This is a genomic window from Chitinophaga costaii (genome assembly GCF_900094705.1).
GTDB lineage: Bacteria > Bacteroidota > Bacteroidia > Chitinophagales > Chitinophagaceae > Chitinophaga > Chitinophaga costaii.
The window spans coordinates 115,344-173,014 of record NZ_FMAR01000006.1 but is presented as its reverse complement, the minus strand read 5'-3'; the positions used below and the strand labels follow the sequence as shown (position 1 = coordinate 173,014).

The following is a 57,671-nucleotide window of genomic DNA, read 5'->3' as shown; positions in this document are numbered from 1 at the left end:
TCGTGACAATGATAAACTAAAAAGTTAGGCCCATTCCTTTATAAGAAAGGGCGCTGGCGTTGTTTTTGATTCCCTCTTCTCATATGAAACAGCCTTTTTCTGTAAAAGCCTATTGGCAAGTGCTTAAGCTGGCAGGTGCTAATTTTATGACCGACAAGGTGCTGAAACTGAGCGCATCGCTGGCCTATTATACCATCTTTTCTATTGCCCCCATGACCATTGTGATCATGACCCTGCTGCGCATCTTCATCGGGCAAGACGCAATAAACGGCCTGGTGTATGGCCGCATCAAAGGCCTGGTAGGGCCAGAGGTGGCCTTGCAAATGCAGGACATGATCAAAAATGTGGCCCTTTACAACCACGGCACCCTGGCCGCAGTGATGGGCGTTATTACCCTTATCATTGGTGCCACCAGCGTGTTTAGCGAAATTCAGGATTCCATAAATATGATCTGGCAGCTCAAAGCCAAACCCAAAACCGGATTGCTTAAGGTAGTGCTGAACCGCCTCCTTTCTTTTTCCATGATCATTAGTATGGGTTTTATCCTGCTGGTATCACTCATGCTTAATGGGCTGATAGAGCTGCTGAGCAACCGGCTTACCCAATTATTTCCAGAAGTTACGGTGGTGCTGGTATATATCGTGAACGTGGCCGTTACCTTCCTGATTATTGCCTCCTTGTTTGCCGGTATTTTCAAGATATTGCCTGATGCCCGGATCCGGTGGGGACACGTGGCAGTGGGTGCCATTACTACGGCGGTGCTGTTTATGCTGGGCCGTTTGGGCATTGGATTTTACCTGGGCATGAGTAAGATCAGCTCCTCTTATGGAGCGGCCAGTTCTATCGTGATTATTTTATTGTGGGTATATTATTCAGCAGCCATCCTGTATTTTGGTGCGGAATTTACCCGCGCCTGGGTGCATCACCAGGGCGCCCGCATATACCCCAACGATTATGCAGTATGGGTGAAACAGGTATCGGAAGAATCTACAGAGCCGCTGGATAAAATGCGACGGCAGCAGGAAGCAGGTCCAGCCGAACCGCCCGCCCTTCCCTAACCGCCTCCGGTAATCCCTGCACTGGCTACCTGCCTTTCCTGCCCAGGTGGCCGGTCCAATTGATTTTTTTCCTTTTTGCCATTATCTTTGCCACCTTATGGCAACAGATCAGAATACATTCCAGGCGATCATTTCGCATTGTAAAGAATATGGCTTTGTATTTCCCTCCAGTGAAATATATGATGGGCTTAGTGCTGTATACGACTATGGTCAGTACGGCGCCCAGTTGAAAAAAAATATCCGCGACTACTGGTGGAAGAGTATGACGCAACTGCATGAAAATATTGTTGGCATAGACGCCGCCATATTTATGCATCCCACCACTTGGAAGGCTTCCGGTCACGTAGATAGCTTCAGCGATCCTATGATCGATAATAAAGACAGCAAAAAACGCTACCGTGTAGATCACCTCATCGAAAACTATGCAGACACCCTGCCTGCCGCGGAAGGCACTGCACTCGTGGCCCAAATGGAAGACCTGCTCAAAGAAAACGATTATGATGGCCTTAAAGCACTGATCGAAGAACGTAAAATAGCCTGCGGCGTCAGTGGCACGGTAAACTGGACAGACATTCGCCAGTTTAATCTCATGTTCTCTACCCAGCTAGGCAGCGTTACCGACGAAGCCAGCGAAATTTACCTCCGCCCCGAAACGGCGCAAGGCATATTTGTAAACTTTCTAAATGTGCAGAAAACCGGGCGTATGAAAGTGCCTTTTGGGATTGCGCAAACAGGAAAGGCCTTCCGTAATGAAATCGTAGCCCGTCAATTCATTTTCCGCATGCGCGAGTTTGAACAAATGGAAATGCAATTCTTCGTGCGCCCCGGTACTCAAAAAGAATGGTACGAGTACTGGAAGGAAACCCGCCTGAAATGGCACCTGAGCCTGGGTATAGACCCGGCAAAATACCGCTTCCACGATCACGTAAAACTGGCTCATTATGCCGATGCTGCGGTAGATATTGAATTTGAGTTTCCGATTGGTTTCAAGGAAGTGGAAGGCATTCACTCCCGCACCGATTTTGACCTCACCCAACACCAGCTTTTCAGCAAAAAGAAATTGCAATATTTCGATACGGAAATTAACCAGAACTATGTGCCGTACGTGATCGAAACTTCTATAGGCCTGGATCGTATGTTCCTGCTCACCGTATGCGCCGCCTACCAGGAGCAAGACCTTAGCACACCGGAAAAAGCAGATAGTCGCGTGGTGATGAAACTGCCGCCGCAACTGGCACCCATGAAGCTGGCCGTGTTTCCACTCACCAAAAAAGACGGCTTACCTGAAATCGCCCAAGAAATTATGGACGAGTGTAAGCAATACTTCCACTGTTTTTATGAAGAAAAAGACGCTATTGGCAAGCGTTACCGCCGCCAGGACGCCATTGGTACACCTTTTTGCGTAACGGTAGACCACCAGACCAAAGAAGATCATACCGTTACCATCCGTTATCGCGACAGCATGGAGCAGGAACGCATACACGTATCTGCCGTGCGCGATCATGTACTAAAAGCTACCACGTTTTAAAAAAAACACCTGTTACAACTATAAACACAAAGGCCGGAAACAAGCATTACAGCTATGTTTCCGGCCTTTTATTGTAGTGTCGTGTAGTTATGCTATTAGCTTACAACTTATTCCACCAAAGTTTTACTCCTTGGTTGTCTGCGCCGAGGTGAGTTACGGCGGAGGTGTAATTGGCACCGTTGAGGGTTTGCTCGGATTTAGGATAACTTAAACGATAAGGAACAAACGTCACAAAACCATCCAGGATGCCGCTGAGCGGTGCTTTGAACAGGCTATCGCCGCCAGGTTTTTTAAAGTTTAAGCGGTTGCGTTCAAACCATCCCTGCAAGCCTTGCGGATAGAGTGCCAGCCATTTTTGGGTACCTACTACATTCCGCCAATCGGCGGCATTGTAAGGCACGCCGGCCAAGAAAGTCTGGGCTGCGGCAGAAGCCGTGTCTACGCCCCAGTAAGCCAGGGAAGCATTCACGCCATGCAGGTAATGCGTGGCGGCGTCGCCGGTGGCAAATCCACGGGCGGCTGCTTCTGCCAGGATAAACTCTACTTCGGAATATTGCATCAGAATGCCCGACATGCTGGCCGAATATATTTTGGTACCCGGATAAGAATAATTGCCAGCGGGTTGCCGGAGTGTATCAGATTCCGCCTGTCCGTAAGGCATACCCCTGATGGTATCTGTTGATGCAGCAGGGCGGGCATAGATACTAAAACGCGGATCTTTAGTACTTCGCTGGTAATCCGTCAGTGTGGCGCTTACATAGTAGGCAATGATGGCACGTTGTGAGTCATTATAAGGAAACGCATTCGGATCGGCCCCCAGGTATTTAAATTCTGCATTATCGTCGTTACTGGTCATGGCCTTGTCGTAAACACTTTCAATGATTTGCTGGGCCTGTTCCTTATTGGCATCTACCTCCCGGATGGCCAGGCGAAGCAGTAGCGAATTGCCGAACTTTCTCCATTTGCCCACATCGCCATTAAAAATTCCGTCGCCGGTTTCAAATCCGGGCTTGCTGTCGTCCAGCAGTGCAATCTGTTGTTGCAGGGTGTCTATCAGCGCGCTATACACGGTTTTAGCATCGTCGTATTTAGGAGTGATGGTTTGGGCTATTTGGTTGGTTTCAAAGAAAGGAATATCACCGTATGCATCTGCAAGGATCTGGTAAATCCATGCTTTTAAAATCCAGGTGCAGGCAATTTGATTGGTGGCGGCAGGTATGGTGGCGGCGCGTGCCCGGTTCAGCCGGTTAGCTTCTTCCAGGTTATTAAGCGTAAGATAAAGCCCGCTCCACAACGCTCCATTGCTGCCTTCGTCCAGCGCATACCGGCTAGAGTTGGCCGCATCGCCCGTCCAGTACTGCGCATACAGGGTGCCGATAGATCCGTTTTGCGTGCCGGCATAAATCAGGTCACTGCTATTTTTTTCTCCGTAGGTAAATAGGTACTCAGGCTTTGTGCTGCTTGGTTTGGAAGGGTCATGGTTTATATCGTCCAGATCCTTACACCCCACCATCCACACCGATAACAGGAGTCCCAGGCCGTATAATATTTTACGTGTATTCATTGACGTTAGTTATTAGAATGAAACATTCAGGTTTATGCCAAACGAGCGTACAGAGGGCAGTGCGCCGCCTTCTATACCCTGAATATTAGAATCGGAATTAATAATATTACTCGGGTCTACATTAGGCGCATTGCTGTGAATGAGCCAGAGGTTACGGCCATATAGCGATATACGGGCGCGTTGCGCACCTATGTGACGGTAAATGTTTTCCGGAACATCATAACCCAATTTCACTTCCCGCAGATACCAGTAGCTGGCGTCGTACAGGTTTCCCTTGCTGATGCGTTTACCAAAATCTTGCAAAAAATGATCTTTCGCCGTGATCACCGTAGTGTTCTGGTGTCCGTCGGCTGTTACCCCGGGATTTACTACACCATTTTCGCGGATATTATTGGTGGCGGTGTAATCCAGCAAACCGGAAATACCACCATATAAATTGGTGTAAGAAAAGAATTCACCCCCATGCTGGAAATCTAGCAGTGCAGAAAGGTAAACGCCTTTATAGCTGAAACTATTGGTAATACCGCCGAAGTAATCGGGGTTTACATTGCCAATAGGAACGGTGCTGGTAGTGGGTACGTAATATCCGCTGGCGTCTACCAGTTTCTGGCCATTTACCTTTTGATAATCTGTTCCCATAATAGTACCTAACGGCTGGCCGGGCAGGGCTACTATGCTCACCAGGTTGGTCCGGCGGTCGGTACCCAGGGTTACCATAGCGGCCGACTGCTGATACTGGTCAATGTAAAGATTGAGCAGCTTGTTACGGTTGCGGGCAATGTTAGCATTGATATCCCAACGGAAGCTGTTTTTGAGACGGATGGGGTTTAGGGTTAGGCCAATTTCCATACCCTTGTTACTTACCTCTCCGGCGTTTACAAAGGTGGCATTGTAACCTGTGGTGGGCGATACATTAAAAGGAATGATCTGGTCTTTAGTATGCCGGTCGTAGTAGGTGAAGTCCAGGCCTATATGATCGTTTAAAAACCGGATCTCTGCGCCCACTTCCACCTCACGGGTACGCTCCGGTTTTAAGTATGGATTGTTTCTCGTGGTGCTAAGGCTTGTAATGGGGAAGGAGCCATATACCGGCAGGAAGTTATAGGTATTGTAAATGTTGTAAGGATCGGTATCGCTACCTACAGATGATACGCTGGTGCGTAGTTTCCCATAATCCAGCCACTTCCATTGTTTTAGCAGGTCGCTAAATACAAAGGAGAGCGATGCAGATGGATAGAAATACGGGTCTTTGAGGGTAGAGCTTTTATCCTCGCGTCCCGAAATTTCCAGGAACAGGTAATTGTGGAAACCTAGCTGGGCGGTAGCAAAGCCAGAATTGATCTGCTTCTCATATGGCTGATCAATAACGGAAGCTGTTTGTGCGGAGTTTTGCAAGTTGTATACATCGGGCAGGATAAGGCCACCCACAGTACTACCGCCGGTTACCGACCAGGTGCGTTTCATAATGTTGCCACCCAACAGGGCATTGAAAGAAAATAGTTTGCTAAAGTCTTTTTTAAACGCGGCGGTAAACTGGTAATTTAATTCCCGCGAAGCGCGCACGCGTTTTATATAACCACCCGCCACATAATCTTTTGCCGTAAATTCTTCTTCCAGCGTATTGTAAGTATCCATGAATACGCGGCCGCTCAGTTGCAGCCATTTGGTAGGCTCATAATCCAACCCGGCAAATCCGTAGGTACGGGTGCGGTTATCTGCTTCATAATCCCGGTAGCGGTTCCAGTATGGGCCATTGCTGGAAGACAGTTTTGGATTATCCCAGGAAGTACGGTTCCAGGTAAGCTGAGATCCGTCTGCATAGGCATATTCTTTTTCTTTTTCAATATCTAACTGTCGCTGTCCATACATGGTAAATTGCAGGGTAGGATTAGGGCCTGTAAAACCCGTGCCAGGCCTGGCATTGGCGCGCAGGTCAGAATAATTGACCGAGGCAGATGCATGCAGGTTTTTCAGCAGGTTGTAATTCCCGGTAAAGGCCAGGTTGTTGCGTTTCAATCCCGCATTGGCCAGGATAAAGGTTTGGTTCATATTACCATAAGATACCCGGAAACTGCCCTTTTCATCACGGCCGGCAAAGGAAATATTATTGGTCAGGGTAAGTCCTTTGCGGTAAAAATCTTTTACATTGTTAGGATGAGCCACCCACTTATCTGTTTTACCAAAATCAGGATTGCCTTTATCCTTATCCCAAGACCAGTAAGGGCGAATGATTTGTCCATTTAGCTTAGGACCCCAGCTGGCGTCCTGGGAATATTGGGGTAGCAGGTCATAACGGCCTTTGCCATTATTATCGTCATACGTGGCGGCAGCTTCACTAAGGAAACCTTCGGGATGCTCGTTGTAGTAGAGGGTGTCAAAACCATTGGCACCACCGCCATACAGGTTTTGATATTTGGGCAATACGTACACTTCATCCATCTGGGCATTTAGGCTATAAGTAATGCCAATACCTTTTTCTGCATCGGGCGCTTTTTTCATGGTGAGGTATACTACACCATTGGCTCCGCGGCTGCCATACAAAGCCGTAGCGGCGGCACCTTTCAGTACCGATACGTTGGCAATGTCTTCCGGGTTTATGTCGGCCAGGGCGCTGCCATAATCATAACCCCCACCGCCATTCAACTGGCCGGCCTGGTTCGTGGAATTATTAAACAGGTACACACCATCTACAATAAAGAGGGCGTTATTGTTGCCCAGTATAGATTTTGTGCCTCGCATATTTACTTTCGTGGAGCCGCCCATAGAACCCGAGTTGGTATTCACTTGCAGGCCGGGCAGCTTGCCAGAGAGGGCATTGGCAAAGTTCACTTCCTTAGCTTCCTGCACTGCATTACCTCCTATTTCGGCAATGGCATATCCTACAGAGCGGGAGTTTTTCTGAATGCCCAAAGCCGTTACCACTACGGTGTTCAGCGTTTTGGCGGTAGACTGTGTTGTACTGAGCGGAATGTCGATCGGGGTGCGTTTTTCTACTTTCACCTGCTGATCGTTGAAACCCATCGATTTGGTAATAAGGGTATCATTGATCGACGCCTTCAGCTGAAACTGGCCAGATGCATCTGTAACAGTGGTATCGTGCGTGTTTTTGTTAATGACCGTGGCGCCGGGTACGGGAGCATTGTTTTCAGATACCGAACCGCGCAGGGTAAATTGGCCGGCCTGCTGTTGAAGTGTAGCAGGATCTGGCGGCAATATAAGTGCCGTATCATTTTTGGGTTTTACCACCGTGTCTTGCCGGGCGGCGGTACCACTACTATCGGCTGTTTTAGGGCCAATCACCACCACCCTGCTGGTATCTGTAGTGGTGGGTTTTGTAGTGTCAGTATGGGCGCTAATCACTACAGCAGCAGGCGGAATGGCCGGTTTGCTAGTGTCTGTTGCAGCCCGTGGAGTAGAGGGCGTAGTGTCTTTTTGTTGGTCAATTGGTCGTAGCATAGGGGATGTCCCAGCCCTGGCAGTCCACGCGCCACTGCTGGCGGCGTACGAGAGCAGTATGCCGCACATGCCGCATAGCATCAGTACATTTTTTCTCATTAGTCAATCAGGTTTGGTTAATTCATTATGGTATTACAGCGATTTTTAACGGAGTTTAAGTACAGGCACCATGCAGATCACGAATTGGTTGTGTTCGATATGGTTGCATGCGTTATGCTTTCCTGGATAATGGTTGACCCATAAACAACACTAAAGGATTTTCTGCATTTCAACATGTGGGATGCCTACTTCTTCAAATGTTGCTCCGATTGTTTTATAACCAAGTTTCGTGTAAAAGTGGATAGCGGTGGCTCTTGCGTGCATCATCAGGGTGCTATAGCCGGCTTCGGTGGCCAAGGCCTCTGCATATTTAACGATCTCACTGCCAATGCCCTGTTGCTGATAATCCGGAGATACTGCCATTTGCCGCAATTGAACAGTGCGTACATCTACCGGTGTTAAAATGCAGCAACCCACCAGCTGCTCAGGCTGGGTAGTGGTAAAGCTCCCTATTAAAATATCATCCTTTTCTTTGGCCAGATATTCGCGTGAAAAGCTTAAACCCAATGGTTTGCGAAGTACCCTGTCGCGAAGAGAGACCATGTCCTGGTAAGCCTTACTACCGTAAACGAGTACACGAAAACTAAACATCAAAAAAAAATAAAAAGAGTTTTACATTACTCAGTATATCGTTCTTCACACATAGATTTGCTAAACTATAATAGTATGCACCCCTAACTATTTAATTTACTGGCGGAAAGGTCTTAAAAAATGGTTTTAAAAAATGCCACAGTAGGGTTACTACTCTTCAATTGGCCGATAATAATTTGCCAGCAAATTCGGGATAGGTTACAAAGATCAGGCCAAGGAAGCCTCTTTCCAGCCCTGACAGGGATAGATGAGGTCTCTTTCAATAGATTTAGGAAATAAAATAGCAGGATTGTTAACGAATGTTATTTAATGTTAACCATGCAGCCCGATATCGCGGAAGTAAGAAAGGATTAAGTCGCTAACCGAAATAATGCGCAGTAAGGGGTCGTGAATGGCCAGCGCGGAAGGGTGGCTGTTCGTACAGATGATTTGTTTAATCAGGCCACTGTTGCGGATTTTGGCGAAGCTGCCTCCGGAAAAAAGACCATGTGTAGTAATTACGTTTATTTCTCTTGCGCCCGATTGTTTGTAGGCGTTTGCTGCATGAAGCAGGGAGCCACCTGTTCGGATCATGTCATCGTATATGATGACCATCTTATCTTTTACATCCGCACTGATCGCGGTGATATGTGTTTCATCACCGGATATGCGGCGTTTATAAACAAATGCGGCAGGCACATGCAGGTCATTCGCTAAAGATTCTACCCACTTGGCACGACCGGCATCGGTGCTGGCCAGCACAAAGGGCTCACCGCCAGCCAGTTCTAAAGCAGCTCTCTCTACAATGCTCTTTCCATACAAATGCACCGGACGTATATTACCGTCGAAGTAATAAGAGATGCCATCAGCATGAAGGTCTATCATGATAATATTATTGCCCTGGGAGGTTTGCGGCAAGGCGGAAAACAAAATGGCCCTGTTTTTGGCCTTAACAATTTCGCCTTGTTTTACAGCACGCTCCATGGTGGAGTAGCCAAAGAATGGTATGACGATGTAAAGTGATGATGCACCGCACTGAACCACACCATTGGCCAGGTCAAATAATTCTAACGTTTCCTGATCGTCGATGGTACCACCCAGCAAGATCACCGGCTTGTTGCGGATATCGGAGCGGATGCGGTGGTAATGTTCTCCATCCGGAAAATCGCGGATAGAAATAAGGCCAGATTCCCATTGCAAGCCAGCATGCTGCATGAGGTCTTCTTTCAAATATTGATAACGTTGTGTAGAAAATACGATGGGCTGAGACATAAGATTTGATCTAAGGGCGTAAAGATAATTAATAATTTACCCGATTTTTTGCTTTCATAAAATGGCAGGCATGCTCCGGCTGGGCCACGAGAGCTAGTTTTAACGTTTTATTTAATAAGGGAGCATTATATTTGAAGGATTAGTTATGAGCATGAGTCGCCTGTTTTTTTTTATAGTAGTATGTAGCATTTCTTTATTGGCAGGCACACAGGTTGCAGATGCACAGATAAAAGTATCTGGTATGGTGGCGGATCTGGAAGGAAAAACTGGCTTACCTGCGGTAACCATTCAAAACCTCCGCACCAAGCTGGGAACACTTTCCAGTGAAAATGGCCGCTTTTTTGTAGAAGGCGCACCAGGTGATACACTGGAATTTACGATGTTAGGTTATGCCCGCCAGCATGAAGTTATCCCTGTGGCCGGTAGTATGGTTGTATACATGAGCCGCCGCATTTATGACCTGAATCAAACCACCATCCGCGCACGCAACTATCACGACGATTCCCTTGCTACCCGCGATGAATACCGAAAATATTATAACTATCATAAACCCGGGGCAATGGATATTCTCAAAACACTGCCCAGTAACCCTATCACCGCTCTTTCTTACCTGGTACCCAGCAAAGCCCGCAAACAGAAAGAACATTTCCAACATACGCTCGTTACCTTCGAAGAAGAAAAATTTGTAGACTATCGATATAACCCCGAGCTGGTAGCCAGGATGACAAAGCTGGAATCGCCAGCGCTGGATAGCTTTATGATTAAATACCACCCCACCTACCAATTCCTGAAAACGGCCACCGATTACGATCTGCTGCTTTACATTAAGCAATCGTATGAGGAGTTTAAACAACAGGAAGCCTTGAAGCCAAAAGATTCTACGGCTGCTATACAATAATTTATTAAAATAATAATAGAAGGGCCCTGTACTTGTGCGGCCAGGGTAAGTACATTTTTAGGTAAGCCGGTCCTTGGGCTTACTAGCCATAAAAAAGTAAAGCCGTCATTAAAAAATGACGGCCAATTTATATGCAATTACTTTTGAAGAAAGCGTATGGTTTGCAACGTACTCATGGTGTGGATACGAGCAATAATGTAATGGCTTTACTATTTACCATACGCATTCTCAATGGTCAAATCTAATAAGGAAGCTTTAGGGAAGCAAGGATAAATATCCCCGGCTTCGTGATACAAAATAACGTCGCTTTTGCGGCTTTTACTTTTCAATTCGGGAAAACGAATGATCGAAAGAGGAAAACATGTTGGTTGGGTTAACCTCCCGAATTTTGTACGGGGAAAAGTGGTGAATGATGGCCTAAAACAACAATTTCCAAATAACAACTGGTTGTAAACCAATGTCATTTGGAAATTTATATTCGCGGCTGTCTGCCCGCTAATGATTATTTGGGCATGTAAGCGGCCTGCACGACGTCCACAGGCTACTATCGCAGTAATAACTCACACGGTTTCAATCCCGTATGTTTCTTAAATGCGGTAGAAAAGTGTGAAATGCAGGAATAGCCCATATGCATAGCCACCTCTGATACGGAAATACCTTGTTCGTATAACAGGCCCTTAGCCTTTTCCATCCGTTCTTTTTGGAAATAATCGTAAATGGTGGTGCCGTACATCGCTTTAAAACCTTTTTTCAGGTAACATTCGTTCATGGCCACTTTGCGGGCCAGGTCACGGATGGTAATGGGGGCGTCTAGCTGCAACAGCAGGATGTCCCGGGCCTTGGTAATTTTTTCCCGGTCTTCCAGTTGGGTCAGGAAGCGGCATCCATAGCGTTCGTCTGTATCATTCTTAATGAACTGGTCGGAGCTGAATAGCAGAAGCTCCAGGGCCTTGCTTTGCAGGAAAATATTTTTTAGAATGCCCTCATAGTTATGATGCACCATCTGTTCTAGCACAGCCTTCGACTTGGTGCAGGGTTGCAGCGTTTTCACAAACGGCTTTTTACCAGAAAGCTCAAATGAAAATTTAGTGGCTCCTTTCTGTAAAGTTTGTATGAAGGAAGGCTGGAAACGCAGGGTCACCAGGTCCAGGGAAGGATCTTTTTCATTGCAAGTACCCTTGTGTGCATCCACACAAAGACCATCTGTACATGCAGGATTCTTGCAATACCTGCTCCCATTCACACAATAACGCAGCTCTATCGTGGCGGCTTGTCCGCGCTTAGCGGGCTGGTATACCACCATGGCCACGTCTTCTACTGGTAATGGTGTGTCGTAGGTAAACCGCTGGAGTTCAAACTCCATGCAGTCCGGTACGGCCACAGAACTATTTTCCGCCAGTTGCAACTGATCGCTCATTGCAGGCTGGGGAATAGCCATCGTTAATATTTCCTGTACGTCTTTCAAAACCTAACTGTAATTAAAATCCTCACAAATATACGGGTTGTTATTAAACGTGAACCTGCTTTGACAAACAGGTGACAGAGGAGCGCAGAGATCTGATCCTGTGCTTCCCTGCTATACCGTTGCAGGGGTAAAATTACACAATTGACCGATTTCCTGTGAACTTGCGTAGTCTTGCATTTGTCATAATGCCGCAACTTGTTTCAGTTCGGCAACGTTTACCTGGCATTTATACGGTTGGGCCTGGGTGGTATGGTATTGGTAATGTTTTTTGCATGGCTATAACACATTACGTACAAAAACATTGGAAAAAAGGATTGCTTGGCATCCTTACCCTATTGATACTAATTATTGCCCTGGGCTTTTCCCTTGGGTATTATTGGCGCCTTAAAATGCGACAGGAGCTGCACAGCTACGTTCTGCAAATGACGGATAGCCTCTATTCGCTGCGTTATGAGAATATGCGGCTGGATATTTTCGGTGGAGATCTCCTGCTCACCAAGGTAAGCCTTACTCCCGATAGCGCCGTCTATCACCGCATGCAGCGAGAACAGCGGGCCAAGCCATTTGTTTGTGCCGTGGCAGCAGACAAGCTAGATTTACAGGGCTTCCGGGTATGGCGGTATTTCCGGCAAAAGAAGGTAGAAGCCAGCGCCCTCATTTTTACCAATCCCAGTTTGGTGGTGAATGTAGATACCCGCCCCAAAGATACTACAGTGCCTAAAAGTTTCTACCAGTCTATGTCTAAAAAGCTGAAGGAAATCCGCATAGGCCGCCTGGAGCTGCTCAATACCAATATGAACTATACCTTTGACCGGCCAGACGCTAACCAAATGCGTATGCAGGTGGCGCAAATGGATATCCGCATCACTGGCTTGCTGGTAGACTCTGTGTCGCAACACGACCCCGCCCGGTACTTTTATGGGGAAAATTGCCAGATAGATTTAAAAGATTACCGTTACCGAAACAGCGACAGCGTATACTGGATGAAAGTGCATGAACTACATTATGACGCAGCCGCCCAAACACTGTCTATAGATTCTTTTCACCTGGATCCTATTTACGATTATGCAGCATTTGACCGGCAAGCCAAAATTCAAAAAGACCGTTTTGATGTAAAGCTCAACAAAGTAGTACTCCGCAACTTCGATCCCTATACCCTGCTGCAAGGCGGCATAAAAACCCGCAGCGTAAATATTGCCAGTGGCCAGGTGCATGTGTACCATAACCGTATGCTGCCCATGGATCCTAAAACCAAGCTGGGCAAGCATCCCAACCAGATGATTGCCCGTATGAAGCTCCCACTGCATATCGATACACTCCTGGCCAAGGAAATGGATGTAGAGTACCGGGAGGTAAGCCCGGTAACGGGCGAAACAGGGGTACTAAACTTTATCCACGCCAGCGGCATCCTCACCAATATCACCAACCTGGATTCTATGCTGGCCAAAGACAGCCATATGATTATTAATTTGCACGCCCTGCTCATGGGCCAGGGGGATCTCACCGCCCGCTTCGATTTTCCGATTGCCGATTCGGCTGGGGGCTTCTCGCTGACAGGCGTCCTGAAAAACATGGACGGGCGGAAAATGAACCAGATGGTGCGCCCCCTCAACCGGGTGGAAGTTACTTCCCTGCAAATACATACCCTCTCCTTTAATATAAGCGGTAACCAATACAAGGCCGCCGGCACGGTAGATTTTAAATATGATAGCCTGAAAATTGCCTTCCTGCAAAAGACCGATGATACCAAGCATGCGAAAAAATCCGGAATCGGCACTTTCCTGGCCAATGCATTTGGCCTCAAAAACAATAGCCCTAAAGAGGGCGATGCGCCGGCCGCTGCCCGGGTAGAGCTGGAGCGCGATACACATAAATCTTTCTTTAATCTCGTCTGGAAGACCATCTTTAAAGGCATTAAACAAACTGCCGGTAGCAGCTTGCTGAAAAGTATTGTTTAGCGCAAGGGCAGGGTGCCGTTTTGGGGCGCTACAGGAGCGGGTATGCAAAGATTTGTTAAAGGCTTCTGACGTGGCCTAGAAACGCCGCATTTTCCATTGTTATTAGCCTCATAAAGCTTATATTTGCACAATTCTCACCGTTTTACGTCAACTAGCAATTTAAATCCAAATATGAGCGAAGAATTAGTGCAAACTCCCCTTTCTGAAGATAATGGTTACGACGCTGGAAGTATCCAGGTTCTGGAAGGTCTGGAAGCAGTGCGCAAGCGCCCTGCTATGTACATTGGTGATATCGGTATCAAAGGACTGCACCACTTGGTGTACGAAGTGGTAGATAACTCTATCGATGAAGCCCTCGCCGGATATTGCAAAAATATTGAAGTAACTATTTTAACGGATAATAGCATTCGCGTAAAAGACGATGGACGGGGTATTCCCACCGGTATCATTCCCAAAGAAGGCCGTTCGGCCCTCGAAGTGGTAATGACCGTACTGCATGCGGGTGGTAAATTTGATAAGAACACCTATAAGGTATCTGGTGGCCTGCACGGGGTTGGGGTAAGCTGCGTAAATGCATTGAGCTCCTTGTGCCTGGTAACCGTTCGGCGCGAGGGCAAGCTGTTTGAACAGGAATATCATCGCGGCATTCCACAGTACCCGGTGCGCACCATTGGCGAATCCAGTGAAACCGGTACCACGGTACACTTTAAACCAGATAAAGATATCTTCAAGGAATCTACTTACAGCCGGGAAATACTGGCAGGTAGGCTGCGTGAACTTTCCTTCCTGAACCGCCGTATCCGCATTACCCTCACAGACGAGCGGGAACTGGGGGAAGATGGCCAGCCAGTGATGGAAGTGTTTTACAGCGAAGGTGGTATATCCGAGTTTGTGCAACTGATCGATAAGAATGGCCGCCGCAACCCGCTGGTTGCTGTTCCCATCAGTATTGACACCCACGATAATAATACCAACGTACATATTGAAGTAGCGCTGATGTACAACGATTCGTACAATGAGCACATTTTCTCTTACGTAAATAATATTAACACGATTGAAGGCGGTACACATGTGGCAGGCTTCCGCCGCGCCATAACCCGTGTATTTAAGTCTTATGGCGATAAGAACAAACTTTTTGAAAAGAGCAAGGTAGAGGTAACCGGCGATGACTTCCGAGAAGGCCTCAGCGCTGTTATCAGTGTGCAGGTACCCGAGCCACAGTTCGAAGGACAAACCAAAACCAAACTGGGTAACTCCGATGTAATGGGGGTAGTAGACAGTGCCGTAGCCCAGGTGCTTGATGCTTACTTGGAAGAACATCCCCGCGAAGCTAAAACCATCATCAGCAAGGTAGTGCTGGCCGCACAGGCCCGCGAAGCCGCCCGCAAGGCCCGCCAGATGGTGCAGCGCAAAAGCGTGATGACCGGCTCCGGTTTGCCGGGCAAACTGGCAGACTGCTCCGACAACGATCCGGAAAAATGTGAGCTGTACCTGGTCGAAGGAGATTCGGCAGGTGGTACCGCCAAACAAGGCCGTGACCGCGCCTTCCAGGCTATCCTGCCGCTGCGCGGTAAAATCCTGAACGTGGAAAAAGCCATGGAACACAAGATCTATGAGAACGAAGAAATTAAAAATATCTTTACCGCCCTGGGCGTAACCATAGGAACTGAAGACGATGATAAGGCCTTGAACCTGGCCAAACTCCGCTATCACAAACTGGTGATCATGACGGATGCCGATGTGGACGGAAGCCATATCGCCACCCTGATCCTCACCTTCATTTTCCGCTATATGCGTGCGCTGGTAGACCAAGGTTATGTGTACCTGGCACAGCCGCCTCTATACCTGGTGAAGAAAGGCAAGGAACAAGTCTATTGCTGGACAGAGCCACAACGCAAAGCCGCTATTACACGGCTGGCCAACGGTGGTAAGGAGGATAGCGTAGAGGTACAGCGGTATAAAGGGCTGGGTGAAATGAATGCCGAACAATTGTGGAATACCACTATGAATCCAGAAAACCGCACCCTGAAACAAGTAACTATCGACAGTCTTTCAGAAGCCGACCGTGTATTTGGTATGTTAATGGGAGATGAGGTGCCTCCCCGCAGGGAATTTATCGAATCGCACGCTAAATATGCGCGCATCGATGTATAATTATTTGTAACAACAGTTTCTCTATAAAAACGCCCTTTCGCATACTGCGAAGGGGCATTTTGTTTGAATAACCCGCTGCTGACCAAGGATACCTTGCCCTATTGGTAGGCCATGGAAGGCGGTAACAGGTATTAATTGTTATATTATTATAATTTAATATTATATATTTGTTGGTTCCCGGAATGGTCCTTTAACCTATACAAACCTATACTATGAAAACCAGATTACTGATCTTTATGGCATTGTGCTGCGCGGGCCTTGCCGCTTGTAAAAAGGACTCGGCCGATAAGCCCGGCTCAGAAAATACCCTCAGCGTTACCATAAACGGAAAGGTTTATACGTCCTCTTCCTCCGATTTTATCATGTTCATCGACACTATAACGGCCCGTAGCCAAAATGGGACGTTAAATCTTGCCTACGATATTTCCGGCCCAATGCCTGGTGGCCAGCAGGTGGGAATTTACGTGAATACGGTAGATGGACAGTTGGCCCCAGGCGATTATACCAATATCAGTGACGGCGATAATACGATGTTCTGGTCGGATGCGCTGAATGCCACTGCTTATTATGTAAGTGTGCCGGATTATACTACCACCGTACACATCACCCGGGCCGACAACGATTTCCTGGAAGGTACTTTCAATGGGAAACTGGTAAATAATGCCGATGATACCAAAACCCTGGAACTGATTTCCGGGCAGTTCAAGATCAATATGCATTCACCTTACATTGTACGCCAACGCATAGATTAAACGCATTATTTAATATTTACATTTAAAAATTTTATATATCTTAGGGTATACCTTAATACCTAGGCTATGAAATTCAGGCATTTACTCCTGGCGTGCTTGCTGCTACCTGCAATATTTGCTGCTTGTAAGAAAGACAGCGACAAAAAAAACAGCCAGCCTGTGGCGGCCGATAATTCGCTCAGCTTTAAGCTGGATGGAAAGGATTATTCCGCTAAGATCATGGTATTGAATGCCGGCGTGGCCATTGATAATGAAGATGACAATAAAGAGGATACTGTATATGCCATCGTTGCGCTTACCGATTCAACAGCCAGTTCGGCCCAGATCATGCTAACCATGACTTTCCGCCAGGGACGTCCCCTGCCGGGCAATTATGGAGATACAACCTATGCGAGCGATGGCATTAACTGGGTGCCAGCCTTAGGGGGTAATGATTTCTATCAATCTTCCATCACGCACTACTCGGTCATACAACTTTCCCGCGCTGATAATGCATACCTGGAAGGCACTTTTAATGGAGAAGTGGCATCTACTACCGACCAGGATAAAGTGAATAAGATCAGTGACGGTAAGTTTAAAATTAATATGGAAACCGTTACTAAAGGACAGTAAAGGATTTGCAAAAAAAATGCGGTAACCGCCTGTGGCGGGTAGTACAACGATTCTCATTTATTTTTTGAACCGCATCGTCATTAGATTCAATCATTATAACCATTATACCTATGCGCCTATATCGCTGTATGCCCTGCTTAGCGCTGGCATTGATGTTTCTTGTAACGGCCTGCCAAAAGAATGGCGCTGCTCCCATCACCAGTTTCGCGTTCCAGTTAGACACGGTCCTTTATACGCTCCCTGGCGGCGACGCCACCATACTGGATACACTGGGCCAGAAAGCGTTGCAGGTGCGGGGAGTGACCAACAATTTTGCACAAAACGTTATCCTGCTGGTTAAATTGGGAAATGCTACCCCTCAGCCAGGAAATTATTATGGTACCATGATTTTTGCTGATAGTATTTTGCTATCAGATTATGCATCTACCTGGATCAGCGATTCGGTAAGGGTAAACCTTTCAGCGATTGATGGAAAGCAAGCCACTGGTACATTCTCGGGCGAATTATTTCAAAATGAAAAATTCAGGATATTGTCTAACGGTACGTTCAGCGTGAATTATTAATCAGGTTATTCTTTTATGTATCGCCCAGCCCTCTATGGCCGGGCTTTTTTGTTAATGTGTTGGCGGCAGCCACATGCTGGCATGGAAATCGTGCAATATGCAACATCTTTCACCCCCAACCCAACGGTATGAAGCAGCTATTATTTTTTTTGAGTGGAGCCTTGCTAGTAGGCAGTTTCAGCGCCTGCGGCGATGGTGGCAGGGAAGTGCATTATACGCTGTTGCAGGAATACCTGCCCCGCAATAATGTGGAGCTGGAACAAGATGCCCGCTATGTGGTATTGGACCAGCGGGATAATTTTGAAACACTTTTCCGCCCCATTACTCGGGCCAGTATAAAGCCAGCCGACTTTGTTCAGAAAACAGTGCTGGGTATCATCCGCGATTTTCACACCAGTAATGGAGGTATTCATGTTACCGGCATCCGCCTGGATGATAACGACAAGCTGCATATCGATTATAATGATACGTTGGTAAATGATAACGATACTAGTTCCAAAACAGCTATGGTCATACTGATTCCCAAAAGTGTGAAATTTAGTGAGGCAGATTTTTATGAGAATGGTGTATTAAAAGCCGCTGTAACGAAGACCGGCATTGGCGGCCAATAAAAAAAGCCATCAGTTTTACACCGATGGCTTTTGCTATTTTATGATGCAGTTGTTTTATTTAATGAAGAAAGTTGCGTTTATTTCTGCGCGTACTTTGATCGTCTTAAAGTCAATGCCAGGCATGGCTGCATCAGACGATGCAGTGGCGGCTCTTACCATGGTATTGTACATTACCGGGCGGGCATCACTGTAGTTGTCGGTGTTCAGCTCCTGGATTTCCAGGGCGCTTCCTAATTGTTCATCCACCGCGGCGAGCAGGTAGCTGGCTTTTGTTTTGGCTGCCTGTATGGCTTTTTCTTTCACATCTTTACGCAGGCTTTCCATTTTGCTGTAATCGTAGCTGGAAATGCTGACGCTTTCAATGCCTTCATCGTCTACTGCATTCAGTATATCATTGATCTTATCCAGCTTCGCCAGTTTCAGGCGATACGTTTTGCGAGCCAAAAAATCAGGGTCTTTTTTCTTTTTCCACCATTGATTACTGTTGTAGCCATAAATATTGGCAATGGTAAAATCAGCAGCCGGTACGCCTGCTGCTAATACGGCTTTTTGCAGTTGTTTCTCCAGCGTGGATATATCCGTTTTTGAATTTTTTGTTTTGTATTCGTGCAGTGCAATGTCAAAATAAATGATGTCTGGTGTAATCTCTACTTCCGCAGTGCCGGTTACGGATATCTTTTTTACCGGGGGCGTTTTGTCGGTTGTTTGTGCAAATGTCATTGTGCTGATAGTTAGGATGGCGAGTAATGTGAATAAACCCTTTTTCATATGCTTTATTTAATTTTTCTTAACAAATAGATGGCGTTAATGCTTTCAAGTAAGATGCAGGTGTTTTAGCTAATTCCACAAGTACAGTGAAAATATTTTGAACAGTACAGTTTCCTAAACGGTTTAGTTGCACAAAAGTTACAACAAAGTATTTAAATGCAAAAAGGCCGCTGGTAATATCCTGCGGCCTTTTTGCATGTTTAATAAAACGTTAAAACTAGCGTTGGCTCATTGCATAAATCAGCTCGTAGAGTGCTGTCATGTTTTTAATGTGGGATGCAATGAGCAAAAAGTTTTTGCCGGCTTGTTTTAATTTCACATTATTGGTACGCGTTTGCACATAATTTAAAATGTGATTGAAGGTGGGCGATTCGAAGTAAGGAGAGTCGGGGTTGTTGATAAAATAACAACGCAGCGTTTCATCTTTCAGTATCATCTTTTCAAAGCCCAGTTTAATGGCGCACCAGCGTGCCCGGATGGTGGTAAACAGGTCGTATACCGGGGGCGGTACCGGTCCGAAACGGTCTGCCAGCGATACTTCGAAGGCTTTCAGTTTTTCTTCGGTTGCGATATTGTCCAGCTCCTGGTAAAGATTCAGGCGCTCCTGAATGCTTTCTACATAACTGTCGGGGATGAGTATTTCCAGGTCGGTATCGATGGTACAATCGCTGACGAAATCTTTCTTCTCTTCTATCTGATCTTTAAACAGGTCTTTAAAATCGGTATGCTTTAATTCGCGGATGGCTTCGTCCAGTATTTTTTGGTACATATCAAAACCAATTTCGGCGATGAATCCGCTTTGCTCGCCACCCAGCAAATTACCAGCTCCGCGAATGTCCAGGTCGCGCATGGCTATCTGAAATCCGCTACCCAGTTCACTATGTTGTTCCAGCGTTTGCAGCCGCTTGCGACTGTCTGCCGGCAGGGTGCTGATAGGCGGTGCCAGCAGGTAGCAAAAAGCTTTCTTATTGCTGCGTCCTACACGGCCCCGCAGTTGGTGCAGGTCGCTCAAACCAAAGTGGTGAGCGTTGTTGATGATGATGGTATTGGCATTGGAAATATCCACGCCGCTTTCCACGATGTTAGTGCATACCAGCACATCGTATTTGCGGTCTATAAAATCCATGATCACACTTTCCAGTTCGTGTCCTTCCAGTTGGCCGTGAGCCGTACCAATGCTCAGGTCGGGGCAAAGGCCTTGTATCAGTCCTGCCATTTCCCGCAGGCCCTGAATGCGGTTGTGAATGAAATACACCTGGCCGCCACGCTCGGCCTCGTAATAAATAGCATCCCGGATCAGCTCCTGGTCAAATACATGTACTTCCGTTTCGATAGGCTGGCGGTTGGGGGGCGGGGTATTGATCACAGACAGGTCGCGGGCGCCCATCAGGGAGAATTGCAGTGTTCTTGGGATAGGCGTGGCCGTTAGGGTAAGCGTATCTACATTCACCTTCCACTGTTTCAGTTTTTCCTTGGCCGTTACCCCAAATTTTTGTTCTTCATCCACCACCAGGACGCCCAGGTCTTTAAACTTCACGTCCTTGCCCAGCAAGGCATGTGTACCAATAATGATATCGATCTTTCCTTCTGCCAGTTTTTGCAGGGTTTCTTTTTTCTGTTTGGCCGATTTAAAACGGTTCAGGAAGTCTACCGTGCAGGGGAAATCCTTTAACCGGTCGGAGAAGGTTTTATAATGCTGGAAAGCCAGGATAGTAGTGGGTACCAGCACGGCAGCCTGTTTGCCATCTACAATACTTTTGAAGGCGGCGCGCACGGCTACTTCTGTTTTGCCAAAGCCAACGTCGCCACACACCAGGCGATCCATTGGGGAGGGCGATTCCATATCGCGCTTTACATCGGCCACGGCCTTGCCCTGGTCTGGCGTGTCTTCATACAGGAAGGAGGCTTCCAGTTCCGTTTGCAGGTAGGTATCTGGCTGATGGGCAAATCCTTGCTGTGCCTTGCGGGCGGCGTATAATTTAATGAGGTCTTTAGCAATGTCTTTTACCTGTGTTTTGGCCTTCTCCTTTAGCTTGTCCCAGGCGTCGCTGCCCAGTTTATTCACCTTAGGTTCTACGCCTTCCTTACCAGTGTATTTGCTGATTTTATGCAGGGAGTTAATGTTCACATACAGCAGATCATTATTCTTGTACACAATACGGATAGCTTCCTGCATTTTGCCGCCCACTTCAATTTTCTGCAGGCCGCTGTACATGCCTACGCCATGATCGATGTGGGTCACGAAGTCGCCGGATTGCAGTTCCCGCAGGGTTTTCAGCGTAAGGGCCTTGTTCTTGTTGTAGGCCTGCTTTAGCTTGTATTTATGATATCGCTGAAATATCTGGTGATCGGTGTAGATCGCCATTTTCTGGGCGTGATCGATGAAGCCGTTGCTGATAGGGGTGGCGATGGGGTAGAATACAAACTCGGCCTTCAGGTCTTCGAAAATACTGCGTAGGCGTTCCAGTTGGCGCGGGTTTTCGGCAAATATGAAGAGTGTGTATTTATTGGCGCTATGTTTTGCCAGGTCCTTGATCAGCAAATCAAACTGGCGGTTAAACACCGGCTGTTCGCTGGTGTCGAAGGCAAGGGTTTGCACCGCATGGGTGCTGTCTTCCGGCAGGGCTTTGCTGCCGAACACAATACAGTGATGTGCCAGTATCTGCTGAAAAAGGATGTCGGCGGGAACAAAGTCGCTGTCTTTCAGTGCCAGGGTTTCTTCATCGCTTACCTTGGTGGTGTGTTTGGTGGTCAGCCATTCCTCCAGCCGGATCTCCATATTGTGGAGTACTTCCTGGATATAAGAAGGATCTTTCATCCACACCACTGTATTTTCCGGTAAAAATTCCAACAGGGAGCTTTTCAGGTGGTCTGCTGCGTGGGTGTCCATGTTGGCAATCAGCGTTACCTGCGTAAGTTTGCGTTCGCTAAGTTGGGTTTCCGCATCGAATAAGCGGATGGAATCTATATCGTCGCCAAAAAGCTCTATGCGGTAGGGCTTGTCGTTGCCAAAGGAATAAATATCGAGTATGCCCCCTCTTACCGCGTACTGGCCGGGTTCGTATACAAAATCGGTGTATTCAAAACCCCATTGTACCAGTTTTTCCAACAAAGGGTCCACTTTCAGCACATCGCCCACTTTAAGCTGCACCATATTGGCATTGAAGGCCTTGGCGCCGGCTACTTTTTCAAACAGGGCTTCCGAGTAAGTTACCAGCACTTTTTTGTGTGCCTGTGTACCTGAAAAGCGCATGAGGGCTTCGGTACGCAGCATACTATGGCTGCTATTAAACTCAGAGAAAACGCCTGTTTTTTTGAAAGAGTCAGGAAAGTAAAAAATATCAAGGGCTTGGCTCAGGTTTTCCAGATCATTCTGAAAATAGGCTGCCTCCTCTTTATCGTTAAGAATAAATAGATGATTGGCATCGGATTGTGCCCAGGTACCTACGGATACGAAACTGGTAGCACTGCCATATAGTCCGGTGAGGTGGAAATATTGCGGATGAGGCAACTGAATTCCTTTCACCAGCGATTGCAGGCGGGTATCACGTTGGTACAGTTGTAAAACAGCCTGTAGATTCATGAAGGGGCAAAGATACTTTATTTTGCCTTGCCACAAATAACCTGCCGTTGCGGTTTTTGCAGAGCGGAATGATGATGTTGTAAAGGCTTATTTTTTCCCAATCACATATTTACCCGGGAACCGGCGTTGCAGGAGTTGCATGAAATCGGAGCGCGCTTCGGTGTTCTGGAAGGCACTGAGGGGAATGAGAAAGAAGGATTTTTTATCGCGGTAGAGGTAAATAAATTTTTGGGTTTCTACTACCTGTGAAAAGCGCTGCCAGCCCAGCAAACGATCGCCGCCTTGGCCGGTGGTGATCGTCATGCCTTCTTCGTTCACCTGTAAGCGGATGTTGTCCTGGAAGGTCGCGGCCTTGTTGTAGGTAGATACCGGTAGCAGGTACCAGAAGCTCCAGGCAATTAGAAGGGTCATGCCGGTAATGCATGCCAATGCATTGCGGTTTACTACATGAAATAAATAGCCGGTGATGGTAAAAAGCAGGAATATAAGCAGGGTGATCTGGAATACTTTTACTTCCCCCCGGTGCAGAAAATGATAACGCAGCGCATTTAATACTTCATTTTTTTTGTAGCTAAACTCCAGATGCATGACATACCCTTTGCTGTGCGGCCAGCTTATTTAGTGAGTGAAAAGGACATGGGGCTTTCCATGTCGTCCCGGGTGGAAACGGGCGCAAATTTTTTACGGTTGGCAGCAGTTTTTTTATCGTTTATCAAATCTTCCTCGCTAAGACCAGGAAAGTTATTTTTGATGAACTGCAGGTATAGTTGGAGGGTTTTGGGGTCTACTTTAAAGTGAAAGGAAAGCTCCTTTCCGTAAGCATTGAGGAACTGGTTGTTGGTGCCATTTTTATTCGCCAGCAGATACCATTTATAAAGGTCTACCACCGCTTTTTCAAATTCTGCCTGATCCAGCCGCGCCGTGGCTACTTCATGTTGCACAGCGGCGGAGGGTAAGATCCACATAAATTCCTCCAACCGGATGGCCTTGGCATAAACAGCAGTTTTTGGAATTCCCCGGTCGTCATCATTGTCGCCCGGCGTTACGCCTTTAGCAGCAGCAGTGCCCGCGAGTGCAGACAGGAACAGCAGTATGGACAACAAATGTTTCATGTGGATTTTAATTTTGCCATTTAAAATTACTAAAATTAATGTAACAATTAACATTTTTCCTCTCGGTAACGGGCATATTATCTATTAAATAGTGTTATCTATCCTGGAAGTATAAATTCAATCCTCTCAAAAAATAACCCGCAGCCTGTGTTGGCTGCGGGTCAGGATAAAATCGCTTACAGTTACTTTAATTAGCCTGCCCGTCTGGCGACAGTTCCAACAGGTATTTGTAAATGAGACCGCCCACGATACCACCGGCAATAGGTGCTACCCAAAACAGCCAGAGTTGGGGAAGGTAGGCGCCACCGGCAAAGAGAGCCTGTGAAGTAGAACGGGCCGGGTTTACCGATGTATTGGTAATGGGAATGGAGATCAGGTGAATGAGGGTAAGGCATAGGCCAATGGCCAGCCCGGTGAAGCCCTTGCTGGAAAACTTATCCGAGGCGCCACAAATTACGATCAGGAAAAAGGCGGTAAGTACAAATTCTGCCACGAATGCGGCTATCAGCGTGTAGCCGTGGGGCGACAGATCGCCATAACCATTGGCGGCAAAGGCACCAGCCTTGGTATTGTCGATGGCAAATGGCGTAGTGGTGTTGTTAGATACAATTAAATACAGGACAGCAGCGGCGGCCACGGCACCCAATACCTGGGAAATAATGTACGGGATCAGTTGCCGGGCAGGGAAACGACCTGCGGCTACCAGCCCAAAAGATACAGCGGGATTAAAATGTCCGCCGGAGATATGCCCAACGCCATAGGCCATCGTTACTACGGTAAGGCCAAATGCCAGGGCCACTCCTGCGTAGCCAATGCCCAGACCGGGAATACCGGCGGCAAACAAGGCGCTGCCGCAACCGCCAAAAACTAGCCAAAAAGTGCCAAAAAACTCTGCGAGGTAATTTCTCATGTAGGTGAAATTTAAATAAGTGATAAGTAAACAGTCATGTAGGGGTGATTGTTGCGCCAAATATCCTAAAAAAACAAAAGCAATGGACTAGCCATTGCTTTTGAGAGTCATTTACAAGCATGAAGAATCATGCGGTGTAGGATATTTGGTTTTTCATAGGACAGTAACCATAAAAATTAATACAGTTCAAATATAATTAATATGGGCATTCTTCAATGAAACTGCCACATAATTAGATGAAAAATATAATTTAGATTGAATTATTAGCGAATGATATAGGGAATAAATCTAAGTGTTGACAAACGATCAAGGTTCTTTTTGAAAGCTTTTGAATGCCAATAAAATAGCAGGGAGAAAAGTTGGGAGAAAGATAAAAGTATAGCGAAGACTAAAAATAGTAAGGGCACCTGGAAAGGCGCCCTCAATTTGTTACTATCCTATGAAAACCCTATTTGAATACAAATGTAAGGGCATGTTTTTTCTGTTAAAAATTTTCGACACTGAATAACAAATCGTTAACAAATTTCAAATTCAACTGATTGATTTTTAATTATTTGTGTTTAAGATCGAAATGTTATTAACAATGCTGGAAAGAATTGCTATCATCATTTACCTGCCTGCCTGTTGCCTGCTATGTAGTAGGCAAACTACTGCGGAGAGAAAGCATGCCAGTTTTTGAAACTGCTTCTTCCTGGTTGTCACGGAGGTGGGTAGCTGGCAATCCTGCTCAGCTACATCCCATGCTATTACCGCAGTTCAGGCATTTATAGCAGGTGCCGGAGCGAACGGTGATATGTCCGCAGGTATTACAGGCCGGCGCATCGCTTTGCATGTTGCGCAGATAGTCCTGTGTTTGGCTTTCTGCGCTATGAATATGCGTGTGTGTGGCGGTTTTGGCGGCGCTGGCCTGGAGGGGCTGGCTTCCTGCATGTCCGGCAGCCTGGCTGGTGGCGGAGGCAGTGGGCGAAGTACCGGTTTTTACTGACGACGCGGGGCTGGCAGCGGTAACCCGCAGGTTAGACAGCGGTAAGGTGGGTGTCTCCTCTTGCGTTTCCGGGAGTACATGCACCAGGTCCTGACGGTCAAGGTATTCATAACCCAACACACGGAAAATATAGTCAATGAGGGAAGTAGCAGAGCGGATATTAGGATGATCTACTATGCCAGCAGGCTCAAAGCGGGTAAAGACAAATTTGTCTACGAATTCCTCTAGCGGTACGCCGTATTGAAGCCCTACGGACACTGCGATGGCAAAGCAGTTCATAAGGCTGCGCAGGGTAGAACCTTCTTTAGCCAGGTCTATAAAAATTTCTCCCAGGGTACCGTCATTGTATTCGCCGGTGCGTACAAAAATGGCCTGCCCTCCTACTTTGGCTTTTTGGGTAAAGCCCCGGCGTTTAGCCGGAAGGGATTTGCGCTCCACGATGCGGGACAACTGGCGTTTCAGCGTAGTGTCTTCACTGGCCAGCATACGCTTGTTTACCTCTTCGAGCAGCTCGTCTATGGTGAGCTGGTGCAGGGCAACGCCTGGGGCAGCTGGCACGGCTTCCGGTTCGGTGGCGGCGGTTTTTTTCTTTTTATCGCTTTTATTACTCAGCGGTTGGCTCATTTTAGAGCCATCGCGATAGAGGGCGCAGGCTTTGAGGCCCAGTTGCCAGCTTAACATATAAGCATCGGCTATTTCTTCGATGACTGCCTCGTGGGGCAGGTTAATGGTCTTGGAAATAGCCCCGGAAATAAAGGGCTGGGCAGCGGCCATCATGCGGATGTGGCCATGGGCGTGGATGTAGCGCTGGCCGGTTTTCCCGCATTTATTGGCGCAGTCAAACACCGGTAGGTGCTCCTCTCGTAAATAGGGTGCGCCTTCCACCGTCATGGTACCGCATACAAAGTTATTGGCAGCCTCTATTTCTGCTTCCGTAAAACCCAGTTCTTCCAGGAGGCTGAATTCCAAATTAAAATACTGCTCCGGCGTGAATCCCAGTCTTTGTAAGCATTCTTCACCCAGCGTATAGACATTGAATACGAAAGAAATATCAAAGGTGGATACGGCAGCATTGTCTAGTTTCTTGATCTCTTCTCCCAGGAAACCTTTTTCGCTGAGACTTTGATGATTAATGTGGGGAGCGCCGGCAAAGCTGCCGCTGCCCTTGGCGTAATCTACGATGGCGCGTATTTCGTAGGGGCGGTAGCCCAGGTGTTCCAGTGCGGTGGGGATAGATTGATTAATGATCTTGAAATATCCTCCCCCGCTCAGTTTCTTGAATTTTACCAAGGCAAAGTCTGGCTCCACGCCGGTGGTATCGCAGTCCATGACCAGTCCAATGGTGCCGGTGGGGGCGATTACGGTGGTTTGGGCGTTGCGGTAGCCATATTGTTCGCCTTGTTTTACAGCCTCGTCCCAGGCCTTGGTGGCGGCTTTCAGCAGGTAGTCGGGGCAGTAGCGGGCGTTAATGCCCAGTGGTTTTATTTCCAGGCCTTCATATGCATCGGCGGCGTCGTAAGCGGCCGCGCGGTGGTTGCGCATGACGCGCAGCATGTGGGCCTTGTTGGCTTCGTACTGGGGAAAGGCGCCCAGATGGGCTGCCATTTCTGCGGAAGTTTTGTAGGCAATGCCGGTCATGATGGCCGTGATAGCGCCGGTAATTCCCCGGGCGGCCTCGCTATCGTATGGAATGCCGCTTACCATGAGCATAGAACCCAGGTTAGCATAACCTAGCCCCAGGGTGCGGTATTCGTAGCTCAGTTGGGCCACTTCCTTGGAGGGGAATTGGGCCATGAGTACGGAAATCTCCAGCACCACCGTCCACAGGCGCACAGTGTATTCGAAGCCGGTTACATCGAAGGTGTTATTATTTTCCTGGTAAAAGCGGCGCAGGTTCACGGAAGCGAGGTTGCAGGCCGTATTATCGAGGAACATATATTCGGAACAGGGGTTAGAGGCGTTAATGCGGCCGCCTTCCGGGCAGGTATGCCATTCATTAATGGTGGTATCGTACTGGGTGCCGGGGTCGGCGCAGCGCCAGGCGGCGTAGGCGATCTGGTTCCATAGATCGGCAGCCTTCACGGATTTCATGGTTTTACCGGTGGTGCGGGCCGTGAGGTTCCAATCGCCGCCAGCTTCCAGTTGACGAAAGAAACTGTTGGGAATGCGCACGGAGTTATTGGAATTCTGGCCAGATACGGTGCGGTAGGCCTCGCCTTCGTAGTCGGCGGAATAGCCGGCGGCAATGAGGGCCGCTACTTTTTTTTCTTCTTCAACCTTCCAATTAATGAATTCCAGTATCTCGGGATGGTCTAGGTCCAGGCACACCATTTTGGCTGCCCGGCGGGTGGTGCCGCCAGATTTGATGGCACCGGCGGCCCGGTCGCCTATTTTGAGAAAGCTCATTAACCCGCTGGAAGTGCCGCCCCCGCCTAGTTTCTCATTTTCTCCCCGGATCTTGGAAAAGTTGGTACCTACGCCGGAGCCATATTTAAAAATGCGGGCTTCGCGGGTCCAGAGGTCCATGATGCCACCATCATTCACCAGGTCGTCGCCCACGCTAAGAATGAAGCAGGCGTGGGGTTGAGGCCGTTCGTATGCCGAGGTGCTTTTTTCGAGGGTGCCGGTATGTTGTTCTACATAATAATGGCCCTGTGGCCCGCCGGTGATACCGTAGCTCTCGTGCAGACCGGTGTTAAACCACTGGGGTGAGTTGGGTACGCAGGCCTGGTTGAGCATGGTGTACACCAGTTCTTCATAAAAGATCTGCGCATCCTGCTTAGTAGCAAAGTAGTTGTATTTCTCTCCCCAGGCCTTCCAGCAGTTGGTCATGCGGTGTACCACCTGTTTTACGGAAGTTTCGCGGCCCAGGGTACCATCGGGCTGGGGTACGCCTGCCCGCCGGAAATATTTCTGGGCCAGGATGTCGGTGGCAATTTGTGACCATCCTTTGGGCACTTCCACGTTGTTCATCTCGAACACGGTATCTCCACTGGGATTGCGGATTACCGAGGTGCGGAGTTCGTACTCGAACTGGTCAAAAGGACTTTGCTGGTCAGTGGTGAAATGACGGGAAAAGGTAAGCCCGTTTTTGGCTTTTATAGTGCTTTTACTGCCCATGACGAAAGAAGTTTTATAATGAGGTGTATTAAAGAGTATGGTCTGTAAATGGTACTTGAGGTGTTTCTAAAATTAATTTTTAAAAAACCTTGTTCTTCTTTTTGTTATCCACAGCCTGTGTATAATACAACCATGTGCATAAAATCGGGATACTGCTTCTAGAAAAGTGCGTAACGGGTGGATAAACGAAGGTCGGCATTACATTTGAATGATAATTAGCGGGCGAACTGTTTAAGTAAACACCAGGCTGTAGGGGGAGAGCGATGGCGGTATGATATTTGTAATCCGTTGGCAATCAAATCAAAATTAATAGGAAAAGGATGGGCCGGAGGCCATACTTATTTGCCGGGCAACTAGCTATTTAATAAAAAATCAATACATTTGTCACAACCGGAACAATGTCCATTTTGATGCAAAAAATTTACAATTCGTTCGTAGAAAGAAAAGCCAAAGGTGTGAAGTCATTCGCGGTGTTAATAGACCCGGATAAGGTAACACCACAAAGCGTTATTCCACTTGCTGCGAAATGCGTGGACGCAAAGGTAGATTATCTCTACCTGGGGGGCAGCCTGGTGATTACGGAACATCTCGACGAGATTATCCAGCAGCTAAAGGCACATTGTGATATACCGGTGATTTTGTTTCCCGGAAGTCCTTCCCAGGTGTCGCGTTATGCGGATGCCCTTTTATATCTTTCCATGATTTCCGGGCGCAATCCAGAACTGCTTATTGGCCAGCATGTGATCAGCGCTGGGGCTGTAAAAAAGAGCGGATTGGAAGTGATGGCCACGGGCTATATGGTGATAGACGGTGGCGCGCCCACTACAGTTTCTTATATCAGTAATGCTGCGCCCATCCCGGCAGATAAAGACGACATAGCCCTTTCTACCGCCTTGGCTGGAGAAATGCTGGGCCTGAAACTGATCTATATGGATGCCGGTAGTGGTGCCCGTAAGCCCATTACGGAAACTATGATACAGCGGGTAAGCAGCCATGTGAACATACCGGTGATCGTGGGTGGTGGCATTAAGGACCCGGAGAAGGCTTATTTGAATTGCAGGGCAGGCGCGGATGTGATTGTGGTGGGCAATGCGATTGAAAAAGATGCTGCACTGATCAAAGAAATTGCCAATGCGGTGCACACCAGTAAGATTATTGTTTAATCAAGTTATGATATAACTAAAGCCTGCCTTGCGGATTGCAAAGGCAGGCTTTTTTATGTGTACCCTAAATTTTTAAAGGAGCTTATTTATTTTGCTTTCATCATAGCGCTCACCACCCGGTTTAGCGTTAGGCCTTGCACGATTACAGAAAACAATAGGATACAATAACTCCCTGAAATAATTAGCTCCCGGTAGGGCGATGGGGGCAGGGATAAGGCTAGCGCCACCGATATGCCGCCGCGCAGGCCTGCCCATACCAGGATGGTTACGCTCTTGTAAGTGGCACTCAGCGCCCGGCGCAGGAAGATGGCCGGGAGGGCTATACTCACCGCCCTGGCAATGAGTACGGCTACAATGGCCACACAGCCCAGTAACCAGTAGTTGCGGATAAAAGGCATTACCACAATTTGCAGGCCTATCAGTACGAATAAAATGGTGTTGAGCAATTCATCGATGAGTTTCCATATGCGTTCAAGATATTCATGTAAATCTTGCTGGCGCGGATCGCCCAGGGTGGTATTGCCTAGGATAAGTCCGGCAGTTACCGCTGCCAGCGGAATAGAAACATGCAAGATGCCGCCTGCCACAGAAATGATCATGACCATAGAAAGTGATACCAGCACGATAGTCTGAAAATCGTCTACCTTCTTCATGGTTTTGTAAGCCGTGAAGGCAGATATGCCACCCAGGGCCAGTCCGCCAAACACTTCCTGTGCAAAAATGCGGAATCCTTCCAGCAGGGTAGGATTGGCTACCGACTCGTCGGCAATTTCTTTGAGAATAACGAAAAGTAACAGGCCCACGGCATCATTGAGCAGCGATTCGCCACCAATGATAGTTTCCAGCGCGGGGGGTATTTTAGATTTCTTTAAAATAGACAGTACGGCTACCGGGTCGGTAGGAGAGATCAGTGCACCAAAGAGAAAGCAGTAGATCAGTGGTATATCGATGTGAAGCAGTGTGGTGGCGTAATGCAGCAGCCAGCCAAATACAATGGTAGATCCCACTACACCCACTGTGCTAAGAATCATAACGGGCCGCACTTGTTTTTTCAGTGCAGGGTAGTCGAAGTGCAGGGCGCTGGCAAATAGCAGGAAGGCCAGCATTATATCTAGCAAGGTATGAGAGAAGTCGATGCTGCCGGTAAGTGCTTTAATAAAAAGATAGGCTGCCGGGAATATTTTGCCTGTGAACAGGATGATGCCGGATAGCACAATAGAAACTACCATGACCCCAATGGTGCCTGGAAGCTTAATAAAGCGGTTGTTTAAAAAAGAGGCAATGGCACTAAGTGTTACTAGTGCTGCAAGAATGCTGAATGTTTCCATCTTTCATTTTAGAATTCGTCATGCCTTAAACTTACTGAATACCGTTCAATCTGGGAAACAAAATCAGGTAGCTGTTACAGATATAGTTGGTTCCCTGGTTAGTTTTCGTTTTTACCCGGTGATCCTTTCCATGAAAAAAATCCCCGCTGGCAGGAACCGGCGGGGATTTTCGGTTTATTTTTTTAGGATAACATCCTGCTTATGCGCCAAATACTTCCAGCGCTTTTGCAATGCGGGCGATTGTTTGTTCCCGTCCAATGGTGGCGGCTATCACGAACACCGGCGGGCCAAATTTACCGCTGGTAAGCATAATGCGGAAGGGTAGCTGGAGTTCGCCCATTTTTATATTTTTTTCGTTAGCCAATGCTTTGAAACTTTCTTCCAATGCCTCGGCGTGGAAGTCGGATTGGTCGGCCAGCATAATATTCCAGGCTTCAAAAAATTGTTGTTTGGCATCATTCCATTTTGGCTTCACGGCGGCTTCGTCGTATTGGGTGGGGGCTTCGAAGAAGAAGAAGCCATGTTCCCAGATATCGTTCACAAAATAGCAGCGATCTTTTACCAGGCCTGCTACGGTGGCTACGTAGGCTGGGTCGGCCACGATGGCTTTTTCTTCCAGTACCGGTGCGAAGAGTGCGGCCAGTTTGTCGTTGCCAGTATTTAAAATGTATTCGTGGTTAAACCATTTGGCTTTATCGAAATCGAAACGAGCGCCTCCCTTGTGTACGCGGTCCATGGAGAAGCGGTCGATGAGTTCTTTCATTGAAAATATCTCCTGGCCGCTGCCGTCGTTCCAGCCCAGCAGTGCCAGCATGTTTACGAAGGCTTCCGGCAGGAAACCGCGTTCGCGGAACCCCCTGGTAATTTCGCCGGTCTTAGGATCGGTCCAGTTCATAGCATATACCGGGAAGCCCAGGCGATCGCCATCGCGTTTACTGAGTTTGCCGTTGCCATCTGGTTTCAGGATCAGCGGAAGGTGGGCCCATTGGGGCATGTGTGGTTCCCAGCCCAGGTACTTCCACAGCAGGATGTGAACGGGTGCAGAGGGCAGCCACTCTTCGCCGCGGAAGGCGTGGGTAATTTGCATGCGGTAATCATCCACCACTACGGCCAGGTGATAAGTGGGCATACCGTCTGCCTTGAGTAATACCTTATCATCTACGGCGCTGGTGTTAAAACTTACTTCTCCCCGGATCATGTCGGTAAAGGTAAGGTCTTCGCTGGCCGGTGTATTGATACGGATAACGTGTGGTGTGCCGGCGGCCAGCAGGGAGCGAACTTCTTCGGGGGGCAGGCTGTGGGAATTGCGCATGTGGTGCCGCATTTTCACGTTATACTGTGGAGATGGGTTTTCTGGCGTTTTAAAATTTTCGCGCATGCGTTCCAGTTCTTCTGGTGTATCGAATGCGTAATAGGCATGGCCCTGCGCTACCAGTTGCTCCGCATATTGGCGATAGATGGCTTTGCGTTCGCTCTGGCGGTAGGGGCCGTATTCTCCACCGGCCTCTGTACCTTCGTCGGGCGAAAGGCCGCACCAGCGCAGGCATTCCAGTATATATTCTTCCGCTCCGGGAACGTAGCGGGTTTGGTCAGTATCTTCAATACGCAGCACAAAAGTGCCGTTGTGGTGACGGGCAAAAAGGTAGTTAAACAATACGGTGCGTACGCCACCAAGGTGCAAACCACCAGTAGGACTGGGTGCAAAGCGCACCCTAACTTTTTTGTGTTCCATAGTCGGCAAAGGTAATATTTTTTTATGCTGTGCCGGGACGCGCTTCTCTTACATTTCGGTAGAATCGGCCTAATTTTGGAGTCAATCCGACTGTATGTTCTACCTGACAAAAACACCGGGCCTGCTGAAAGCCCTTTATCATAGCTGTACCTGGAGCCTTAGCCCCTCGCAAAAAGCGGTATATCTTACTTTCGATGATGGCCCGCATCCCACTGCAACGCCTTTTGTATTAGACCAGTTAAAAGCGCACGGGGCCATTGGTACTTTCTTTTGCATTGGCAAAAATGTACAGGCCTACCCGGAAATTTACCAGCGCATATTGGAAGAGGGGCATGCCACGGGCAATCATACGCAGAATCATGTAAATGGCTGGAAAACCGGTACCAGCGCATATATAAACGATATCATGGAAGCGCGCCGCTTCATACAGGGAACCCTTTTCCGGCCACCATACGGGCGTATTACGCCTTTTCAAATTAAAAAATTACAGCAGCAGGTGCCGGGGGCGCAGATCATTATGTGGGATGTATTGAGTGGTGATTTCGACACGGCCATTACTGGTGAGCAATGTCTGCAAAATGTGGTGTTTAAAGCGCAGGCCGGCTCCATTATTGTTTTTCACGACAGTACCAAGGCGTGGGATCGTATGTCTTATGCGCTACCCCGGGTGCTGGCCTTTTGCGAAAAGCAAGGCTTGGAAATGAAGGCTATTCCTCCACAGGCAGATCATTCATAACGAAATGATCATAATCACAATAACAAACGTCCCCTGTCGTAAGGCAGGGGACGTTTGTTATAATGAAGGGAAAGAAGCGAGGTTGTTACCAGATATTGATATACTTTGTATTATTACCAACCACCACGGTGGCACTGTCGTCGCAGATGCCGTTGCCGTAATCGATGGTGCCGCTGATCTTACCACGGGTGATGGTGGCCTTGCCTTTGGCGATGTGTGCACAGCTCCAGTTTTTAACCAGGGTATCGGTTATTGTTATGGAGGCGCTGTCGCCGGTTGGGTATACCAATTTGGCGTTGCCCAGCAGTTTGAAGCCATCATTGTCTACGATGAGATTTTTGGTGCTGCTATAATCAAAAGAGGTAGTATCATCTACTGTGATGGAACCGGTAATGAGCTGGTTAAAATTCAGTGCACTCTGATTGGAATTATTTGTCAGGGTTTCGGTGCCTTCTACTTTAATACCGTTTACCGTATAGTTTTCCGTGGTGATTTCAATGGTATTGCCTGGTACGGCAAAGGCATGGGGCATATTCACGATGATTTTGCCGCTGCGGGTATTACCATCCTGGCCTACGCTGCCGTCGCCAAAATCCAGGGTAAAAGTTTTGGGCCAGCCCATTACTGGTACCACGGTATAAGTATAACCATAATACTGGCTAGGTTCTGTAGTAGCAGTGGTGGTGCGGCCATCGTCTGTAACGCTGGACGTGCCCTGGTAGCCCACTTCAAACACATCGCTATAACTGGCTGATGCGGTGGATTCGTTGCCTATGGCGGCAATGGCATTGTTCGTCGCTACCACGTTGGACGTAGTGTTGGCGTCATTTTTATTGTCTTTTTTGCAGGCAAAGAAAACGGTCATCATGCCAAGACCCAGGGCTGCGCTGGCTAGGACGCGATTAGTACTGAAGTAAGTTTTCATAGAATCAGTTAAGGAGTTAGGTTGTTTTCAAGTAATTATCTTTGTCAGGATACGGTAGACAAATATATAAAAAATTTATAATTCTTATAGATAAAATTCATGAACTGGACCGATACGCATACGCATTTGTATAGCGACAGCTTTAATAATGACCGGGAGGCTATGATTCAGCGGGCTTTAGCTGCAGGGGTTACCACCTTGTTGCTGCCCAATATTGACGAAACCACTATGGCAGACATGCTGACCCTGGAGGCACAATTTCCGGAAAATTGTTTTCCCATGATGGGGTTGCATCCGGTGTATGTAAAGGAAAACGTGGAAACCGTACTGGATATTATGCGCGACTGGTTTTCGCGCCGGACATTTATAGGGGTGGGGGAAATTGGGTTAGACTTTTATTGGGATACTACTTTCCGCGCGCAGCAGGAGCATGCTTTCCGGGAGCAGTTGTTGCTGGCCAGGCAATACCAGTTGCCGGTGTCTATCCATAGCCGCAGTGCCAACGCGGAATGTATAGCCGGGGTGCGAGCCTTACAGGATGGAGGGTTGAGCGGGGTGTTCCACTGCTTTTCCGGTACGCTGGAAGAAGCCCGGGAAATCATTGACCTGGGATTTTACCTGGGCATTGGGGGGGTGCTTACTTTTAAGAATGGGGGATTGAACAAAATTGTGGAGCAGATAGGCCTGGAACATTTGGTGCTGGAAACCGATGCGCCCTACCTGGCGCCGGTGCCTTACCGGGGTAAAAGGAATGAAAGCGCCTATATCCCCCTGATAGGGCAGCAACTGGCGGATATAAAAAATCTAAAAATTGAAGAAGTAGCAGCAATTACCAGCAGCAATGCACGTAAAATATTCAAAATGCACTAATTAATAAGTGGATACCTTTGCATGCAATTTCCACCATAGGATGACTAAAATTTTAATTATTTACACGGGTGGTACGGTTGGTATGATCTACGATGATAAGACCAAATCGCTCCGCCCGATAGGGTTTAATGAGATAAGGAACAATTTACCGGAGCTATACCGGATGGGAATTGATTTTTATGTATACACCTTCAATCCACCGATAGACTCTTCCGATATGCAGCCGGAAATATGGGTGGAGCTGGCCGGTATTATTGAAGACCGCTATGACCGTTACGATGGTTTTGTGATCCTGCACGGGTCGGATACTATGGCCTTTACTGCATCGGCTTTGAGTTTCATGTTGCAAAACCTTTCCAAACCGGTGATCCTTACCGGCTCCCAATTGCCCATTGGCAAGATCCGTACCGACGCTAAAGAAAATATCATTACCGCTATGGAGATCGCCGCCACGCGGCAAAATGGCCATGCTATGGTGCCGGAAGTCTGCATATATTTCGACTTCTCTTTGTTCCGGGGCAACCGTTCCAAAAAGTATAATGCAGAAAAGTTTGAGGCTTTCTACTCTATGAACTATCCGCCACTGGCCGAAGCAGGGATAGACATAAAATTTAAATCCTCCTTTATGCAGCCGGTTCCTACAGAGCCGCTCATTGTACATAAAAACCTGGAAACAAATATTACGGTGCTAAAACTATTTCCCGGCATCACCCGCAAAGCTGTGGAGGCCACCCTGAGCGTGCCTGGCCTGCGTGGGGTGATCATGGAAACGTTTGGTAACGGCAACGCCAACACGCAGCCCTGGTTTATAGACTGCATTCGTAACGCCATTGAAAGAGGTGCTACGGTGGTAGATATTACACAGTGCGATGGCGGATCGGTGGAGCTGGGTAAGTATGAAACCAGTCGCGAATTGAAAAGGATGGGGGTTGTAAGCGGCCATGACATGACGTTTGAGGCAGCCATCACCAAACTTATGTTTGTACTGGGCCAGGAAAACCTGGGGCCGGAAGAAGTGAGGAGCATGATAGAACGTCCGCTTTGCGGAGAGTTAACGCCTATAGAAATTATTGAAACGTAATTTCGAGGAATATTTGGAGAATAGGGTCAAATTACTATCTTTGCAGCCCCAATAACAACCTTTTACCTGGAGACGTGTCCGAGTGGTTGAAGGAGCACGCCTGGAAAGTGTGTATACGGGAAACTGTATCGCGAGTTCGAATCTCGCCGTCTCCGCTTCAACAAAAAAATTATTAAGCCTGTAAATCGTCGTATTTACAGGCTTTTTTGTTTGTATAGCTTAGCGCGCTATCTGCACGCCTGGCGGGGCTTTTACGGTGGTACGAATGTGGCCGTCTGCTTGCTTTACATGTTTTACGTACAATATTCCATATGGAGTGGGGAAATGACCTTCGGCAAATTGCAGATCGCCCAGGTGAGGATGAATGGCGATCACTTTGCAACCGGGTTGCTTTACCTGAATGCCCAGCACATATTCGGTAAGCCAGGGCGTAGGGCCAGATGCCCAGCCATGGCAAAGGCTGTGGCGGAATCCCTTATAACAATAGCCGCCATAATCTCCATGAATATCTTTTTGCCCTGGTTGCGGCAATGCGTCGATGCGGCTGGCGCCCGCCATCCAGTCGATGTCAAAATCTTCCCAGAACGAGGTGGCGCCCATTTGCAACATACCGCCCCAATAGCGGCGAATGTCTGCTAATGCAGTGTTGTAATCACCTGCCTTGGCAATGGCTTGTAACATGTAATAGCCGAAGAAGGTGGAAAAGTGTTGAGGCCCGCCTACGGCCAATACCGTGTCATTCATGTCCTTCGCCGGGGCCAGGCCTGCCAATGACAGCAAGGCTGCTGCCTGTTTAGACCCATGGGCCCCAGGCACGTGCTCGCGAAGGCGTACGATGCCTGCTGCACATTGCTGCGCTGCTGCCGGCTCCTGTAGCCACTTACAAAGGTCTTCCCCCGCCTGGAGGGAAAGGATCATCATGGCTTGCAGTCCTGCATGCACTGCAGGGGCGTTGTTGTACGATGGCCAGTCGAGGAAGCGCATGCCGTTCAGCGACTCGCTGTTGCTGCTATCTATCCGTTGCAGGATGTGTTGTAGCAGGGGGAGCAGGTAGGCCTTTTGTTGTTTAAGATATGTAAGATTCCCCTGATGAAGATACCAGTCGCGGTGAATGATGATCCACCACATAGAATAGGTACTGATGCCATTCATCCACTCCTGCTGGGGCGTAATGTCGCGCACGAGGTCCAGGCTTTTGGGCACTACATCCTGGTCTCCAAATACGGCGCTGATGGTGGATGTTTCGGGATGCATGTCGCCCACCCATACGAGGCGGTCGCGTTTAATGCCATCCCATAAATAATCCTGCATGTTCAATTGTACGGTGTAGGCACCGGTGAGCCATATTTTGTCCAGCAGGGAATCGCTGCAATGAAATGAACCTTTATAGGTCAGGTCGCGGTGTACGAAAATAGCGCGCACTTCTTTCAGTGCGAGGTTGGCACTGGAGTCTATCAGGTCGATGCGCACAAAGCGAAAACCGGTATTGCCTACTTCCAGCTTACCATAGCGGGGTACTTCCACGATCATGTCGCGTATGGCATGATCGTTTGTCGCATTGTTGGTTGCTCCTATTTCCGACATGGCTTCGGAGGCCGATTCGCCGAAACGCAGGCGAAGCCTTGCTGGCCGCATCCCATCTTTAGGCGTAAAACCGGTTACCAACTGTAGGCCGCCATGCAGCTCCCGGCCAAAATCCAGCAGGATGGCAGGTTTTACGGCGGAGTCGGACAAGAGGTGGGTAACGGGGCGGCCACTTAAGTCGGGCTGTCCGTTGCCGGGGCGCAGCAGCCATTCAGGATGCCGGATATGGCGGCCTGTATCTTCCGACATCCACAACACTTTCATGGGCGGCAGGTATTGGCGCACCATTGGGTCTATCTGTTGCGCTTGTGCAGCTTGTGATAATAATAAACTAACTATTACGAATATACGCTTTATCATGCCGGTGGTGAATAGATTGGTATTTAATTAAAAGGTGTGTAGTACTATCGGTATCTACTGTTTCCGTTATCAATATGAATTCTTTCAAAGGTCAAGATACACCGGTTTTTCAATTAGTAGATATGGCCGGGTAAAATGTTTGTTGGTTTGCGCGTCTGTAATGAGGATGGCAAGAAGGTATTGGGGCCATAGTGGAAAGCCATGGATAGGGTAATTGCATAGCTGCAAATTTGGTTACGCAAAACTGCTATGCCTCCACAAAGACTGCTCTGTTTTTCAACATTGATGTGCCTACGAAAAAAATCGCCTGCACGGGAGGTGCAGGCGACGTTGAATTTGTATGCCCAGAAAAATTATGGTTATTTATCTTTCATTTTGGCTTTGAGTACCTCCATGAAATAGCCGCCTACCACGCTGCGGCCCTGGAAGCCTACCATGCGGCCGTCTACTGTTTCATGCCAATCGCTGATGGGTACGCGACTTACCGTTTCGGTAGCGTATTTATACATTGGATCGGTAAATAAACGGAAGTCGTTTTGGTTATCGGTGAGCGAGGCCGTCCAGCATACCCAATCCGATTTGGTATATCCCTTCCGGCTATCCAGGGGCAGCCCATATTTGTTTTGTTTTGTTTTGTAATAGGCCAGCTCCTTGTCGTACACTGATTGGGGGAAAAGATCCAGGTGTAGTACCTTGTCCCACACCATATTGTATTTCTCACTCCAGGTGTTTTTATCATTAAAAGTAAGCGCGTAATGGTCGCCGGCATCGGCCAGTTCCATCCACTTTTTCACCATGGTTTCACTATGTGTACGGTACAGGGTGGCGCTATCGGTTTTTCCAAGCTGTTGGGCCATATCGGCATAGCAGGCCAGGGCTACAATGGCTTTTACGGAGAGGTTTGCATTGCGTGCCAGGTGACCTGCAAAGTCGTCGGTACATAATTGATTGGCGGGGTCCAGTCCTTCGCGGTCCAGGTAGTGTGCCCAGGTGGTAAGGGTTTTCCAATGTTTGGCAGCGAAGGTTTTATCGCCACTGGCCCTTACGATGGCATCGGTAAGGATGATCATATTACCGCATTCTTCCACGGGCATCCCTTCCCCATATGCTTCGCCATTAGCCAATGGATAGGTGCCCAGGTCGTGTGCGGCATAATCTTTTTTATAAATGCCACTTTCAGAGAAATAGAAAATACCATTGAGCATGCCTTTCATCAGATCTGGGTTGTATGCGAGGTACAACGGCGCAGATGGATAAGTAACGTCTACTGTGTTAATACAGCCATTGGAGAAGTTTTCTTTAGACAGGAAGAGGGTATCGCCCTGTGGACTTTTCACGAGCTTGTGGGCGGCTATGCTCTGGCGGTAGCCCAGCACGCACAGGCGGGCGTAGGTATCGCCTCCGGCCTGCTCGGCATCATGGTAGATCTGCGCGTTTACTTCGTCACATTTGTTCATGATGGCTTTGTAGCTGGTAGCAGCGGCGGCAAGTTGCTGCTCGATGGTTTGGGTGGTATCCAGCTTCCACCAGGCTTTCAGATTGGTATGAAAATATTGGATGGCGTACAAATCGTCGTAACCTACCAGCACAAATTTTTCTACCGGATCACTGCCCACCTTACCCAGTGGTAGCACGGTGTTTAGTACCAGCGAATGACCCTTTGTGGCGGTGGTTTTTGCCAGGTGTGTGCCGGTAAAGCTGGCGCTGGCCTGGCTGGCGGTGCTAATGTATTGCAGGGCATGTTGCGCCTGTGGTGCAGCCACGTACACATAGCCCCAGTCTATCCGCAAATCGTCGCCTTTCTTTTTCAAGATGGGCTGCTCCACGGTGCCGGCTTTAAGAATGTCCAGGTCCTGGGCATGGTACTGCTGGGTGGTTACTGCTTGTGAAGGCGTATTTACCGCCAGGTCGGTAGAAGCGCCGAGGTATACCTGCACATCATGCTGGCTGCCATCGGTACTTTGGGCTTTCCAGGTTACATACGACACGGGGCGCGAAAGCATTTTCAGGTCTTGCAGGAAGAGGGGGGAGCTAAAGGTAAGTTGCACCTGCACGGGTCCGCAGGCCAGGTCGTAAATAGTTTGGGTGGCATGCAGGGTCACGCTTTTTTGCTGTGCAGGCGTGATACCCGCAGTAGCCGTTGGTTGTATGGATTCCACGAGACCTGCATCGAGCATGGCCCCACCTACGTTGTTTGTAACGTGAATGGCCAATACATTTTTACCGGCTTTCATTTTCGACACCACGGCAGCCGGCAGCGGGAAGTAGCCAAACTTCGTAAGCCATCCTTTGAAAGCATATACTTTGGTGCCATTGATGTATACTTCTGCATCATCATCGTGATTGAGTTTCAGCAGCAGGTTTTTAAAGCTTTTATCCGCCAGCGTGAAGGTGCGGCGCATCCAGATATCGTGGGTCTTCCATTGGGTACCGCGGCCATCGTTGGTCCAGGGTGCTTTGCCGGTCTTCCATAGACCATCATTAAAGTCAGGCGCTGCCCAGTTGGCTGCTGGTTGCGACTCGGTGTATTGTGCTGTATAGCTACCGTCTTCTGAGGTGGGCAGGTATACCTTGAACGATGGTGCATCCTGGCCCAGTACACGGTAAGTTTTACCATCCACTTTTACCATACTAATCAGCGATTGGGTGGCGCCGGTCCAATGGTGGGTGGGTGCGCTGCTGGCTGTGTCTGCATTAGACCACACGCTGAAATAAGGGTCGTGGGTAATGAGTGGATAAGCCGGGGCGCGAAACTCCTGGGCATTGGCAGCCAGGCCGCATAAGGTTAAAGCGATGATTCCAATGTGTTTTTTCATGACAGGTAAATAGTTGAACAAACTCCGGACGCGATCGTATCGTCCGGGTAAAGAAAAGGCAGCGTAAGATATATTTTTAAGCGTAAAAATTACGCTACAAATTTATTTTCACCACCGCTGCATAGAGCATATCGTCTATTCCGGCCAGGCGCACGCCTATGCGGGCAAATATGTAAGATTGCGAAACATACTGGTCGGGTGGTACTTTCAGGGTCAGCGTAATCTGTTGCAGCCCTGTAATATTGGCTCCGCTCAAGGTGGTAGCTACTTTATTGTTTTGCGCATCCAGCAGGTCGAGGGTGCTTTCGTATAGTGATACTTCACTTATGGCTTTTGCCAACGCAGGATCTTTCACGATGGAGTCCAGACGGAAAGTAGCTGTGATCACCGAATCGGCCAGTGAATAATTATCATCGCGGATCATGAAGTAAGGCAACACTTCGATGTTCATTGTATTACTGCCTGTAATGGTAATGGTGCTGGTATCGCCATAATGCCCGCTAGCCGGCAAATAAGGCCCCTGTCCTACTGGCAGGTCCATTTTATAGGTGCCGCTGAACAACAGGGCGGAAAAATTGCCATCCTGATTTATGTTTACGTTAATAGGAGTGAGCTTGCCAAATCCCGTCTGCCACAATTCGAAATATACCTGTTGGCTGGCCACACCGATAGGTTCGCCCTGGTAGGTGATGCGGCCATTGAAGGTAACATTGGGTGCATCATAGTTATCTTTTTTACAGGCTGCGATTGTAAGTAACAACAACAGGCCGGCTATATATTTTTTCATACCGGGAAAATTTACTGGTTAGGGTTTTTAATAATCTTTGGATTATTGTTAATAATATCCTGCGCGATCGCGGAATAATAGTTGCCCAACTGGAAGCGGTGCGCTTCTGTTACATTGCTGGGCAATACGATCTTGAACAGCCATTTGCCATCAGTGGCACCTCCGGGGTTCAGCACCTTGTAGGGCCATAATGCCCATACCATGGTGTTAATGCGTGTGGCCTTATCCAGGTTGCTCACTACATCGGCAGCCGTCATGCGCAGGCCATTCCAGGCTATATCCGCAATGCGCCAGCGTTTCATGTCGTAAAATTCATGGCCTTCAAATGCCAGTTCTACCTTACGTTCATGCACAATGCGATCAAAGGTGATTTGTGCGGGCAGCAAATCGGTAGTAAAGCCCGCGCGGCGGCGTACCTGGTTTAGGTAACCAGCAGCCGTGGCTGCATCACCCAGTTCAAAAGCAGCTTCTGCGGCATTAAGGAGTACTTCTGCATACCGGAAACGTATCCACCATACTTCGCTTTGCGTGCCAATGCGGCCAGAGCCTATGGAAGGGTCCATATACTTGCGTATCAGGAAACCCGTTTGTGTACCCAGTTCTTTGTTATCGATGGGGCCATCCACGCCTACTACCTGGTGAGGTTTGCCATCTTCCGCCAGGGTAATGATCTGCCCGAAGTCGGCGCCGCTATATACTTTTCCAGCAGGCGTTTGCAGGCCGGCAAAAATATCTGTGGTAAATCCTTTGAATGAGGCACCGGGGATGATCACGGTACCTTGCAGGCGTGCATCCCTGTCAGCAAAAAGGTCCATAGGATTATCATACAGTTTGGGCGATCCATCGCTATTCGTAATGGCGGGCGGGGCAAACGTGTTGTCGAGTTTTTCAAAAATGGCCACCAGGTTCAGCGACGGGTCTAGGCGGCTTCCCTGCTGCTCTTCTTGTGAGGTACGTGGGCTGTTGGCCAATGTCCATCCTTCTACCTTACCACTTTTGAGTTTGTAGTCTTTGGCAAAAATGGTTTCCGGGCTGCTTTTATCGTAAAATACTGACGCAAAATTATCAGCGAGGTTGTCACTTTTCTTGGTGTAGAGTGCGTACACGTTCATGGCGATCAGTTCCTGGGCGGCTTTCAACGCCTTGGTGTAATACGCGGTGGCCATCGATGCGGGAATGCCAGTTTCACCGCCGGGCAGCAGGGTGGCGGGTTTAGTACTACCATATTTCGCAATAGATGCAGCATACAGCGCGGCACGGCTCTCCATGGCTAACACGGCACCCTTACTGGCGCGCGACTTATCATCGGCATTGGCCGGCAGGGAATCTTTGATGCCTTCCAGTTCGTTGAGCACGAAGTCGTATACTTCAGATTCTTTATTGCGTGGATGTTGTAAATAACTTGGGTCGCCACTATAATCGTAGGTCAGCACATTGGTAATAATGGGCACACCACCTACTCTTTTAACTTCTTCAAAATAGGCTGCTGCACGCAGGAAGCGGGCTTCTGCCATATACCGGGTACGGTCGGCAGCGGGGATGGCCAGTGCAGAGGAATCATTAGCGATAAACTGATTCAGGTCGCGGATGTAAGTGTAGTCCCAATACGTGCTAAAATGGTCATGGCTGGTTATCTGGCCGGGATAATTGTAGTCCAGGTTCTGCCACTTATGACGGCCATACTGTCCTGCTTCGGAGGCAAAGGCTTCATCGAACTGGGCGAACTCACTCCAGTTTTCCAGCGAAGGAGATACGGTGCTATTGCCATTGGTATTGTAATCGGGGTATCGGTCGTACAGGTCGGCCAACACGGAAAGTATGAGGTCTGAATGCTGCCATACCTGGTCTTCTTCCAGGATATTGGAAGGAGGCCTTTGCAGGAAGTCGGCGTCGCTTTTACAGGCCTGCCACAACACGGTGCCGGCCAGCAGCATATATGCTAATTTTTTCATTGTCTTGTCTGTTTTTAAAAGGAAAGATTAACGCCTACATTCACGAATTTGCTCTGCGGATACGTAAGTCCGTTGTCGTCATATATTTCGGCATCTACGCCATACTGGTGCGTATTGTCGATGGAAAACAGGTTATAAGCATTTACGTATATTCGTGCCCGTGATATCCTGGAACGCTCCAGGAGTGGCTTGCTCAGTGAATAGCCAAGCTCCAGCGTACGGCAGCGGAGGTACTTCACGTTTACCAACCAAAAAGTGGAGTTTTTGTTATAGTTGCTATTGCCGCCATCGTTGAAGCGCATGGCGGGATATTTACCGGCAATCCATTTACTGTTAGGATTAAATGGATCTTCGCGATGCCAGTGATCATCGTAAAAGATTTTCTGTAGGGCGCCCCCGTTCTGGAATGGCCAGCGCATTTCATAATTCCGGTTAAAGGAGTACATGGCTCCTCCGGAGAAATTGGCCACCAGGTCAAATCCTTTGTAGGCAAAAGACAAGTTAATCCCAAAATTCATGATGGGCGTTTTGCCAGTACCGTAGCCAATAGGGCGTGTATCCTGGTTATCGATCACCCCATCTTTGTTGATGTCTTTATATTTGATATCGCCGGGCAGCATGGTCTTGTTATTTTGCCCGTCATTATTGATGGTATAATTATTAATCTCATCCTGCGACTGGAATTGACCAATGGCTTCGTATCCCCAGAAAAGATTGCTGTTGCGCTGCTCGCCAGATGAAAAATAATGATCTAAAGAGCTGCCGAATTTAGGCTTGTAAGAATCGAGGAATTTTTGCCGGGCATAAGAGAAGTTGCCGCCTATGGAATAGGTAAAGCCGTTTTTGGTATCACGAAAACTTAAGGCTACTTCACCGCCTCTTACCTGGTCGCTGCTTACATTTTCGTCGGGCAGGCTGTACCCCAATTCACTCGGCACCAGCACATCGTATTTGGCACCGCGTAAGCCGGTACGCTTCCGGTTAAAGTAATCTATGGTACCGCTTAGCTTATCATTGAGCAGGGAAAAATCGGCACCCAGGTCCAGTATTTTACTGGTAAACCATGACAGGCGTGTAATAGGTACACCCGTATTGCGTGCTCCTTTCACCGTTTGCCCGCCAAGTATCACTGAAGACAGGTAGGTATCCGTGGTGTAAGCACTTTGCGGCAAAAATCCATAGTAATAGCCGGGAAGGTAAGCGTAGTCGCGCAGGCCAATATCATCGTCACCCAACGTACCATAGGAAGCCCTTATTTTTAATTCGCTCATCGCTTTTGCATTCACATGGTTATTAAAGAAAGGTTCCTGTGAAATGCGCCACCCACCCGATACAGAGGGGAAAGTACCCCAACGTTTGGAGGGGTCAAATTTATAGGAGGCGTCGCGGCGGGCGCTGGCTTCGAAGTAATATTTGTTGTCGTAGTTATACGTAACGCGGCCTACATACCCAATACGGTTTTCGTAAGCATCCACATCGGTATAGGTGTCCATATCCGAGAAGAAAATGAGGGGCAGTTCATTATTCGTCGGCACGGCATGCGTGTAGTTAGAAATATGATGGCGTTCTATCCTTTCATTGAGTGCCGTAGCCCCTAGCGTATGTTTACCGAAAGTACGGTTGTAGTTAAGTTGCACCTGCGTTACCGGTGAAATAACGTATTCATTAGTCCTTTCCCGCCAGGGATTAGAACTTCCCCCGCTAATGTTGTACTGTTGCGTTGTTGGATCGTAGGTGTACACATTATACGTGTATTCGTGTCCGTTCAATATCTGGTTGGCGTAATAATAGGAGAACATGCCGCGCAGGAATAGGCCTTTGAGGGGCGTTTCGTAATCGCCGGTTACGTTGGCTTGCAATACGCGCCAGTCGCTGTGCCAGTAGCCCGAAAGTTTTTTGGTTTGCAGCGCCCAGTTTTCGGTATTGTGGTTAATGTTGTTCGGATAGTTGGGATTATCGTTTGCATATGGCCTTTCCATAGGCGTATTGCGCAGGATGGCGAAACGGGCTTCCCAATAATCATCTGTACCCGGAACGCCGGGCTGGTCACGGGTTTCCAGGCGCCCATTCAGCTGCATGCCCAATTTCAGGCGTTTATTCACTTTCGCATCGATGTTGCTTTGGAAGTTGGCCCGATCAAAGGTGAACTCGCGGCCCAGCACGGAATATTGTTTCAGGTAGGTACCTGAAACATAATAATTGATCTTATCCGACCCTCCAGACGTGTTCAGGTTGGCACTATACAGGGGCGCATTGGGTTTCACGATAAACTTGTACCAGTCAAAACTTTTGTATCCGGCATCGGTACCTTTTTTCCACTTAGCCAGTTCGTCCGGTGTCATCGTAGTTACGCCCGTGGTATTCACATCTGCTTCTACCTTAGCTTCCTGCCATTCATAAGCGTTGGTTACCTTGGGGAAGCGGGTCCAGTTTTGCCAACCTGTGTAGGCATCTACATTAAAGCGGTTAGGAGCGCCGAGTTTTCCTTTTTTGGTAGTCACCACTACCACTCCGTTTGCTGCGCGCACGCCGTAAATAGCGGCGGAGGCGTCTTTTAGCACCGTAATACTTTCGATGTCGTTGGGGGAAATGTTGTTGAATTGTCCGGCATCCTGCTGTATACCATCTATCACGTACAGGGGGTTGCCCATGTTGCGGATATTGATATCTGCGCTGGCACCGGGGCGGCCATCCGACATGCGAAAGGTAACCCCCGGTATCTTCCCGGCCAGGGCGGTGCTTACTGTGGCCCCGCCATGTGCGTTCTCAATATCTTTGGCACTGATGGCCGCGATGGCGCCGGTAAGGGAGCTTTTCTTTTGTTGGCCATACCCTACTACCACCACATCGTTCAATGAATTGGCGGAAGCCGCCAGGCTCACATTCAGGGTAGTGCGGCCTTCCAGCGCGATCTCCTGGTTGGTATAGCCTACGTAGGAAAATACAAGGGTGGCATTACCATCGGCCACATTTAGTTGGAAGTGGCCGTTGGCATCGGTGGTGGTGCCATTGCTACTGCCTTTTACCTTCACGGTAACACCGGGCAGACCGGTTCCTTTTTCGTCTACCACGTGGCCAGATACCGTGATGGTCGTTACTTTAGTGGCCCCTGAACCGGCCGCACGACTCAGCACGATCTGCCGCCCCGACACCTCGTAGGTGAGCTGCAAAGGTGCTAGCAGGGAATCGAGCAAAGCGCCTAGTTGCTGGTCATCGGCTGAAACAGATATACGCCGGTCCGATTGTATGATGGTGGAGCTGTAAAGGAATTTCACATTGGCAAGTTTGCCAAGGGCCGTTAATACCTGGTTTACGGTTTCCTGCCTGGCCTGGAAGGTGATCTTTTTGTCGAGCACCTCCTGGGCTTTGCCAGTGGTGGCAAAGGCTATTTGGGTAAAGATGGTGAGCAATATTAGCTGGTAAATGCTTATTCGCATAATTATGCGTATTAAATCAGGAACAGGTAATCGTTTTTTCATAAATTGGAATCAATCAAGGTTTGAAATGAACAATAACCTCCCTGCACCCATGCAAGCGTGCTTGGGTGTGGTGTTAATGTTTTTGGAAAACATGCCGGTGGTACTGCCATACCACCGGTTTTTTTTTGGGTTTAAATTTTTATGGAGGGGGTTTTTGCATAACGAGATTTTTAAATGAGGTGCTGGCCGAGGCCTTCTATCAGTTGTCTTAAATCATCTTTACTGCTTCATTTGTTACATGATTTCAATTGAATTTTTACTTCGTTGCCGGTGATCTCGTACGGGGCCTGTATAGCTTTGCAGATTAGGCGAATTTTTTCAGGAAGAGGTTCATCACTCAGGAAGGCGGTAAGCCGGCAATGCGATAGTTTCGTTTTATCATAATGGATGGTAATGCCGTAGGCTGCTTCCAGAGCATCAAATACTTGGGGTAAAGCGGCATCTTCAAAGGTAAGTGGTATCTGCACCGCAGCCATTAATGAACTATCTACCGCTGCGGGGGCAGATTGCAGGCTGTCAGTGTGGGCGCTGGCAAGATATAATTGCCCTTTGCTCAAGCCCGCCTGCTGCCGGGCATTTACTACCAGGCCATTTTCGGTATGATGTGTAAAAAGTAATACCTTTCCCGACTTCACCTGAACCTGTACGTCGGGCAGATCGGTAGCCGCCGATACGCAAAAGCTGGTGCCCAATACCTTAATGGCTAACGTATTCGCATATACGATAAATGGTTGAACAGCCCGCTTGTTTACCTCAAAAAAGGCGGCGCCGGAGAGGTATACTTCCCGCATGTTGCGGTGGTTAAAATCGTCTGCAAAACTTAACCGGCTGCCAGGCGACAGTACCGCGTTACTACCATCCGGCAGGGGCACCCAAAGTGGCTTGTGGGTATCGTTAACTGCTTCAGTGCGGTGACTATTTTGCAATCCTGCCCGGCGTAGCAGCATGGCGTAATTGTCTGATTTAACGGAAGCATGCCACAGGAGTGGCACTACGATCAGGCCTAATAGTACAGCCGCGGCCGCGCCATACCAACCAATGCGACCATAGGTGCGGGTAGGTGCCGGCGCTTCCGGTAGCGCGGCGGTAGACCATGTATGTTTAATCGCTGGCAAAGCTGCGGCGCTTGCTTCCTGGGTGCTTTCTTTAATATTCGCCCACATAGCCAGGCGATCCTGCTCGCCGGGATAGTGCAGGGGCTGGCTGGCAGCCGCCAGGATAATTGCAGTGGCTTGTTCCACAGTGTCCCGCTGGCAAGGATGAGCCCGGAGAAAGGCTTCCCACCGTGTGTGCTGCTCACCATATTTTACCCAGGCCATAAAGTCAGGGTCGGCCAGGAATGCATTTAAGTCGTACTTGGAATAATGATCCTCCATGCAATGAAAAGTATCTTTAAATGTATAAAGTACGCTTCACCTGGGTTTAACTCGGTTTGGAGCTTATTTTTTTGAAAAAAGTAATGCCACCACTGCCCCGCTGTTATATTTATCTTTTTATTTACCCTACGCCATGACGCTGCTTGCCTCCATATTATGATAAAACACGTGCTTTTATGCATGCCAACCCATTACAGCATACCCTGCACATGCTGAAGGCCATGAAAAATTGAGCATAAAAAACCGCGCAAGCCCTTGGCCGGCGCGGTGCCTGGTATAAGTATGTTTGCCCCCTGTATTCAGGAAAGTTGCCGCAATTTTAATACGGCACGTTGCAATAAATTACGGACGGATTGCTCATTGATTTCCAGCATGCCGGCAATTTCGGCCCAGGAAAAATCATCATAAAAGCGCAGGCGAATCACCTCCTGCTGCCGGAAGGGCAAGCGCTCAATGGCCCGTTGCAGCCGTTGTAGTTGCTGAATGGATTCCTCCACCTGTATCATTACATGTTCGGCTGATTCTGTGACACATTCATCCGCTACCCACATTGTCATACGGCTGCCAAAGGCCTTGTTGCGGCTTAAGCGGCGTCGCAGGCAACAAAAAAGGTAGTATTTGATCGCAGTAGTATTAGATAAATGGGTACGGGTACGCCATAGATCGGCAAATACATCCTGAATGGCGTCCTGCACCTGCGCAGCGTCGTGTACAAAATGAAACCCGTAATTATATAACTCATTTACAAAGCGCTCGTAAATTTCGCTTAACGCGCGTGCATCGCTTTGCTTAAATGCCAGCCATAGACTAGCCTCCTGCATCGTGGCGTAATTCATAACTACATAACGTGGATAAACGGTGAATGTGCCATCAGTGCGGATGGATATAAATTATCCGCAACCGTGTTTTATCCAAGATAATTAAAAGTCAGGATTCATTAAGTAATAATTTTTACCCGGGTTTAGTTATAAGCTACCCTAAGGTGAAGCAGGTTACCCTAGCTTAGAGGCCCTCATGCGTACGAATAATTGCAGGGTTTGGCATTACGCTAGCCAGGAAATTGGCTTAAAGGGCAGTACTACAACCGGTCACGAAGAAGATGGTAATTTAATGGTATGGTATGCTTGATGAATAAAACCCTGACGGCCTGCGAGGCTAGCCGGCAGTTACTGCACACTGTAAGGTTCACACTCCTTTCACACCAGCCTTGTTTTCAGGAACAGGTAATTCGCATCCATACCGAACCATGCAACTACATATATTGCCCAATTTGTAAAGGCCGTATTACGCAAACAAGACAGGCTTGTGCAGGTATGACCCGATAGAATTAAAAAAAATCAAAAGCACTATATTTTTCAACTACAGGTTAAGCTGATCGAACTTGTCATAAAAATATTAATTTAGTTGCTGTAAAATACATACCATGGCGCATTTCCGGCAGTTTGCATTTAAGCAGTTCGGTTATTTTGATTTCTATCATAATCTTCCAAATCAATTAGCGCAGCAGGATTATAAAAGCTTTGTAAAAATAGTATTCCTGAAAGCAGGTGGTCATGTGGTGGTGGATTTCCAGGAATACCAGTTGGAACAGGACGCACTGTTTTTTATTAATGCCGGTCAATATTATCGTTTCGATACTTCCTGCATTGGTACCTTGCTATACTACAACCGCGATTTCTATTGCGTGGAAATACATGATAAAGAAGTGGCTTGCGATGGTATTCTCTTTCACAATGTGTATGAAATACCTGTCATTTTCATGGAGCCGGCCACCTCGGATATAATGCAGGGCATACTGCGCGAAATTAAAATAGAGTTAGCGCAGGAAGATAGCGGCCTGGAAGAAATGTTGCGCATTTTGTTGAAACAACTCATTATCCGCGCTACGCGTATCTGGAAACATACACACCAGGTGGATAACGAAGACATCCGGCAGGAAGTAGAATTTTCCCGCACCTTCAGCCAGCTGGTGGAATGGCATTACACCCGCTTCCACACGGTAGCCGAATATGCCGAACTGCTGCACATTACGCCCAAAGCATTAAATAAACGCATTACGCGCTACAGTCAGACCACTCCCAACGAGGTTATTAAAAGCCGGATCATGCTGGAAGCCAAACGGCTGTTGGCACATACCCCACTCAGCGTAAAAGAGATCGGTTATAAACTGGGATACGACGATTCATCTTATTTTATCCGGCTGTTTACCAAGCAGGCTGGAGCTTCCCCTCAATTTTTCCGTCAGCAATATCAGCAGGCCTGATGGGGTCAGGGAAAAAAGTCCTGTTCGTTTCTACAACCGTGCATTGAGTCAACCGCTATGGCATAATACCTTTGTGATGTTCAATTCAGGATAACACCTAAAAAATATCATAAAATGAAAAAGTCATCACTTTTAAAAGTAACTGTTGTAGGGTTAGGACTCGTACTAAGCATGCGGGCACATGCACAAGTAATAGATCCTGCAGTCGATCCCCAGCTTGAAAGCCATGTTAAATCTTTTCTCAACGTATTGAATGCCGGCACTGGCAAGCCTATGGAACAATTATCACCCAAAGACGCGCGTGCCGTGCTTACCGGTGCTCAGCAATCTGTTAAGGTGGATCTTTCCGGCATTACGGTGACCGAAAAAACCATCAATGCCGATGGCCAGTCTGTGAAGATTCATATTGTAAAGCCCGCCAATGCCAATGGCACGTTACCGGTATTTATGTTCTTCCATGGCGGCGGATGGGTGCTGGGAGATTTTCCCACCCACGAGCGCATAGTACGCGATCTGGTGGTGCATTCCGGTGCGGCAGCAGTGTTTGTAGATTATACACCTTCTCCGGAAGCACATTATCCGGTAGCCATTAACCAGGCTTATGCAGCTACAAAATGGGTAGCCGCACATGGAAGTGAAATTGGGGTAGACGGCAAGCGACTGGCAGTGGCGGGTAATAGTGTAGGAGGTAATATGGCCGCAGTGGTAGCACTGATGGCAAAAGACAAACAGGGACCTGCCATTAAATTGCAGGTGCTGTTTTGGCCGGTTACAGATGCCAATTTTGACGATGCATCTTACACAAGCTTTGCCACTGGCCGTTTCCTGACCCGCAATATGATGATCTGGTTTTGGGATAATTATACAACGGATGCAAATGAACGTAATCAGGTATATGCTTCCCCGCTCAGGGCTACTACCGAACAATTGAAAGGCCTTCCTCGCGCCCTGGTGCAAACCGCTGAAAACGACGTACTACGCGATGAAGGAGAAGCTTATGCCCGCAAACTGGATGAAGCAGGCGTAAAAGTTACAGCTACGCGTTACAATGGTATGATTCACGACTGGGGCTTGCTGAACCCATTGGCCACTGTACCTGGCTCCCAGAGCGCTTTGCTGCAGGCAGCCGCCGAATTGAAAGTAGCATTAAAATAAATAACTTTCTTTTATAGCAAAGCCGTTCCAGTTAAATCCGGAACGGCTTTCTGCCTGCCATGAATATAGGCCAGCAGCATATGGAAAAGCACAATAAAAAATTGTTTACAGACTAAACCGTTTTCAGCCATGTTTCCAGCACCTGTACAGTATCTTCAAAGAAAGTACGGTACGTATTTTCTGTTACGTAACCAATGTGCGGCGTGGCCAATACATTGGGCAGGGTTCGAAAGGGATGATCTGCGGGTAATGGCTCCTGGTCGAATACATCCAGTGCGGCACCTGCAATTTTTTGTTGGGTAAGCAGGGTTATCAGCGCCGTTTCATCCACCAGCGGCCCCCGGGATGTATTGATGAAATAAGCGGTGGGTTTCATCCATTGTAAGTCTGCAGCACCAATAATGCCCCTGGAGCGCTCACTTAATACAAGGTGTATGCTAATAAAGTCTGATACGCGAAACAGTTCTTCCTTGCTCACCAGCATGGCCCCTTCTGCGCTGGCTCTATCTTCGGTCAGGTGCTGGCTCCAGGCCACCACTTGCATGCCGAATGCTTTGGCATAGCGGGTAATATCTTTGCCAATGTTGCCCAGCCCTACCACACCCAATGTTTTTCCGTATAGATCGGTACCCACAGTTTGCTGCCATCCTCCGTTGTGTATTGATGCAGCTTCGCCGGTTACCTGTTTAGACAAGGCCATTAGCAAAGCCCAGGTGAGTTCTGGCGCAGCGTGGCGGTTGTAACCAGTAAATTTTATGGCTATGCCTCGCTCTTCCGCAGCAGCCGTATCGATAGCAGCGTTGCGTGAGCCGGTGGATACGATCAATTTTAAATGGGGAAGCTGGGCCAGGATGCGGCCGGGCAGCGGCGTACGTTCCCGCATAATGCAAAGCGCGGTAAAAGGCTGTAGTCGTTGTACCAAGGCGCTTTCCTCAAAAATATGATCATGGAAAACAGTCACCCCGGCATGTGCCTGTACGGAACTCCAGTCGGCAAAAGAAAGGGCCACATTTTGATAATCATCTAAAACAGCAATCTGTGGAACAGTTTTCATGTGGGTTGGCTTATCGTTAAAATTACAAACATTTAAGCAAACTGGTAGATGTAGGCTGTTTTGCAGTGCAGGAATAAAATATTGGTGATAATATTAAGGGACCGGGAATGCTCTGCGTCAGGGTATAGGCCAGGTAATCTTAAAACGGCGGTGAATAAATGTCTTTGAGTCCACTGCTCATGTGGCTGTATTGAATGCATAAAACTACAACATAACGGCAGCCTACTCTTGGGCAAAAATGCTTCATGTGGTCATAAGGGCCTGTTTTTATAAAAATGTATAGCGTGGCTCATTTGAAATATCCCATAAAGTCTTGGCAAAAAAAACAAACAGCGCCATGGGAAAGCGCTGTCTGTTTATAAACCCTGCTGCCTATGAGGAAGTATCTATTGATTAATGCCGAAATATTCCCAACCAGATGCTGAATCACGATTGCAGGTCATGTCCTGCGTACCGTTTTCTGAGGAGATAAATTTCCCATTGTTGCCCCGGAAAGCTACCTGGCCAAGGGAATTACCAACCCAATCAAATTTTTCCCAACCCTGGATAGTAGTCCGGTTGCAATTAATTGCCTCCGTTCCGTTTTCGCTGGATACATACAAGCCATTGCTGCCGCGCAGCGCAATTTTGCCACCACCGGCATCTACAATGGTAAATTGCTCCCAACCTTGCGCCAGGTTTGCGTTACAGATCATGGGGGCTGTGCCGTTTTTGCTGCTCACATATTTGCCGTTAAAACCTTTGAGGGTGATAGTCTGGCCAATGGGTGCAGCGTTGCCGGAGATCACCACATCGTGGATGGCCGAAACCAGGGAGTGGGTGCCGGTGCCTTCGTCGCCACTCAGTTCCCAGGCCATGATACCGCCACCTTCCTGCATAGCCAACGCGGTCTTGGATTTGATGGTAGGAATGCCATTATAACCGTAGGTCTGAAACACGTCTGAATCCGGGCTGGCACCCAGGGCCAGCAGTTCATTGTAATTTTTGGTGGCATAGTCATATCGGTTATCCCGTGCGTAGAAAGGCACTCCCAGGATGGCTTTGGCAGCAGGAACACCGCGGTCTAGCCAGTAGTCCATGCAGCGGGTTGCAATGGCATAGGTGGAGTGCTGGAAATTATTGTCGTCATACGCCATGATTTGTAGATAGTCTACCACGCTGAAAATACCATCCAGGATAGACGTGCCGCCATCGCCAATTACCGCAATGGTACATAGTTTACCCTCGTTATGCATGGCAGTGGAAAGGGAAGTCATCAAGGTCAGGAAATTAATGGCCTCTGTGCCGGTACTGGGATATTCCCAATCAATGTCTACCCCATCCAGGTTGTACTGGCTGGCAAAAGACACCATATTGTTTACAAAGGTGGTGCGCAGGGAGGAGCTGGCCACGATGTTGTGAAACGCATCACCACCACCACCACCGCCTACGGAGATCAGTACTTTTACTCCATTGGCATGTGCTGAAGTTACCAGGCTACTGAGTTTGGCCGCATCTTCCACCGCCTCGTAACCACCGCTGGTAGTGGGAATGAGGAAGGCATAGTTAATGTGTGTGAGCTTGGAAAACTGAATGGCACTTACAGACCCAGCCCAGGTAGGCAAATAACCAATTACCTTGAAATTTGCCGCAGATACAGCTCTTGGGGTTGTGCGGATGCTGCTTTGAGGGGATTGAAGGTTCTTCTTGCAGGAAGAGAACGTACAGGTAAAACACAGGTAAATGAACAAAAATACAGGCGTGATTTTTTTCATGCTGGTGAATTGAATGGTTTAAAAATATAAATGGATCGATCGTAATGAAATAAGGAAAATCCTGCGCGCACTTTTCCATCCTGACCACCGGTGGCGGTCAGCTAAAAGTAAATACAACACACTACCGCAACGGTCAGTGACCATTGGACGGAGTAAACGCGTTAAAAGGGCAGGACCTGTGTGTTACAGTCACAGGGGTGCCGGCATCGTGGTTACCGGAACGAATTATGTACCTGGTTGAACAATGTGTTTGTTAAAAATTCAGTGATAAAAGTGTGATCGACTTCACCTTCTTTATTACAGGTGGTAGCTGCTGTGAAGAAAGAACCGGGCTGGCAACAACGGCGATATGGTTTGTGGGTTGTGCAATAACAATTTACTAGTTTTTTTTAATTATAGCAGAATAATTTTTCCGTTAATTTCGGCGCTATACCATCAAACCTTTTCATGCGCCCATTCCGGACTTTCCGCCGTTTTAATGAGCTGGCCTCCGCCCAGCAGTTTGCCAGCTTTTTGCGGGAAAATGGCATTCCGGCAGAAGTGGAAAACATACCTCCACTGCTGGATGCCGTTATCATTGGACAGCAATTGACAGCCAGTATCAGTGTAAAAGTGCCAGATAATTATTTCCTGCAGGTTGGCACCTTACTCAAGGAAAATATAGCCATCGATATAGATGCCGTAGAGCCGGAATATTACCTGCTCTCTTTCACAGATTCAGAACTGCTAGACATTATACGCCATCCCGATGAATGGGGCGATTATGACAATGCCCTGGCCATAGCTTTACTGCGTAAGCGTGGCATTCCCATTACCGGTACTTTTATAGAAAGTGCACAGGAGAAACGGATAGCGCAACTGGGCGCGCCGGTGTCTGTGAAAATAGATGCCCTTATCGGCGCTTACCTCCTGGCCTTTTTATGTGGGATAGGCTGGGTACTGCACTATGTGTTTGGTATGGTAGTAATGGCTTTCGCTATCGGTACGGGCGCTGCGTTTTTATGGGCGCGCAAAACATTGCCAGATGGCAATAGCGTACCAGTGTTCGATGAACAGACGCGCCGCCACGGCAAACGTATATTGCTGGTTGCATTGGTAATGGTGCCGGTATGGTTTATATTGCTTAACTACTTTCTTTCCAAACGTTGATCAGCGCATCTGCTGCATCAATTATAGCTAGGGGGTTTTTGCTAAATATGGCCGCTCCCAGGGTAACGGCAGCGGTAGCTATGTCAATAGCTTTTTGCACCTTGGTGAGTTGCTTATAAGAAACCGTCATTTCCTGCGAAATCGTTTTGATCTGCGCTAGTGCATTTTCCACGTCATCCATGACCAATGTGGCGGATTGTGTGAACAGGTCGTCTGCATAATTCAGCAGGCTCCAATGAAGGTCACTGAATTGTTTGTTTTGGGCTTTGGTAAGTTTGCCAAAATGAAGATAGCGGTAGTCGCCCACCGATTGCGCCATGCCTAAAAAATCATTGGCGAGTTCCGTCAGTTGTTTTGCCGTCAGCGATGCCATGATCAGTGGTTGTTTTTAAGTTTATTGAACGCATCCACCAGATCGTTTACCTGGTCGGAATATTCGGTGAGGACTGCTTTACATGCCGCAAGGGTAAGCCTTTCTCTTTCTTCATACAGCTTTTGATGGCCCTTGGCCAGCTTGTCCAGCCCTTTAGCAAAAACTTCCAGTTCGGCAGCCTTTGTTTTTAAAGTCTGTGCCGTGGCATGGTAGTCTTGTATAGCTTTGGTACGTTCATATTGCGTAGCCACGCTGTCGTTCGCCAGGTCGAAATACAGGCTTTGCAAGCGGGCTTGCTGTGCCTTCAGCTTACCACCCAGGTTATCCCTGATATTAAAAGCCAATGCCTGCAATAATTCCTGCACAGGCGCATTGGCGGTGTTGATGTATTCTCTTACTTTCTGGTGTTTGTAGAAGCCCGCTATAACATCCGTTATCAAGCCTGCCAGCTGAGTATAAGCTGTTGCCTGTGGTTTAGTGATGGTAACACTACCAAAACTACCTGCCTGTAAGCTTTTGGAGAAGCCGGAAGTTTTGTATTTGCCAGTTTCTTTGCCGGATAATTTGGACAATGCATCGAAATAGGTTTTAAGCCCTTTACAGATAACAGTGGTTACGCTATCGGCAGTGCTATCTGCGGCGCAGTGGCAGTCTGTGGTCATGAGCTGTAAATCACGCAGGGCCATAATGCCGCAA

42 protein-coding genes and 1 tRNA gene (2 of these 43 cut by a window edge) are annotated in these 57,671 nt (G+C 48.1%); 18 read left to right on the top strand and 25 right to left on the bottom strand.

Going from position 1 to position 57,671, the window contains the following annotated elements; all coding sequences use genetic code 11:
* The 3 genes from GA0116948_RS10910 to GA0116948_RS10900 form a co-directional block, all read left to right on the top strand.
* A protein-coding gene (locus GA0116948_RS10910; protein ID WP_089712035.1) for a nucleotide pyrophosphohydrolase crosses the window boundary here: on the top strand, positions 1-28 show its final stretch. It extends 302 nt beyond the left edge of the window; 28 of the gene's 330 nt are visible here — the last part of the coding sequence; its start codon lies off the left edge, out of view; its stop codon occupies positions 26-28.
* 55 nt (positions 29-83) lie between these two features.
* Positions 84-1,058, top strand: a complete 975-nt coding sequence (locus tag GA0116948_RS10905; protein ID WP_089712033.1) for a YihY/virulence factor BrkB family protein — start codon at positions 84-86, stop codon at positions 1,056-1,058.
* A 97-nt stretch (positions 1,059-1,155) separates the two neighbouring features.
* Complete coding sequence (locus GA0116948_RS10900) at positions 1,156-2,586, top strand: glycine--tRNA ligase (RefSeq protein ID WP_089712030.1); 1,431 nt, start codon at positions 1,156-1,158, stop codon at positions 2,584-2,586.
* Between the two features lie 100 nt (positions 2,587-2,686).
* Here the strand turns inward: GA0116948_RS10900 and GA0116948_RS10895 are convergent, their stop codons facing one another.
* The 4 genes from GA0116948_RS10895 to GA0116948_RS10880 form a co-directional block, all read right to left on the bottom strand.
* The gene (locus tag GA0116948_RS10895) at positions 2,687-4,150 is read right to left on the bottom strand and encodes a SusD/RagB family nutrient-binding outer membrane lipoprotein (protein ID WP_089712028.1); all 1,464 of its coding nucleotides are present in this window, start codon (positions 4,148-4,150) and stop codon (positions 2,687-2,689) included.
* A gap of 12 nt (positions 4,151-4,162) precedes the next feature.
* Entirely contained in the window at positions 4,163-7,705 is a 3,543-nt protein-coding gene (locus GA0116948_RS10890) for a SusC/RagA family TonB-linked outer membrane protein (RefSeq protein ID WP_089712026.1), read from the bottom strand.
* A gap of 150 nt (positions 7,706-7,855) precedes the next feature.
* Positions 7,856-8,296, bottom strand: a complete 441-nt coding sequence (locus GA0116948_RS10885) for a GNAT family N-acetyltransferase (RefSeq protein ID WP_089712024.1) — start codon at positions 8,294-8,296, stop codon at positions 7,856-7,858.
* 312 nt (positions 8,297-8,608) lie between these two features.
* Positions 8,609-9,547, bottom strand: coding sequence for a ribose-phosphate diphosphokinase (locus tag GA0116948_RS10880; RefSeq protein ID WP_089712022.1), 939 nt, complete (start codon positions 9,545-9,547; stop codon positions 8,609-8,611).
* 151 nt (positions 9,548-9,698) lie between these two features.
* Between GA0116948_RS10880 and GA0116948_RS10875 the strand changes: the two genes are divergently transcribed.
* Complete coding sequence (locus tag GA0116948_RS10875) at positions 9,699-10,445, top strand: carboxypeptidase-like regulatory domain-containing protein (protein ID WP_165798347.1); 747 nt, start codon at positions 9,699-9,701, stop codon at positions 10,443-10,445.
* Between the two features lie 544 nt (positions 10,446-10,989).
* On the opposite strand, the gene GA0116948_RS10870 is transcribed toward GA0116948_RS10875, so the two are convergent.
* The gene (locus GA0116948_RS10870) at positions 10,990-11,910 is read right to left on the bottom strand and encodes a helix-turn-helix domain-containing protein (RefSeq protein ID WP_089712018.1); all 921 of its coding nucleotides are present in this window, start codon (positions 11,908-11,910) and stop codon (positions 10,990-10,992) included.
* Between the two features lie 272 nt (positions 11,911-12,182).
* Between GA0116948_RS10870 and GA0116948_RS10865 the strand changes: the two genes are divergently transcribed.
* From GA0116948_RS10865 to GA0116948_RS10840, 6 genes are all read left to right on the top strand, one after another.
* Positions 12,183-13,868, top strand: coding sequence for a hypothetical protein (locus GA0116948_RS10865; RefSeq protein ID WP_089712016.1), 1,686 nt, complete (start codon positions 12,183-12,185; stop codon positions 13,866-13,868).
* A 171-nt stretch (positions 13,869-14,039) separates the two neighbouring features.
* A complete protein-coding gene (gene gyrB / locus GA0116948_RS10860; protein WP_089712014.1) occupies positions 14,040-16,022 on the top strand; it encodes a DNA topoisomerase (ATP-hydrolyzing) subunit B in 1,983 nt (660 codons plus the stop codon).
* A 212-nt stretch (positions 16,023-16,234) separates the two neighbouring features.
* A complete protein-coding gene (locus GA0116948_RS10855; RefSeq protein ID WP_089712012.1) occupies positions 16,235-16,774 on the top strand; it encodes a hypothetical protein in 540 nt (179 codons plus the stop codon).
* A gap of 66 nt (positions 16,775-16,840) precedes the next feature.
* A complete protein-coding gene (locus GA0116948_RS10850) occupies positions 16,841-17,386 on the top strand; it encodes a hypothetical protein (protein WP_089712010.1) in 546 nt (181 codons plus the stop codon).
* 110 nt (positions 17,387-17,496) lie between these two features.
* The gene (locus GA0116948_RS10845; protein ID WP_123891708.1) at positions 17,497-17,949 is read left to right on the top strand and encodes a hypothetical protein; all 453 of its coding nucleotides are present in this window, start codon (positions 17,497-17,499) and stop codon (positions 17,947-17,949) included.
* Between the two features lie 128 nt (positions 17,950-18,077).
* Positions 18,078-18,560 carry a hypothetical protein gene (locus GA0116948_RS10840; RefSeq protein ID WP_089712005.1) on the top strand — a complete coding sequence of 161 codons (483 nt, stop codon included), beginning with the start codon at positions 18,078-18,080 and terminating at the stop codon, positions 18,558-18,560.
* A gap of 54 nt (positions 18,561-18,614) precedes the next feature.
* Here the strand turns inward: GA0116948_RS10840 and GA0116948_RS10835 are convergent, their stop codons facing one another.
* The 6 genes from GA0116948_RS10835 to GA0116948_RS10810 all read right to left on the bottom strand — a co-directional run bounded on the left by GA0116948_RS10835 (position 18,615) and on the right by GA0116948_RS10810 (position 29,038).
* The gene (locus GA0116948_RS10835; protein WP_089712003.1) at positions 18,615-19,328 is read right to left on the bottom strand and encodes an SIMPL domain-containing protein; all 714 of its coding nucleotides are present in this window, start codon (positions 19,326-19,328) and stop codon (positions 18,615-18,617) included.
* Between the two features lie 217 nt (positions 19,329-19,545).
* Positions 19,546-22,911: a transcription-repair coupling factor gene (gene mfd / locus GA0116948_RS10830; protein ID WP_089712000.1), complete on the bottom strand. Its 3,366-nt coding sequence runs from the start codon at positions 22,909-22,911 to the stop codon at positions 19,546-19,548.
* Between the two features lie 87 nt (positions 22,912-22,998).
* Positions 22,999-23,499, bottom strand: coding sequence for a YcxB family protein (locus tag GA0116948_RS10825; protein ID WP_089711998.1), 501 nt, complete (start codon positions 23,497-23,499; stop codon positions 22,999-23,001).
* A gap of 26 nt (positions 23,500-23,525) precedes the next feature.
* A complete protein-coding gene (locus tag GA0116948_RS10820; protein ID WP_123891707.1) occupies positions 23,526-24,023 on the bottom strand; it encodes a hypothetical protein in 498 nt (165 codons plus the stop codon).
* Between the two features lie 187 nt (positions 24,024-24,210).
* Positions 24,211-24,933, bottom strand: coding sequence for an aquaporin Z (gene aqpZ / locus GA0116948_RS10815; RefSeq protein WP_089711994.1), 723 nt, complete (start codon positions 24,931-24,933; stop codon positions 24,211-24,213).
* A gap of 727 nt (positions 24,934-25,660) precedes the next feature.
* Positions 25,661-29,038, bottom strand: coding sequence for a vitamin B12-dependent ribonucleotide reductase (locus GA0116948_RS10810; RefSeq protein ID WP_089711993.1), 3,378 nt, complete (start codon positions 29,036-29,038; stop codon positions 25,661-25,663).
* A 410-nt stretch (positions 29,039-29,448) separates the two neighbouring features.
* On the opposite strand from GA0116948_RS10810, the gene GA0116948_RS10805 reads away from it, so the two are divergent.
* Positions 29,449-30,201 carry a phosphoglycerol geranylgeranyltransferase gene (locus tag GA0116948_RS10805; RefSeq protein WP_240619146.1) on the top strand — a complete coding sequence of 251 codons (753 nt, stop codon included), beginning with the start codon at positions 29,449-29,451 and terminating at the stop codon, positions 30,199-30,201.
* Positions 30,202-30,287: 86 nt separating this feature from the next.
* Here GA0116948_RS10805 and GA0116948_RS10800 read toward each other — a convergent pair whose 3' ends face one another.
* Both GA0116948_RS10800 and gltX read right to left on the bottom strand, forming a co-directional pair.
* Positions 30,288-31,529, bottom strand: coding sequence for a cation:proton antiporter (locus GA0116948_RS10800; protein WP_089711991.1), 1,242 nt, complete (start codon positions 31,527-31,529; stop codon positions 30,288-30,290).
* A gap of 199 nt (positions 31,530-31,728) precedes the next feature.
* Positions 31,729-33,261, bottom strand: coding sequence for a glutamate--tRNA ligase (gene gltX, locus GA0116948_RS10795; protein WP_089711989.1), 1,533 nt, complete (start codon positions 33,259-33,261; stop codon positions 31,729-31,731).
* 94 nt (positions 33,262-33,355) lie between these two features.
* Here gltX and GA0116948_RS10790 point away from each other — a divergent pair, with 94 nt between their 5' ends.
* A complete protein-coding gene (locus tag GA0116948_RS10790; RefSeq protein ID WP_089711986.1) occupies positions 33,356-33,997 on the top strand; it encodes a polysaccharide deacetylase family protein in 642 nt (213 codons plus the stop codon).
* Positions 33,998-34,082: 85 nt separating this feature from the next.
* Here the strand turns inward: GA0116948_RS10790 and GA0116948_RS10785 are convergent, their stop codons facing one another.
* A complete protein-coding gene (locus GA0116948_RS10785; RefSeq protein ID WP_089711984.1) occupies positions 34,083-34,922 on the bottom strand; it encodes a hypothetical protein in 840 nt (279 codons plus the stop codon).
* 99 nt (positions 34,923-35,021) lie between these two features.
* Here GA0116948_RS10785 and GA0116948_RS10780 point away from each other — a divergent pair, with 99 nt between their 5' ends.
* From GA0116948_RS10780 to GA0116948_RS10770, 3 genes are all read left to right on the top strand, one after another.
* A complete protein-coding gene (locus GA0116948_RS10780; protein ID WP_089711983.1) occupies positions 35,022-35,792 on the top strand; it encodes a TatD family hydrolase in 771 nt (256 codons plus the stop codon).
* A 40-nt stretch (positions 35,793-35,832) separates the two neighbouring features.
* Positions 35,833-36,873, top strand: coding sequence for an asparaginase (locus GA0116948_RS10775; RefSeq protein WP_089711981.1), 1,041 nt, complete (start codon positions 35,833-35,835; stop codon positions 36,871-36,873).
* Between the two features lie 68 nt (positions 36,874-36,941).
* Positions 36,942-37,028: transfer RNA gene (locus GA0116948_RS10770), tRNA-Ser, on the top strand.
* Between the two features lie 64 nt (positions 37,029-37,092).
* Here GA0116948_RS10770 and GA0116948_RS10765 read toward each other — a convergent pair.
* From GA0116948_RS10765 to GA0116948_RS10735, 7 genes are all read right to left on the bottom strand, one after another.
* Positions 37,093-38,817 (bottom strand): alpha-L-rhamnosidase-related protein, encoded by a 1,725-nt coding sequence (locus GA0116948_RS10765; RefSeq protein WP_089711979.1) that lies wholly within the window; start codon positions 38,815-38,817, stop codon positions 37,093-37,095.
* A 359-nt stretch (positions 38,818-39,176) separates the two neighbouring features.
* Entirely contained in the window at positions 39,177-41,633 is a 2,457-nt protein-coding gene (locus tag GA0116948_RS10760; RefSeq protein ID WP_089711977.1) for a glutaminase family protein, read from the bottom strand.
* Between the two features lie 94 nt (positions 41,634-41,727).
* On the bottom strand, positions 41,728-42,420 hold the full coding sequence (locus GA0116948_RS10755; protein ID WP_089711975.1) for a DUF3823 domain-containing protein: 693 nt from the start codon (positions 42,418-42,420) through the stop codon (positions 41,728-41,730).
* Positions 42,421-42,431: 11 nt separating this feature from the next.
* Entirely contained in the window at positions 42,432-44,372 is a 1,941-nt protein-coding gene (locus tag GA0116948_RS10750) for a RagB/SusD family nutrient uptake outer membrane protein (RefSeq protein ID WP_089711973.1), read from the bottom strand.
* A gap of 14 nt (positions 44,373-44,386) precedes the next feature.
* Complete coding sequence (locus tag GA0116948_RS10745; RefSeq protein WP_089711971.1) at positions 44,387-47,809, bottom strand: TonB-dependent receptor; 3,423 nt, start codon at positions 47,807-47,809, stop codon at positions 44,387-44,389.
* A gap of 269 nt (positions 47,810-48,078) precedes the next feature.
* Positions 48,079-49,227, bottom strand: a complete 1,149-nt coding sequence (locus GA0116948_RS10740; RefSeq protein ID WP_089711969.1) for a FecR family protein — start codon at positions 49,225-49,227, stop codon at positions 48,079-48,081.
* A gap of 299 nt (positions 49,228-49,526) precedes the next feature.
* The gene (locus GA0116948_RS10735; RefSeq protein WP_089711967.1) at positions 49,527-50,063 is read right to left on the bottom strand and encodes an RNA polymerase sigma factor; all 537 of its coding nucleotides are present in this window, start codon (positions 50,061-50,063) and stop codon (positions 49,527-49,529) included.
* A 587-nt stretch (positions 50,064-50,650) separates the two neighbouring features.
* Between GA0116948_RS10735 and GA0116948_RS10730 the strand changes: the two genes are divergently transcribed.
* Together GA0116948_RS10730 and GA0116948_RS10725 are read left to right on the top strand one after the other, a co-directional pair.
* Complete coding sequence (locus GA0116948_RS10730) at positions 50,651-51,490, top strand: helix-turn-helix domain-containing protein (protein ID WP_089711965.1); 840 nt, start codon at positions 50,651-50,653, stop codon at positions 51,488-51,490.
* Between the two features lie 114 nt (positions 51,491-51,604).
* A complete protein-coding gene (locus tag GA0116948_RS10725) occupies positions 51,605-52,645 on the top strand; it encodes an alpha/beta hydrolase (protein ID WP_089711963.1) in 1,041 nt (346 codons plus the stop codon).
* A gap of 112 nt (positions 52,646-52,757) precedes the next feature.
* Here GA0116948_RS10725 and GA0116948_RS10720 read toward each other — a convergent pair whose 3' ends face one another.
* Together GA0116948_RS10720 and GA0116948_RS10715 are read right to left on the bottom strand one after the other, a co-directional pair.
* On the bottom strand, positions 52,758-53,699 hold the full coding sequence (locus tag GA0116948_RS10720; RefSeq protein ID WP_089711961.1) for a D-2-hydroxyacid dehydrogenase family protein: 942 nt from the start codon (positions 53,697-53,699) through the stop codon (positions 52,758-52,760).
* 386 nt (positions 53,700-54,085) lie between these two features.
* On the bottom strand, positions 54,086-55,453 hold the full coding sequence (locus GA0116948_RS10715; RefSeq protein ID WP_089711959.1) for a glycosyl hydrolase family 18 protein: 1,368 nt from the start codon (positions 55,451-55,453) through the stop codon (positions 54,086-54,088).
* A gap of 447 nt (positions 55,454-55,900) precedes the next feature.
* Between GA0116948_RS10715 and GA0116948_RS10710 the strand changes: the two genes are divergently transcribed.
* A complete protein-coding gene (locus GA0116948_RS10710) occupies positions 55,901-56,602 on the top strand; it encodes a hypothetical protein (RefSeq protein WP_089711957.1) in 702 nt (233 codons plus the stop codon).
* Here GA0116948_RS10710 and GA0116948_RS10705 read toward each other — a convergent pair.
* Both GA0116948_RS10705 and GA0116948_RS10700 read right to left on the bottom strand, forming a co-directional pair.
* Positions 56,577-56,975: a hypothetical protein gene (locus tag GA0116948_RS10705; protein WP_089711955.1), complete on the bottom strand. Its 399-nt coding sequence runs from the start codon at positions 56,973-56,975 to the stop codon at positions 56,577-56,579. The two genes, GA0116948_RS10710 and GA0116948_RS10705, sit on opposite strands and share 26 nt — an antisense overlap.
* A gap of 2 nt (positions 56,976-56,977) precedes the next feature.
* Positions 56,978-57,671: the 3' portion of a hypothetical protein gene (locus GA0116948_RS10700; protein ID WP_089711953.1), read on the bottom strand. 179 nt of this gene lie beyond the right edge of the window; the window shows 694 of its 873 coding nt (coding positions 180-873); its start codon lies beyond the right edge, outside the window — the gene reads right to left on this strand; its stop codon occupies positions 56,978-56,980.

What these genes read in the sequence shown, in the direction of transcription:
- GA0116948_RS10905 (WP_089712033.1), top strand. Translation starts at nt 84, where the DNA reads ATGAAACAGCCTTTTTCTGTAAAAGCCTATTGGCAAGTGCTTAAGCTG.
- GA0116948_RS10900 (WP_089712030.1), top strand. Translation starts at nt 1,156, where the DNA reads ATGGCAACAGATCAGAATACATTCCAGGCGATCATTTCGCATTGTAAA.
- GA0116948_RS10895 (WP_089712028.1), bottom strand. Translation starts at nt 4,150, where the DNA reads ATGAATACACGTAAAATATTATACGGCCTGGGACTCCTGTTATCGGTG.
- GA0116948_RS10890 (WP_089712026.1), bottom strand. Translation starts at nt 7,705, where the DNA reads ATGAGAAAAAATGTACTGATGCTATGCGGCATGTGCGGCATACTGCTC.
- GA0116948_RS10885 (WP_089712024.1), bottom strand. Translation starts at nt 8,296, where the DNA reads ATGTTTAGTTTTCGTGTACTCGTTTACGGTAGTAAGGCTTACCAGGAC.
- GA0116948_RS10880 (WP_089712022.1), bottom strand. Translation starts at nt 9,547, where the DNA reads ATGTCTCAGCCCATCGTATTTTCTACACAACGTTATCAATATTTGAAA.
- GA0116948_RS10875 (WP_165798347.1), top strand. Translation starts at nt 9,699, where the DNA reads ATGAGTCGCCTGTTTTTTTTTATAGTAGTATGTAGCATTTCTTTATTG.
- GA0116948_RS10865 (WP_089712016.1), top strand. Translation starts at nt 12,183, where the DNA reads ATGGCTATAACACATTACGTACAAAAACATTGGAAAAAAGGATTGCTT.
- gyrB (WP_089712014.1), top strand. Translation starts at nt 14,040, where the DNA reads ATGAGCGAAGAATTAGTGCAAACTCCCCTTTCTGAAGATAATGGTTAC.
- GA0116948_RS10855 (WP_089712012.1), top strand. Translation starts at nt 16,235, where the DNA reads ATGAAAACCAGATTACTGATCTTTATGGCATTGTGCTGCGCGGGCCTT.
- GA0116948_RS10850 (WP_089712010.1), top strand. Translation starts at nt 16,841, where the DNA reads ATGAAATTCAGGCATTTACTCCTGGCGTGCTTGCTGCTACCTGCAATA.
- GA0116948_RS10845 (WP_123891708.1), top strand. Translation starts at nt 17,497, where the DNA reads ATGCGCCTATATCGCTGTATGCCCTGCTTAGCGCTGGCATTGATGTTT.
- GA0116948_RS10840 (WP_089712005.1), top strand. Translation starts at nt 18,078, where the DNA reads ATGAAGCAGCTATTATTTTTTTTGAGTGGAGCCTTGCTAGTAGGCAGT.
- GA0116948_RS10835 (WP_089712003.1), bottom strand. Translation starts at nt 19,328, where the DNA reads ATGAAAAAGGGTTTATTCACATTACTCGCCATCCTAACTATCAGCACA.
- mfd (WP_089712000.1), bottom strand. Translation starts at nt 22,911, where the DNA reads ATGAATCTACAGGCTGTTTTACAACTGTACCAACGTGATACCCGCCTG.
- GA0116948_RS10825 (WP_089711998.1), bottom strand. Translation starts at nt 23,499, where the DNA reads ATGCATCTGGAGTTTAGCTACAAAAAAAATGAAGTATTAAATGCGCTG.
- GA0116948_RS10820 (WP_123891707.1), bottom strand. Translation starts at nt 24,023, where the DNA reads ATGAAACATTTGTTGTCCATACTGCTGTTCCTGTCTGCACTCGCGGGC.
- aqpZ (WP_089711994.1), bottom strand. Translation starts at nt 24,933, where the DNA reads ATGAGAAATTACCTCGCAGAGTTTTTTGGCACTTTTTGGCTAGTTTTT.
- GA0116948_RS10810 (WP_089711993.1), bottom strand. Translation starts at nt 29,038, where the DNA reads ATGGGCAGTAAAAGCACTATAAAAGCCAAAAACGGGCTTACCTTTTCC.
- GA0116948_RS10805 (WP_240619146.1), top strand. Translation starts at nt 29,449, where the DNA reads ATGCAAAAAATTTACAATTCGTTCGTAGAAAGAAAAGCCAAAGGTGTG.
- GA0116948_RS10800 (WP_089711991.1), bottom strand. Translation starts at nt 31,529, where the DNA reads ATGGAAACATTCAGCATTCTTGCAGCACTAGTAACACTTAGTGCCATT.
- gltX (WP_089711989.1), bottom strand. Translation starts at nt 33,261, where the DNA reads ATGGAACACAAAAAAGTTAGGGTGCGCTTTGCACCCAGTCCTACTGGT.
- GA0116948_RS10790 (WP_089711986.1), top strand. Translation starts at nt 33,356, where the DNA reads ATGTTCTACCTGACAAAAACACCGGGCCTGCTGAAAGCCCTTTATCAT.
- GA0116948_RS10785 (WP_089711984.1), bottom strand. Translation starts at nt 34,922, where the DNA reads ATGAAAACTTACTTCAGTACTAATCGCGTCCTAGCCAGCGCAGCCCTG.
- GA0116948_RS10780 (WP_089711983.1), top strand. Translation starts at nt 35,022, where the DNA reads ATGAACTGGACCGATACGCATACGCATTTGTATAGCGACAGCTTTAAT.
- GA0116948_RS10775 (WP_089711981.1), top strand. Translation starts at nt 35,833, where the DNA reads ATGACTAAAATTTTAATTATTTACACGGGTGGTACGGTTGGTATGATC.
- GA0116948_RS10765 (WP_089711979.1), bottom strand. Translation starts at nt 38,817, where the DNA reads ATGATAAAGCGTATATTCGTAATAGTTAGTTTATTATTATCACAAGCT.
- GA0116948_RS10760 (WP_089711977.1), bottom strand. Translation starts at nt 41,633, where the DNA reads ATGAAAAAACACATTGGAATCATCGCTTTAACCTTATGCGGCCTGGCT.
- GA0116948_RS10755 (WP_089711975.1), bottom strand. Translation starts at nt 42,420, where the DNA reads ATGAAAAAATATATAGCCGGCCTGTTGTTGTTACTTACAATCGCAGCC.
- GA0116948_RS10750 (WP_089711973.1), bottom strand. Translation starts at nt 44,372, where the DNA reads ATGAAAAAATTAGCATATATGCTGCTGGCCGGCACCGTGTTGTGGCAG.
- GA0116948_RS10745 (WP_089711971.1), bottom strand. Translation starts at nt 47,809, where the DNA reads ATGCGAATAAGCATTTACCAGCTAATATTGCTCACCATCTTTACCCAA.
- GA0116948_RS10740 (WP_089711969.1), bottom strand. Translation starts at nt 49,227, where the DNA reads ATGGAGGATCATTATTCCAAGTACGACTTAAATGCATTCCTGGCCGAC.
- GA0116948_RS10735 (WP_089711967.1), bottom strand. Translation starts at nt 50,063, where the DNA reads ATGAATTACGCCACGATGCAGGAGGCTAGTCTATGGCTGGCATTTAAG.
- GA0116948_RS10730 (WP_089711965.1), top strand. Translation starts at nt 50,651, where the DNA reads ATGGCGCATTTCCGGCAGTTTGCATTTAAGCAGTTCGGTTATTTTGAT.
- GA0116948_RS10725 (WP_089711963.1), top strand. Translation starts at nt 51,605, where the DNA reads ATGAAAAAGTCATCACTTTTAAAAGTAACTGTTGTAGGGTTAGGACTC.
- GA0116948_RS10720 (WP_089711961.1), bottom strand. Translation starts at nt 53,699, where the DNA reads ATGAAAACTGTTCCACAGATTGCTGTTTTAGATGATTATCAAAATGTG.
- GA0116948_RS10715 (WP_089711959.1), bottom strand. Translation starts at nt 55,453, where the DNA reads ATGAAAAAAATCACGCCTGTATTTTTGTTCATTTACCTGTGTTTTACC.
- GA0116948_RS10710 (WP_089711957.1), top strand. Translation starts at nt 55,901, where the DNA reads ATGCGCCCATTCCGGACTTTCCGCCGTTTTAATGAGCTGGCCTCCGCC.
- GA0116948_RS10705 (WP_089711955.1), bottom strand. Translation starts at nt 56,975, where the DNA reads ATGGCATCGCTGACGGCAAAACAACTGACGGAACTCGCCAATGATTTT.